Source organism: Microbacterium sp. LWH12-1.2, assembly GCF_040675825.1.
Lineage (GTDB): Bacteria > Actinomycetota > Actinomycetes > Actinomycetales > Microbacteriaceae > Microbacterium.
Genome location: NZ_JBEGIJ010000001.1, coordinates 1,915,859 through 1,972,208, shown reverse-complemented (window position 1 = coordinate 1,972,208; position 56,350 = coordinate 1,915,859). Strand labels below are relative to the sequence as shown.

50 protein-coding genes and 1 tRNA gene (2 of these 51 cut by a window edge) are annotated in these 56,350 nt (G+C 67.4%); 33 read left to right on the top strand and 18 right to left on the bottom strand.

Annotation, left to right across the window (positions count from 1 at the left end; genetic code table 11):
- Positions 1-965, top strand: partial view of an aldo/keto reductase gene (locus tag MRBLWH12_RS09535; protein WP_363548465.1) — the 3' portion only. Its footprint begins 34 nt before the window's first position; only the last 965 of its 999 coding nucleotides appear in the window; its start codon lies off the left edge, out of view; the stop codon is at positions 963-965.
- Positions 966-1,023: 58 nt separating this feature from the next.
- On the opposite strand, the gene MRBLWH12_RS09530 is transcribed toward MRBLWH12_RS09535, so the two are convergent.
- Both MRBLWH12_RS09530 and aceB read right to left on the bottom strand, forming a co-directional pair.
- Positions 1,024-2,619 (bottom strand): isocitrate lyase, encoded by a 1,596-nt coding sequence (locus MRBLWH12_RS09530; RefSeq protein WP_363548463.1) that lies wholly within the window; start codon positions 2,617-2,619, stop codon positions 1,024-1,026.
- Positions 2,620-2,647: 28 nt separating this feature from the next.
- Entirely contained in the window at positions 2,648-4,303 is a 1,656-nt protein-coding gene (aceB, locus tag MRBLWH12_RS09525; protein WP_341973796.1) for a malate synthase A, read from the bottom strand.
- Positions 4,304-4,443: 140 nt separating this feature from the next.
- Between aceB and MRBLWH12_RS09520 the strand changes: the two genes are divergently transcribed.
- Positions 4,444-5,895 (top strand): helix-turn-helix domain-containing protein, encoded by a 1,452-nt coding sequence (locus MRBLWH12_RS09520; RefSeq protein WP_341973797.1) that lies wholly within the window; start codon positions 4,444-4,446, stop codon positions 5,893-5,895.
- Between the two features lie 33 nt (positions 5,896-5,928).
- Here the strand turns inward: MRBLWH12_RS09520 and MRBLWH12_RS09515 are convergent, their stop codons facing one another.
- Positions 5,929-6,486, bottom strand: coding sequence for a TetR/AcrR family transcriptional regulator (locus MRBLWH12_RS09515; protein WP_363548460.1), 558 nt, complete (start codon positions 6,484-6,486; stop codon positions 5,929-5,931).
- 68 nt (positions 6,487-6,554) lie between these two features.
- Here MRBLWH12_RS09515 and MRBLWH12_RS09510 point away from each other — a divergent pair, with 68 nt between their 5' ends.
- A complete protein-coding gene (locus MRBLWH12_RS09510; RefSeq protein ID WP_363548458.1) occupies positions 6,555-7,253 on the top strand; it encodes an MBL fold metallo-hydrolase in 699 nt (232 codons plus the stop codon).
- A gap of 12 nt (positions 7,254-7,265) precedes the next feature.
- On the opposite strand, the gene MRBLWH12_RS09505 is transcribed toward MRBLWH12_RS09510, so the two are convergent.
- The 6 genes from MRBLWH12_RS09505 to MRBLWH12_RS09480 form a co-directional block, all read right to left on the bottom strand.
- Positions 7,266-8,042 (bottom strand): ATP-binding cassette domain-containing protein, encoded by a 777-nt coding sequence (locus tag MRBLWH12_RS09505; protein WP_341973800.1) that lies wholly within the window; start codon positions 8,040-8,042, stop codon positions 7,266-7,268.
- Complete coding sequence (locus MRBLWH12_RS09500) at positions 8,039-9,217, bottom strand: ROK family transcriptional regulator (protein WP_363548456.1); 1,179 nt, start codon at positions 9,215-9,217, stop codon at positions 8,039-8,041. The genes MRBLWH12_RS09505 and MRBLWH12_RS09500 overlap by 4 nt, the downstream gene beginning before the upstream one ends.
- 39 nt (positions 9,218-9,256) lie before the next feature.
- A complete protein-coding gene (gene mmsB, locus MRBLWH12_RS09495; RefSeq protein WP_363548454.1) occupies positions 9,257-10,489 on the bottom strand; it encodes a multiple monosaccharide ABC transporter permease in 1,233 nt (410 codons plus the stop codon).
- A complete protein-coding gene (gene mmsA, locus MRBLWH12_RS09490) occupies positions 10,486-12,027 on the bottom strand; it encodes a multiple monosaccharide ABC transporter ATP-binding protein (protein WP_341973803.1) in 1,542 nt (513 codons plus the stop codon). The genes mmsB and mmsA overlap by 4 nt, the downstream gene beginning before the upstream one ends.
- A 71-nt stretch (positions 12,028-12,098) precedes the next feature.
- The gene (gene chvE, locus MRBLWH12_RS09485; protein WP_363548451.1) at positions 12,099-13,241 is read right to left on the bottom strand and encodes a multiple monosaccharide ABC transporter substrate-binding protein; all 1,143 of its coding nucleotides are present in this window, start codon (positions 13,239-13,241) and stop codon (positions 12,099-12,101) included.
- Positions 13,242-13,502: 261 nt separating this feature from the next.
- A complete protein-coding gene (locus MRBLWH12_RS09480) occupies positions 13,503-15,017 on the bottom strand; it encodes a PucR family transcriptional regulator (RefSeq protein WP_341973805.1) in 1,515 nt (504 codons plus the stop codon).
- Positions 15,018-15,117: 100 nt separating this feature from the next.
- Here MRBLWH12_RS09480 and gabT point away from each other — a divergent pair, with 100 nt between their 5' ends.
- The 6 genes from gabT to MRBLWH12_RS09450 all read left to right on the top strand — a co-directional run bounded on the left by gabT (position 15,118) and on the right by MRBLWH12_RS09450 (position 23,305).
- A complete protein-coding gene (gene gabT, locus MRBLWH12_RS09475; RefSeq protein WP_363548449.1) occupies positions 15,118-16,485 on the top strand; it encodes a 4-aminobutyrate--2-oxoglutarate transaminase in 1,368 nt (455 codons plus the stop codon).
- Between the two features lie 118 nt (positions 16,486-16,603).
- Positions 16,604-17,986, top strand: a complete 1,383-nt coding sequence (locus MRBLWH12_RS09470; RefSeq protein WP_363548447.1) for a flavin monoamine oxidase family protein — start codon at positions 16,604-16,606, stop codon at positions 17,984-17,986.
- Positions 17,986-18,870, top strand: coding sequence for a universal stress protein (locus MRBLWH12_RS09465; protein ID WP_341973808.1), 885 nt, complete (start codon positions 17,986-17,988; stop codon positions 18,868-18,870). The genes MRBLWH12_RS09470 and MRBLWH12_RS09465 overlap by 1 nt, the downstream gene beginning before the upstream one ends.
- A complete protein-coding gene (locus MRBLWH12_RS09460) occupies positions 18,870-20,414 on the top strand; it encodes an APC family permease (RefSeq protein ID WP_363548445.1) in 1,545 nt (514 codons plus the stop codon). The genes MRBLWH12_RS09465 and MRBLWH12_RS09460 overlap by 1 nt, the downstream gene beginning before the upstream one ends.
- 30 nt (positions 20,415-20,444) lie before the next feature.
- Entirely contained in the window at positions 20,445-21,920 is a 1,476-nt protein-coding gene (locus tag MRBLWH12_RS09455; protein ID WP_341973810.1) for an NAD-dependent succinate-semialdehyde dehydrogenase, read from the top strand.
- 20 nt (positions 21,921-21,940) lie between these two features.
- On the top strand, positions 21,941-23,305 hold the full coding sequence (locus tag MRBLWH12_RS09450; protein ID WP_363548443.1) for an NAD-dependent succinate-semialdehyde dehydrogenase: 1,365 nt from the start codon (positions 21,941-21,943) through the stop codon (positions 23,303-23,305).
- 79 nt (positions 23,306-23,384) lie between these two features.
- Here MRBLWH12_RS09450 and MRBLWH12_RS09445 read toward each other — a convergent pair whose 3' ends face one another.
- Together MRBLWH12_RS09445 and MRBLWH12_RS09440 are read right to left on the bottom strand one after the other, a co-directional pair.
- Entirely contained in the window at positions 23,385-26,183 is a 2,799-nt protein-coding gene (locus MRBLWH12_RS09445; protein ID WP_363548441.1) for a tetratricopeptide repeat protein, read from the bottom strand.
- 26 nt (positions 26,184-26,209) lie between these two features.
- On the bottom strand, positions 26,210-28,054 hold the full coding sequence (locus MRBLWH12_RS09440) for an HSP90 family protein (RefSeq protein ID WP_363548439.1): 1,845 nt from the start codon (positions 28,052-28,054) through the stop codon (positions 26,210-26,212).
- A 178-nt stretch (positions 28,055-28,232) separates the two neighbouring features.
- Here MRBLWH12_RS09440 and MRBLWH12_RS09435 point away from each other — a divergent pair.
- The 3 genes from MRBLWH12_RS09435 (at position 28,233) to nusG (ending at position 29,696) form a co-directional block, all read left to right on the top strand.
- Positions 28,233-28,305: transfer RNA gene (locus MRBLWH12_RS09435), tRNA-Trp, on the top strand.
- A 40-nt stretch (positions 28,306-28,345) separates the two neighbouring features.
- Positions 28,346-28,618, top strand: coding sequence for a preprotein translocase subunit SecE (secE, locus tag MRBLWH12_RS09430; protein WP_341973814.1), 273 nt, complete (start codon positions 28,346-28,348; stop codon positions 28,616-28,618).
- A gap of 43 nt (positions 28,619-28,661) precedes the next feature.
- A complete protein-coding gene (nusG, locus tag MRBLWH12_RS09425) occupies positions 28,662-29,696 on the top strand; it encodes a transcription termination/antitermination protein NusG (RefSeq protein ID WP_363548437.1) in 1,035 nt (344 codons plus the stop codon).
- A 57-nt stretch (positions 29,697-29,753) separates the two neighbouring features.
- Here the strand turns inward: nusG and MRBLWH12_RS09420 are convergent, their stop codons facing one another.
- Positions 29,754-30,152 carry a VOC family protein gene (locus MRBLWH12_RS09420; protein ID WP_363548435.1) on the bottom strand — a complete coding sequence of 133 codons (399 nt, stop codon included), beginning with the start codon at positions 30,150-30,152 and terminating at the stop codon, positions 29,754-29,756.
- A gap of 86 nt (positions 30,153-30,238) precedes the next feature.
- Here MRBLWH12_RS09420 and MRBLWH12_RS09415 point away from each other — a divergent pair, with 86 nt between their 5' ends.
- The 6 genes from MRBLWH12_RS09415 to MRBLWH12_RS09390 all read left to right on the top strand — a co-directional run bounded on the left by MRBLWH12_RS09415 (position 30,239) and on the right by MRBLWH12_RS09390 (position 34,924).
- Positions 30,239-31,231 (top strand): helix-turn-helix transcriptional regulator, encoded by a 993-nt coding sequence (locus tag MRBLWH12_RS09415; RefSeq protein WP_363551338.1) that lies wholly within the window; start codon positions 30,239-30,241, stop codon positions 31,229-31,231.
- A gap of 121 nt (positions 31,232-31,352) precedes the next feature.
- The gene (gene rplK, locus MRBLWH12_RS09410) at positions 31,353-31,784 is read left to right on the top strand and encodes a 50S ribosomal protein L11 (protein ID WP_102191716.1); all 432 of its coding nucleotides are present in this window, start codon (positions 31,353-31,355) and stop codon (positions 31,782-31,784) included.
- A gap of 11 nt (positions 31,785-31,795) precedes the next feature.
- Positions 31,796-32,485 (top strand): 50S ribosomal protein L1, encoded by a 690-nt coding sequence (rplA, locus tag MRBLWH12_RS09405; RefSeq protein ID WP_341973817.1) that lies wholly within the window; start codon positions 31,796-31,798, stop codon positions 32,483-32,485.
- A 182-nt stretch (positions 32,486-32,667) separates the two neighbouring features.
- Entirely contained in the window at positions 32,668-33,489 is an 822-nt protein-coding gene (locus tag MRBLWH12_RS09400) for an amino acid ABC transporter substrate-binding protein (protein ID WP_363548433.1), read from the top strand.
- A 3-nt stretch (positions 33,490-33,492) separates the two neighbouring features.
- Entirely contained in the window at positions 33,493-34,155 is a 663-nt protein-coding gene (locus tag MRBLWH12_RS09395; RefSeq protein WP_363548431.1) for an amino acid ABC transporter permease, read from the top strand.
- The gene (locus MRBLWH12_RS09390) at positions 34,142-34,924 is read left to right on the top strand and encodes an amino acid ABC transporter ATP-binding protein (protein WP_341973820.1); all 783 of its coding nucleotides are present in this window, start codon (positions 34,142-34,144) and stop codon (positions 34,922-34,924) included. Before MRBLWH12_RS09395 ends, MRBLWH12_RS09390 begins: the two co-directional genes overlap by 14 nt.
- A 21-nt stretch (positions 34,925-34,945) precedes the next feature.
- Here the strand turns inward: MRBLWH12_RS09390 and MRBLWH12_RS09385 are convergent, their stop codons facing one another.
- Positions 34,946-35,620 (bottom strand): LysE/ArgO family amino acid transporter, encoded by a 675-nt coding sequence (locus MRBLWH12_RS09385; RefSeq protein WP_363548429.1) that lies wholly within the window; start codon positions 35,618-35,620, stop codon positions 34,946-34,948.
- A 70-nt stretch (positions 35,621-35,690) separates the two neighbouring features.
- On the opposite strand from MRBLWH12_RS09385, the gene MRBLWH12_RS09380 reads away from it, so the two are divergent.
- On the top strand, positions 35,691-36,578 hold the full coding sequence (locus MRBLWH12_RS09380; RefSeq protein ID WP_363548427.1) for a LysR family transcriptional regulator ArgP: 888 nt from the start codon (positions 35,691-35,693) through the stop codon (positions 36,576-36,578).
- Here the strand turns inward: MRBLWH12_RS09380 and MRBLWH12_RS09375 are convergent.
- Positions 36,575-37,063, bottom strand: coding sequence for a MarR family winged helix-turn-helix transcriptional regulator (locus MRBLWH12_RS09375; RefSeq protein ID WP_341973823.1), 489 nt, complete (start codon positions 37,061-37,063; stop codon positions 36,575-36,577). The two genes, MRBLWH12_RS09380 and MRBLWH12_RS09375, sit on opposite strands and share 4 nt — an antisense overlap.
- Positions 37,050-38,780, bottom strand: coding sequence for an MDR family MFS transporter (locus MRBLWH12_RS09370; protein ID WP_341973824.1), 1,731 nt, complete (start codon positions 38,778-38,780; stop codon positions 37,050-37,052). The genes MRBLWH12_RS09375 and MRBLWH12_RS09370 overlap by 14 nt, the downstream gene beginning before the upstream one ends.
- Positions 38,781-39,076: 296 nt before the next feature.
- Between MRBLWH12_RS09370 and MRBLWH12_RS09365 the strand changes: the two genes are divergently transcribed.
- The 5 genes from MRBLWH12_RS09365 to MRBLWH12_RS09345 are packed head-to-tail and all read left to right on the top strand — an operon-like array spanning position 39,077 to position 42,143.
- The gene (locus MRBLWH12_RS09365; protein ID WP_363548425.1) at positions 39,077-39,715 is read left to right on the top strand and encodes a SipW-dependent-type signal peptide-containing protein; all 639 of its coding nucleotides are present in this window, start codon (positions 39,077-39,079) and stop codon (positions 39,713-39,715) included.
- 4 nt (positions 39,716-39,719) lie between these two features.
- Positions 39,720-40,346, top strand: a complete 627-nt coding sequence (locus MRBLWH12_RS09360; protein WP_363548423.1) for a SipW-dependent-type signal peptide-containing protein — start codon at positions 39,720-39,722, stop codon at positions 40,344-40,346.
- Positions 40,347-40,372: 26 nt separating this feature from the next.
- Complete coding sequence (locus tag MRBLWH12_RS09355; RefSeq protein WP_341973827.1) at positions 40,373-40,999, top strand: signal peptidase I; 627 nt, start codon at positions 40,373-40,375, stop codon at positions 40,997-40,999.
- Complete coding sequence (locus MRBLWH12_RS09350) at positions 40,996-41,652, top strand: LPXTG cell wall anchor domain-containing protein (protein WP_363548421.1); 657 nt, start codon at positions 40,996-40,998, stop codon at positions 41,650-41,652. Before MRBLWH12_RS09355 ends, MRBLWH12_RS09350 begins: the two co-directional genes overlap by 4 nt.
- Positions 41,649-42,143, top strand: coding sequence for a hypothetical protein (locus tag MRBLWH12_RS09345; protein WP_363548419.1), 495 nt, complete (start codon positions 41,649-41,651; stop codon positions 42,141-42,143). The genes MRBLWH12_RS09350 and MRBLWH12_RS09345 overlap by 4 nt, the downstream gene beginning before the upstream one ends.
- Before the next feature lie 8 nt (positions 42,144-42,151).
- On the opposite strand, the gene MRBLWH12_RS09340 is transcribed toward MRBLWH12_RS09345, so the two are convergent.
- On the bottom strand, positions 42,152-42,832 hold the full coding sequence (locus MRBLWH12_RS09340; protein WP_341973830.1) for a YqaJ viral recombinase family protein: 681 nt from the start codon (positions 42,830-42,832) through the stop codon (positions 42,152-42,154).
- Positions 42,833-42,953: 121 nt separating this feature from the next.
- The gene (locus MRBLWH12_RS09335) at positions 42,954-44,333 is read right to left on the bottom strand and encodes a glucose-6-phosphate dehydrogenase (protein ID WP_363548417.1); all 1,380 of its coding nucleotides are present in this window, start codon (positions 44,331-44,333) and stop codon (positions 42,954-42,956) included.
- 55 nt (positions 44,334-44,388) lie between these two features.
- On the opposite strand from MRBLWH12_RS09335, the gene MRBLWH12_RS09330 reads away from it, so the two are divergent.
- The 3 genes from MRBLWH12_RS09330 to rplL all read left to right on the top strand — a co-directional run bounded on the left by MRBLWH12_RS09330 (position 44,389) and on the right by rplL (position 47,373).
- Positions 44,389-46,182, top strand: coding sequence for a glycoside hydrolase family 15 protein (locus tag MRBLWH12_RS09330; RefSeq protein WP_363548415.1), 1,794 nt, complete (start codon positions 44,389-44,391; stop codon positions 46,180-46,182).
- A gap of 277 nt (positions 46,183-46,459) precedes the next feature.
- The gene (gene rplJ, locus MRBLWH12_RS09325; protein WP_102191731.1) at positions 46,460-46,948 is read left to right on the top strand and encodes a 50S ribosomal protein L10; all 489 of its coding nucleotides are present in this window, start codon (positions 46,460-46,462) and stop codon (positions 46,946-46,948) included.
- Positions 46,949-46,995: 47 nt separating this feature from the next.
- A complete protein-coding gene (gene rplL / locus MRBLWH12_RS09320; protein ID WP_341973833.1) occupies positions 46,996-47,373 on the top strand; it encodes a 50S ribosomal protein L7/L12 in 378 nt (125 codons plus the stop codon).
- 102 nt (positions 47,374-47,475) lie between these two features.
- On the opposite strand, the gene MRBLWH12_RS09315 is transcribed toward rplL, so the two are convergent.
- Positions 47,476-48,492 (bottom strand): LacI family DNA-binding transcriptional regulator, encoded by a 1,017-nt coding sequence (locus tag MRBLWH12_RS09315; protein ID WP_363548413.1) that lies wholly within the window; start codon positions 48,490-48,492, stop codon positions 47,476-47,478.
- 264 nt (positions 48,493-48,756) lie between these two features.
- Between MRBLWH12_RS09315 and MRBLWH12_RS09310 the strand changes: the two genes are divergently transcribed.
- The 6 genes from MRBLWH12_RS09310 to MRBLWH12_RS09285 all read left to right on the top strand — a co-directional run.
- Positions 48,757-50,070 carry an ABC transporter substrate-binding protein gene (locus MRBLWH12_RS09310; RefSeq protein ID WP_341973835.1) on the top strand — a complete coding sequence of 438 codons (1,314 nt, stop codon included), beginning with the start codon at positions 48,757-48,759 and terminating at the stop codon, positions 50,068-50,070.
- 112 nt (positions 50,071-50,182) lie between these two features.
- A complete protein-coding gene (locus MRBLWH12_RS09305) occupies positions 50,183-51,316 on the top strand; it encodes a carbohydrate ABC transporter permease (RefSeq protein ID WP_363548411.1) in 1,134 nt (377 codons plus the stop codon).
- On the top strand, positions 51,313-52,275 hold the full coding sequence (locus MRBLWH12_RS09300) for a carbohydrate ABC transporter permease (RefSeq protein ID WP_363548409.1): 963 nt from the start codon (positions 51,313-51,315) through the stop codon (positions 52,273-52,275). Before MRBLWH12_RS09305 ends, MRBLWH12_RS09300 begins: the two co-directional genes overlap by 4 nt.
- Before the next feature lie 83 nt (positions 52,276-52,358).
- Positions 52,359-53,735: a cystathionine beta-synthase gene (locus MRBLWH12_RS09295; protein ID WP_363548408.1), complete on the top strand. Its 1,377-nt coding sequence runs from the start codon at positions 52,359-52,361 to the stop codon at positions 53,733-53,735.
- Positions 53,736-53,801: 66 nt separating this feature from the next.
- Positions 53,802-54,956, top strand: a complete 1,155-nt coding sequence (locus MRBLWH12_RS09290; RefSeq protein ID WP_363548406.1) for a cystathionine gamma-synthase — start codon at positions 53,802-53,804, stop codon at positions 54,954-54,956.
- Positions 54,957-55,143: 187 nt separating this feature from the next.
- Positions 55,144-56,350: the 5' portion of a multidrug effflux MFS transporter gene (locus tag MRBLWH12_RS09285; protein ID WP_407357861.1), read on the top strand. 146 nt of this gene lie beyond the right edge of the window; only the first 1,207 of its 1,353 coding nucleotides appear in the window; the start codon lies at positions 55,144-55,146; its stop codon lies beyond the right edge, outside the window.

Below are 56,350 nucleotides of genomic sequence, written 5' to 3'. Positions count from 1 at the left end.
CGTTCGATGTGTCCACGCTGTGCCTCGGCACGATGAATTTCGGAACCCGCACCGACGACGAGACGTCCAGGGCCATCCTCGACCGCTTCATCGAGGCGGGAGGAACCTTCATCGACACGGCGAACAACTACAGCGTCTGGGCGGGTGGCAGCGGCCGAGACAGTGAGGAGCTCCTCGGGCGGTGGATGACCGAACGCGGCAACCGCGACTCTCTGCGCATCGCGACGAAACTGGGCGCCGCGCAGAAGGACTCGTCGAAGCCGCTGTCGAGTACGCCGCCGACGAACTTCGAGGGGCTGTCGAGCGAGGTGATCCGCAGGCAGGCGCCAGCGAGCGCGAAGCATCTCGGCATCGATCACATCGACGTGCTGTACGGCCATGTGGACGACCGCGACACCGACCTCGCGGAGACGGTGGCCGCTTTCGGCGAGCTGCAGCGCGACGGCCTCATCGGAATCGCGGGCATCTCGAACGTCGCGACCTGGCGCGTCGTCGAGGCGCGGGAAGAAGCCAGGCGCCAGGGAATCGCACCATACGGATTCGTGCAGCAGCAGTACAGCTATCTGCACCCCGCGCCGAAGTATGGTCGCAACAACTTCGTCACCCCTGGGCTGCTCGACTACGCGGCATCAGTCGGAACCCCGGAACGGCCGCCCCTCGCGATCACCGCCTATTCCCCGCTGCACCAGGGCGGCATCTCGCGGCTCGACAAGCAACTGTGGGGTGGCGTCGACCACCCGACCAGCCACGCCAGGCGCGCGCTTCTGCACGAGGTCGCGGCCGATATCGGCGCGACGCCGAATCAGGTCGCGCTCGCCTGGCTGCTGGGCGCTGCGGTACCGGTGATTCCGGTCGTCGGTGTCTCGAGCCTCGCCCAGCTGGAGGAGGCGCTGGGGGCTGCTGATCTCGTTCTCGACGATGATGTGCGGGACCGGCTCGACGCGGAGCCCGGCGACGAGGGCTGACACGCAGAACCCCCGTTCGCCCGGATGTCCGGGCGGACGGGGGTCTGGTGCAGAGACCTCAGCCGAACTGGTTCATCGTGTTGTGCTGACCACCGGCCTTGAGGGCGGCGTCGCCGGCGAAGTACTCCTTGTGGTTGTCGCCGAGGTCGCTTCCGGCCATGTTCTGGTGCTTGACCGTGGCGATCCCTCCGCGGATCTCCCGGCGCTGGACCCCGCTGACGTACGCGAGCATCCCCTCGTCTCCGAAGTAGCCCTTCGCGAGATCATCGGTCGACAGCGCCGCCGTGTGGTACGTCGGGAGCGTGATCAGGTGGTGGAAGATCCCGGCGCGGGCTGCGCTGTCGCGCTGGAACGTACGGATCTTCTCGTCGGCCAGCCGTGCCAGCTCCGTGCCGTCGTACTCGACGCTCATGAGAGCGTTGCGGTCGTAGGCCGAAACGTCCTGGCCCTGCTCCACGAGCAGGTCGTACACCTGCTGACGGAAGTTCAGCGTCCAGTTGAACGACGGGCTGTTGTTGTAGACCAGCTTCGCGTTCGGGATCTCCTCGCGGATCGCGTCGACCATGCCGGCGATCTGCTCCACATGCGGCTTCTCCGTCTCGATCCACAGCAGGTCGGCGCCGTTGCGCAGCGACGTGATGCAGTCGAGCACGACGCGTTCCTCACCGGTTCCCTGGCGGAACTGGTACAGGTTGCTGGCCAGGCGCTTCGGCCGCAGCAGCACGCCGTCGCGCTTGATCACGACGTCGCCGTTGCCGAGCTCGTCCTCCGAGATCTCTTCGACATCGAGGAACGAGTTGTACTGGTCGCCCAGGTCGCCCGGCTCGTGCGTGACGGCGAGCTTCTGCGTGAGTCCTGCGCCGAGCGAGTCGGTGCGGGCGACGATGATGCCGTTGTCGATGCCGAGTTCGAGGAACGCGTAGCGGACCGCGTTGATCTTCGCGATGAAGTCCTCGTGCGGCACCGTGACTTTGCCGTCCTGGTGGCCGCACTGCTTCTCGTCCGAGACCTGGTTCTCGATCTGGATGGCGCACGCGCCGGCCTCGATCATCTTCTTGGCGAGGAGGTACGTCGCCTCCGGGTTGCCGAAGCCGGCATCGATGTCCGCGATGATCGGAACGACATGGGTCTCGTAGTTGTCGATCTGGGACTGGATGAACTCCACCGCGGTCTCGTCGCCGCCGGCGCGTGCCGCGTCGAGCTGGGAGAAGAGCAGATCGAGTTCGCGGGCATCGGCCTGGCGGAGGAACGTGTAGAGCTCCTCGATCAGTGCGGGCACCGCGGTCTTCTCGTGCATCGACTGATCCGGGAGCGGGCCGAACTCGGAACGGAGCGCGGCGACCATCCACCCGGAGAGGTAGAGGTAACGCTTGTTCGTGGTCTTCAGATGCTTCTTGATCGAGATGAGCTTCTGCTGCCCGATGAAACCGTGCCACACCCCGAGCGACTGCGTGTAGATCGATGAGTCGGCGTCGTACTCACCCATGTCGCGGCGCATGATGTCGGCCGTGTACTGCGCGATCTCGAGTCCGGTGCGGAAGCGGTTCTGCGCCCGCATCCGGGCGGCGGACTCGGCGTTGATGGCGTTCCAGCTGGAACCGTTCGCGTCCTTCAGGGACTGGATGGCGTCGATGTCGTTCTGATACTGGGTCATGTCATTGCCTTCGTGGGTGGGTGAACGGTCAGTCGGTCTCGGCGAGGTAGCGGGAGTACGCACCCAGGGTGAGGAAGGTCGGGAACTCCTCCTGCAGGGCGACCTCGCGGAAGATGTCGGCTGCGTCGTCGAAGCGATCGCCGGCCGACCGCGTGGCCTGAGCGAGCACAGTGGCGATGAGGCCTTCGACGTACTCCGGGGTGATCGCCGTGCCGTCTTCGGTGGAGCGATCCTGGTGGATCCACTGCCATACCTGCGACCGGCTGATCTCCGCCGTCGCTGCATCCTCCATGAGGTTGTCGATCGCCACGGCGCCGAGGCCGCGCAGCCACGCTTCGAGGTAGCGGATCGCCACCGAGACGTTGTCGCGCACGCCCTGCGCTGTGATCGGTCGCCCGATGTGCAGATCCAGCAGATCGGATGCTGTCACGTGCACGTCATCACGCTGGCGGTCGACCTGGTTCGGGCGGTCGCCGAGCACGGCGTCGAACTCGGCCTGCGCAGTCGCGATCAGGTCGGGGTGCGCCACCCAGGTGCCGTCGAAGCCGTCTCCGGCCTCGCGCTTCTTGTCGGCGGACACCTTCTCGACGGCGCGGGCCGTCACCTCGGCGTCGCGGCGATTCGGGATGAAGGCGCTCATGCCGCCGATCGCGAAGGCGCCCCGCTTGTGGCAGGTCTTCACCAGCAGCTCGGTGTAGGCCCGCATGAAAGGCACCGTCATCGTGACCTCGCTGCGGTCGGGGAGCACGAAGCGTGCACCGCGACCGCGGTAGTTCTTGATGATCGAGAAGATGTAGTCCCAGCGTCCGGCGTTCAGCCCTGCGCAGTGATCGCGCAGCTCGTACAGGATCTCGTCCATCTCGAACGCGGCGGGCAATGTCTCGATCAGCACCGTGGCACGGATCGTGCCGTGGGGGAGACCGATGTACTCCTCGCTGAAGGTGAAGATGTCGTCCCAGAGCTTCGCCTCTTCGCTCGACTCGATCTTGGCGATGTAGAAGTACGGTCCGCGGCCGGAGTCGATGAGCGCCTTGGCGTTGTGGAAGAAGTAGAGGCCGAAGTCGACGAGCGAGCCCGATGCGGCCATGCGCCGACCGGAACGATCGGTGAACTCCATGTGCTTCTCGGTGAGGTGCCAGCCGCGCGGTCGCATCACGATCGTCGGCGTGCGCTCGGCGGTGACGCGATACTCCTTGCCCTCGGGGGAGGTGAAGGAGAGTTCGCCGCGGATCGCGTCCCGCAGCGACAGCTGCCCCTCGATGACGTTCTTCCAGGTGGGGCTGGTGGCGTCCTCCTGGTCGGCGAGCCAGACCCGAGCCCCGGAGTTCAGCGCGTTGATGGTCATCTTCGGATCCGTCGGCCCGGTGATCTCCACCCGGCGGTCTTCGAGCCCGGGGCCGGCGCCGGCGACGCGCCAGTCGGCATCTTCACGGATGTGCGCGGTGTCGTCGCGGAAGCGCGGGTCGTGCCCGTTCCCGATCTCGAAGCGACGGCGCATCCGGTCGGCGAGGCGATCGTGCCGGCGGTTGGTGAAGCGGTGGTGCAGCTCGGTGAGGAAGGCGACCGCTTCGGGCGTGAGGATCTCTTCATAACGATCGCGAACGGGGCCGGTGATCTCGATCGCGGGGCCCTGCTGCGCCGTCTGGATCGGCGCGGTGAACGGGGCAGCGGTGGGAGTTGTCATGATGTGAGTCCTTTCGGTCGTACTCAGTCGTTGAGCTGCCGGGTGGCTTGAGACCACTCTGCGTGAAGTTCAGCGACTCAACTGGCCAAATCCGTTGTGAAGTTTGACCGAAATTCTTCTTCTGTGACACAATCGGGCGCATGGTCACCGTAGACACCGCAGAAGAGACCGACGCCCTCACGATCGGCCGGCGCATCCGTCAGCTGCGCACGGCGCGCGGGATGACCCTCGATGACCTCGCCACGGCGGTCGACCGGGTGCCCAGCCAGCTCTCGATGATCGAGACCGGAAAACGCGAGCCCAAGCTCACCCAGTTGCAGGCCATCGCCCGCGCGCTCGGCGTCACCATCGACGCACTGCTCGAAGGTGAGCCGCTCGACGAGCGAAGCGCCGTCGAGATCGCTCTGGAGCGGGCGATGAAGGGGCAGACCTTCCAGGCCCTCGGCATCGAGCCGTTCCGGATCGGCAAAGGCATGCCCACTGACGCGTTGAAAGCGCTGCTCGCCCTGCACGGCGAGATCGACCGGCTGCGCGATGAACGGGCGGCGACGCCCGAGGAGGCGCGGCGTGCGAACGTCGAGCTCCGCCACCTCATGCGGCGCCAGGACAATCACTTCGCAGACCTCGAGACGAAGGCATCCGAGATCCTGGCCGCGGTCGGACACCCCGGCGGTCCGCTCACCCAGCGCACCGCATCCGAGATCGCCGCGTACCTGGGGTTCACCCTGCACTACGCCCCCGACCTGCCGCAGACCACGCGCAGCGTCGCGGACCTCGCCAACGGACGTCTGTACCTTTCCAGCCAGGTGCCGGCGAAGGGCGATGCGCGCACGGCGGTGCTGCAGGCGCTCTCGTCTCGGATGCTGGGGCATTCCGAACCTCGAAGCTATGCGGAGTTCCTGCGCCAGCGGGTCGAGACGAACTATCTCACCGGCGCCCTGCTGATCCCGGAGGCGCACGTCGTGCCCGCCTTGAAGGATGCGAAGAGCCGACGGGCGATCTCGATCGAGGATCTTCGCGATACCTACTCGGTGTCGTACGAGACCGCAGCGCACCGCTTCACGAATCTGGCGACCCGCCACCTCGACATCCCGGTGCACTTCCTGAAGGTGCATGAGTCCGGCACGATCACGAAGGCGTACGAGAACGACGATGTGAACTTTCCGACTGATCGGCTCGGCGCCATCGAGGGTCAGATGTGCTGCCGCAGGTGGACGAGTCGGGTCGTGTTCGACGAGGACGATCGCTTCAACCCTTACTACCAGTACACCGATACCGGCAACGGCACCTACTGGTGCACGGCGCGGGTCGAGTCGTCCAGTGAAGGCCTGCACTCGGTGAGCGTCGGCGTGCGCTTCGACGACACGAAATGGTTCGTGGGGCGCGACACCGCGAATCGCGGCACATCGAAGCACTCCGTCGAGGTCTGCTGTCGACGCGCCCCCGCAGACCTCGAGCAGCGCTGGCGGGAGAATTCCTGGCCGAACGTGCGCACGCCCCGCACTCTGCTGGCGACGCTCCCGACCGGTGCCTTTCCCGGCGTCGACACGACCGATGTGTACGAGTTCCTGGAGGCGCACGCCCCGCGCTGAGGCCGGTGGCGCTGACCGGGAACCCGGCTGATCTCACGCAGCCAGGCCGCGGAGAACGATCTCCAACCCGCGCTCGAAGGCGGCATCGACGTCGCCACCCTGACGGAATCCGCCGTTCTGCTCCATCGTGCAGAATCCATATGCCCATGCCGTGAGGGTGCGTGCGGCCGACAGCGGGTCGTCGGGCGCGATCGCGGACACGGCGCTGAGCAGGTCGGTCATGATCGGCGCGAGCGACTCCGGCGAGGGCCCTGCCTGTGGGCCGGGGGCGCAGAACAACAGGGTCGTGATGTGGGGCGAGCGTGCCGCGAGAGCGCGTAAGGCCCTGGCAGTGCCCGCGAGGAGCTCGCGCGGGTCGTCGGTGTGCGCGGCGCGCGCCGCGATGTCCGCGGTCAGCTCGGCCACGGCGTCGTCTGCGGCGAGCCGGAGGAGGTCGTGGCGGTTGGCTGCGCGCTTGTAGAGGCTCGGTGCGCGGACGCCGACGGCCGCCGCGACCGAGCTCATCGTCACGGCATCCAACCCTTCTCGTTCGGAGATCTCGCGGACGGCGCTCACCAGCGCCTCCGGGGTGACTCTCTGTGGTGCGGGCATGTTGCGTCCTCCTGCCTCCAGCATAAGGCTATTGACTGTAGCCATCAAGGCTATGTACTGTAGCCAACATGACAGCTCGAATTCTCCGCATCGGCGATGACATCATCGCCGTGCATGCGATCGTGACCGAAGACGGCGTGACACTCATCGATGCGGGACTCTCCGGCGATCTGCGGATGCTCCGCGAGGCACTCGCCGTTGAGGGACTCTCGCTCGACGACATCCGCGGCATCGTGCTGACTCACGGCGACGCCGATCACATCGGCGTCGCGGAGCGGCTCAGGGCCGACCACGGCGTTCCCGTGCACATTCATGAGGCCGATGCGGCGCTCGCGACAGGTCGCACTCCCGCGCGCGGGGTCAAAGCCGACGCCTGGAAGCTCGGGCCGTCCCTCGGTTTCCTCTGGGTGGGGATCCGACGCGGCGCTCTGCGCACACGCCACATAGCCGACGTTCGCACGATCTCCGATGGTGATGTCCTGGAGTTGCCCGGCAAGCCGGAGATCATCGCGATTCCCGGGCACACTCCCGGTTCGGTGGCCATCCGCATCTCGGCCGTCGACGCGCTGTTCCTCGGTGACGCGATCACCACCCGGCACGTGCTCACCGGAGTGGGCGGTGCCAGGCTCGCGCCCTTCAGCAACGACTCCGAGCAGACGCGGCAGAGCCTGGAGCGCCTTCGGGATCTTCCGGAACGGCGGATCTTCCCCGGTCACGGGCCGGAGTTCCGAGGAACCGCAGACGATCTCCTCGCCGCGCTCGGGTGAGGCCGCTGACGGTCACTCCGACGGGGCGGCCGGCTTCGAGGGGGAGTATCCGGGAGCGCCGGTGATGGCGGCGATCAGATCGGAGTAGGTCGCATCCGCTCCGGTGAACGAACCGTTGTTGCGCCCGTGGCGGAGGACTTCGATCCGGTCGGCGATCGCCCGGACGTCGCTCAGATTGTGGCTGATGAACACGACGCCGAACCCGAGGTCGCGCAACCGCTCGATGTGGGTGAGCACCTCTGCTGTCTGCGAGACGCCGAGCGACGCGGTCGGCTCGTCGAGAACGACCAGCCGCGGCCTGCCGATGAGCGTGCGCGCGATCGCGATCGATTGACGTTGACCCGCCGACAGATCACGCAGCAGCGACTTGATGGATGGCACGCGGATCTGGAGGTCGCGAAGTGCTTCCCGCGCCGCGAGTTCCATCTCGCCGTCTCGCAACCCCCCATGGCGCTGGAGTTCGCGACCGAGGAAGATGTTCGCGGTGACGTCGAGGTTCTCGCAGACGGCGAAGTCCTGGAACACGGTCGCGATGCCATGCTGGTGCGCGGCGGAGGGCGATGGGATCGATGTCTCGACGCCGTCGATCCTGATCACGCCGGATGCCGGCTCCAGCGCGCCGGCGATGATCTTCGCGAGCGTCGACTTGCCGGCGGCGTTGTCGCCGACCAGGCCGACGACCTCGCGTGCGCGCACGTCGAAGTTCACATCGGTGAGAGCCTTGATGGCCCCGAAGTGACGGCTGATGCCCTGCATGGACAGCAGCGGAGGCGGTGCAGGATCGTTCATGTTCGCTCCTCAAACCGTTGGAGAACGTCCGTCGTCTGAATGATCTCGACGAGCGCGCCTGCGAGAACGGAATCCGGGGGAAGTGTCGACTGCATGATCACCATCTCCCGGTGGCGACCGGTGTTGACGTGCTCGCGCACTGCCGTCGAGAAGGCGTCGAAGAACGCGTCTCCGGCCTGTGCGAGTTCTCCGCCGACGACGATGAGCCCGGTGCCGATGCCCTGAGCGAGACCGGCGACGACGCGGCCGATCGTGCTCCCCGCATCGGCGACCACGCGGCGGCAGCCCTGGTCGCCGGCCGCCGCCTGCGAGACGACGTCGCGGAACGTGAGGTTGCCGTAGTGGCTGCGCAGGGGCGCCAGCAGGGCGCTGGCCCCGACCACCGTGTCGAGACAGCCGCGCAGGCCGCAGCGGCAGATCTGCCCCTGCGGATCGATCTGGATGTGGCCGATCTCGCCGGCCGTGCCGTCGGCGCCGCGATGCAACCGGGAATCGATCACGATGCCGGCGCCCGTGCCGTCGGAGGCCACGACGGTGATGCTGTCGGCGACTCCTCGGGCTGCGCCGAGCGTCGCTTCGGCGAGAGCCGCCATGTTGGCGTCGTTCTCGACGATGACCGGACATCCGAGGCGCTGCGAGAGGATCGGGGCGATCGGGGCATCCTCCCATCCCGGCATCAATCCGCTGAACGTGATCATTCCGGTGGCCGGATCGATGGGTGCGGGGATCGTGAGGCACACGCCGAGCAACTCGTCCGGTTCGGAGCCGATCATCTGGAGCATCTCGAAGATCAGCACGGCTGTGCGGTCAAGAACGGTGTCCATGGGGTGGTCGGGAGGAAGGGGCAGTCGCCGCTCCTCGAGAATCTCCTGTGCGGTGTCGGCGATTCGTACGCGGATGGCTCGCGCCGTGACGTGGGCGGCGATGACCAGCCCGCTGCGGCGAGCCATGGTGACCAGCTGCGCGCGACGGCCGCTGCGAGATGTCGGTCGAGTCTCGACCAGTCCGGTCAGGGAGAGTTCCTTGACGATGGCGGAGATCGTGGCCGCGGAGAGCGCGGTCGCTTCGGCGAGCTCCACCTGGGTGAGCCCGCCGAAGCGTTTGACAGCATCCACGATCTTCGCCGTGTTGGCCTCGCGTAGGGCAGATTGCGAGCCCGCCGCTGATCTGCTCACAGCCGGAGCCTATCAGCGCACATCACCGTCACGACCGCGTCAGGCTGCTCGGGCAGCCCGCTTCTTGTTCCACACGTCGAATGCGACGGCGACGAGCAGGACGAGTCCCTTGACGACCTGCTGCGTCGGCTGGTCGACACCCATCAGCTGCATCCCGTTGCTCATCACGGCCATGATCAGACCGCCGATGATCGCGCCGCCGACACGTCCCACGCCGCCGGTGACGGCGGCACCGCCGATGAAGCACGCGGCGATCGCATCGAGTTCGAACATGTTGCCCGCCCCTGGCTGGGCGCCGTTGGTTCGGGCTGAGAAGAGCACGCCCGCGACAGCCGCGAGCATCCCCATGTTCACGAAGATCCAGAAGTTGACCTTCCGGACCTTCACACCGGAGAGGATCGCGGCGTTCAGGTTGCCGCCGATGGCGTAGACATGGCGTCCGAACACCGTCTTCTGCGTGAGCAGCGTGTAGGCGATGATCAGTGCGGCAAGGATGATCAGCACATACGGGAGGCCACGGCTGGCCGCCAGCTGGAAGCCGAACCACATGACGATGATGGCCACGGCCACGATCTTCAGGACGAAGAGCGGCATCGACTCCACTGCCTGCTGGTACGCGAACTTGGCGCGCCTGCGACGAAGCTGCCAGACGGCGTAGCCGATGACGCCGATGGCGAAGATCGCGACCGTGAAGACGTCGAACTTGATGGCGATCGAGAAGGTGAGGCCGGCGAACCCGATCGCGTAACTGCCGAGATCGACGGTGCCGAACATGCTGTTCAGGAACCCGTTCGCGATCTGGTAGTACGTTCCGCCGAACGGCGAGAGCGAGATGTTGCCGAGGACGAGGTAGGTGAGGCCGCGGAACAGGAGCATGCCCGCGAGCGTCACGATGAACGCCGGGATCCCGACGAACGCCACCCAGAACCCCTGCCAGGCGCCGACGATGATTCCGACGACGAGAGCGGCGAGAACGCCTGCCCACCACGGCATGTCCATCCGGATCACGACCACGGCGGCCACCGCACCCGTCAGGGCGACGACCGACCCGACCGAGAGGTCGATGTGGCCGGCGATGATCACGATCACCATGCCGATCGCCAGCACCAGGATGTACGAGTACTGCAGCACGATGTTCGTGAGGTTGCCCGGGGCGAGGAAGTTCGGGTTGAGCACCGCGAAGAAGATGACGATCGCGATGAAGGCGACGAGGATCCCGCTCTGGCGAAGGTTCCGCGTCGCGAGGTTCCAGAGGTTGCTGACGACGGTCATCGGCCGGTTCCTTCCAAAGTCATGAGGTGCATGAGTTTCTCCTGGGTTGCTTCGGATGCGGCTACTTCGCCGGTGATGCGTCCGAAGGCGAGGGTATAGATGCGGTCGCAGACGCCGAGCAGCTCGGGGAGCTCCGAGGAGATCACCAGCACACCCTTTCCGGCCGCGACCAGTTCGTTGATGATCGTATAGATCTCGTACTTCGCGCCGACGTCGATTCCGCGCGTGGGCTCGTCGAGGATGAGGATCTCGGGTTGCGTCTCGATCCACTTGCTCAGCACGACCTTCTGCTGATTGCCGCCGGAGAGTGTTCCGACGACGCTCAGCACGCTGGGTGCCTTGATCTTCATGCTCTCGCGGTAACGCCCTGCGACCCGCAGCTCTTCGTTGTCGTTCACCCAGCCGGCCGTGCTGATCCGCTTGGGCGACGCCGAGGTGATGTTGTGACGGATGTCGTCGATGAGGTTCAGGCCGTAGCGCTTGCGGTCTTCCGTGGCGTAGGCGATGCCGGCGTCGATCGCCGCACTGACGCTGCCGGTCGAGACCTCCTGGCCGCGCACGAACACGCGTCCGCTCAGGCGCTTGCCGTAGGTGCCGCCGAAGACGCTCATCGCGAGCTCGGTGCGTCCGGCGCCCATGAGCCCTGCGATGCCGACGACTTCTCCTGCTCGTACGTTGAGGCTCGCGCCGGAGACGACGATACGGTCGGACTGCGTCGGGTGGCGCACGGTCCAGTCCTCGATGCGGAGGACCTCTTCGCCGATGTGCGATTCGCGTTCGGGGTAGCGATGGTCGAGATCGCGGCCCACCATGCCACGGATGATGCGTTCCTGGGTGGCGTCCGAGTCGGACATGTCGATCGTCTCGATCGTGCGCCCGTCGCGGATCACCGTGGTCTTCTCAGCGATGGCGGCGATCTCGTTCAGCTTGTGCGAGATGATGATCGACGTGATGCCCTGCTCTGCGCGCAGATCGCGCAGCAGCTGCAGCAGGTGCTCCGAATCGGAGTCGTTCAACGCGGCCGTGGGCTCGTCCAGGATCAGCAGGCGCACGTTCTTCGCCAGCGCCTTCGCGATCTCGATCAGCTGCTGTTTGCCGACGCCGAGCTGGTTGACGTGGGTGATGGGATTTTCGGCGAGGCCGACGCGCGCGAGGAGTTCGGCTGCATCCGCGTTCGTGCGGTCCCAGTCGATCAGCCCGCTCCGCGAGAGACGCTCGTTGCCGAGGAAGATGTTCTCCGCAACGCTGAGGTGCGGTACCAGCGCGAGTTCCTGGTGAATGATGACGATGCCGTGGTGCTCGCTGTCGTTGATGCTCGAGAACCGCACCTGTTCGCCGTTGAAGATGATCTCGCCGTCGTACGTGCCGTGCGGGTAGACGCCGGACAGCACTTTCATGAGCGTGGACTTCCCCGCACCGTTCTCGCCGCAGATCGCGTGGATCTCGCGCTCGTTCACGGTGAGGTTGACGCCCTGGAGCGCCTTGACGCCCGGGAATGTCTTCGTGATGTCTCGCATCTCGAGGATGGCCTGTGACATGTTCTTCCTGCCTCGATGGTGTTCGGGGTGCGCCGTGGAGCGGCGCACCCCGAACAACTCTGATGGGACTGTTACTCGGCCTGGCCGGACGCGACCTCTTCTGCGGTCCAGTAGCCCGAGTCGACGAGGAGCGACTCGATGGTGTCCTTGTAGACGATGTCGCTCGTGAGCAGGTACGACGGCACGACCTTCACGCCGTTGTCGTAGGTCTCGGTGTCGTTCGCCTCCGGCTCGTCGCCGGCGAGGATCGAGCTCGCGGTCTTGATCGACTGCTCGGCCAGCTTGCGCGTGTCCTTGAAGATCGATGCGAACTGCACACCCTGGTCGATGAGCGCGACGGACGCGATCTCGGCGTCCTGTCCGGTGACCACCGGCAGGCCGTCTGCGATCGTGGCGCCGCGGCCGTCGCCCTGGAGGGCCGTGATGATGCCGCGGGAGAGGCCGTCGTACGGCGAGAGCACGCCGTCGAGCTTGGTGCCGTTGCCGTAGGACGCCGTGAGGATGTCCTCCATGCGCTTCTGCGCCGTCTCCTGCTGCCAGCGAAGGATCGCGGCCTGCTCGATCGTCGTCTGGCCGGACGGGACGTTCAGCACCTTGGAATCGATGTACGGCTGGAGGGTGTCCATCGCACCCTTCCAGAAGAAGTGCGCGTTGTTGTCATCCAGCGAGCCGGCGAACAGCTCGATGTTGAACGGGCCGGTCGCGCCGGCCTCGCTGCCGTCTGCCTTGAGGATGCCCAGTCCGACGAGCAGAGAGGTCGCCTGCTGCACGCCGACCTCGTAGTTGTCGAACGTGACGTAGAAGTCGACGTTCTCGCTGTCGCGGATGAGTCGGTCGTAGGCGATGACGGGGATGTCGGCAGCGGCGGCCGCGTCGAGCTGGCTGGAAAGGGCGGTGCCGTCGATCGCTGCGATGATCAGGAGGTCGGCGCCCTCCGTGATCATCTGGTCGATCTGCTGGCTCTGCGTCGGGATGTCGTCGGATGCGTACTGCAGGTCGACGTCGTAGCCGGCATCTTCGAGGCCGGCCTTCACCGCGTCGCCGTCAGCGATCCATCGCTCCGACGTCTGGGTCGGCATCGAGACGCCGACCGTGATGTCCTTGGTCTCGGTGCCGCCTCCGTCATTCCCGCCGGGGGCGGTGCTGGTGACACTGCACCCGGAGAGCACGAGTACGGCTGCTGCCCCGAGGGCGGCGAGTGCGCGCTTCTTCATTCGAAACTCCTTTGTCTGATCGCGCACACCACCGTGCGCGAATTCTGCGGCCGATCGGCTGGCTCGAGACGATCACCGCGATTGAACGATGCTTGAGTTCGAGACATGAAGTCAAGCTTCGTTACTGTTCTGTGATCAACCGATCGAATTGACAATCTTCGTTCGCGCTAACTTCGGCAATATTGCCAAGGGTCACAACGGATTGCATCGAGCCGCAGGCAACGCTAGGTTGGGTTCGAGAGCCGAACTCAAAGCGAGCGATCAATCCCGGGCGGTCTGAAGCAGCGTCCACAGCTCGGCTCGAGCAGGGAAGGACGACAGTTCGACGCCCAGGATCGTGCCCGCCTGGGCGATTCTGGAACGCAATGTGTGCCGGTGGACGGCCAGTGCCGTCGCGGCGGATTCGACCCTCGCATCGTGCTCCAGCCAACTTCGCAGCGAGCGCTCCAGCTCGGCCCCGGTCCGCCGGTCATGGTCGCGCAGCGGCGCCAACCGTGACTCGGCGACCAGCCGCGCCTCGTCGGTGGCCAGGGCGCTGAGGATGCTGGAGCCGACGGTGTCGGCGAAGCGGATCGCACCCTCGCCGCTCTGCTGGCGCAGTGCAGCGAGCGCCTGGGCGTGAGCGCGAGAGAAGGCATCGTACGCCTCGGGTTCGGACACTCCGAGGCGGATCCCGAACCGCAGGGCGACCTCGTCGAACAGCTCTTCGTCGACGGCTGACACGCAGATGGTGACGCCTTCGACGGATTCAGCGAGGAACGCGGCGGTTCCGTGCTCTGTGCGACGGCGTTCCCACCAGTCCGAGAGCGGTCCGACCGGGGCATCCCCGGTGACGGCGACGACCACGGGCGCGGCCGGGATGCTGCCGAGCACCCTCCTCGCCAGCGCGGGGTCGTCGGCGAGCAGGGAGTCCAGGAGCTGAGCGTGCAGCCTCCTCCGGCTGCGGGCCAGCTGTTCGCTCTGTTCCAGGGCGAGACCGGCCATGGCGATCACAGAGGTGACGACCGATCTCGCCTCCGCGTCGATGGCGTCGATCGCGAGGGCGACCACGCCGCGCAGGTGACCGCCCCGCCCGACGGTGAAGAGCATGAACGTGCGGCCGTCGATCGTCAGCGACTGGCCGGCCTCGAGACCGCGGGAGAGGATCTCCATGATCCGCATGCCCAGTTCGTCGAGGACCGCTGCGTCGACGGCGTCCCGCGGATGCGAGACGCTCAGCGCGCCCGCGGCGTCGAACATGCCGACCCAGGCGTCGAGTCGGCGTCCGAGTTCGGCGAGAGTCGCATCGAGCCCTCGGGGGCGGAGAGCCGCGAGCGCGAGCGCACGTTGCGCGTCCAGGGCCCACGATCGCCGAGCATATGCCTGCGCGGCGATCGCCTCGGAGTGCGCACGCGCGACCGCGATGAACGGCGTTCGGTACGGGACTTCGAACAGGGGCATCCCGCGCGCGGCGCAGGCCGCGACGAGCTCATCGGGGATGCCGACGCGATACACCTCGGTGCCGAAGCCGAGCCCGACCACGCCGCGATCAGCGAGTCGCCCGACGTAGGTCTCGATGGCGGCGGCATCCTCATCGGCGAATTGCGTCCCGGTCGTGAGCAGCGCGAGGTCCTCGGCGAGGAACGGGGTCGGATCCGCGAGATCCGAGCTGTGCACCCAGCGAAGAGGGCGGTCCAGCGCCGCGTCGCGGAGCGATTCGACGGGCGAGACCAGGCGCAGCCCGAGATCGCGGCGCTGGAGCAGCGTGCGCAGTGTCGGCTGTTCCACGGCGGGCATCGGGCTCCTTGACGCAGATATACGCTCTGGCGAACTCTCTGCTCAGATTGTACAGGTGGGCGAATGCGCGCGCATCGTCGGCGCACCTACGCTCGCCTGCATGGCACTTCTCGACACCGCAACCACCGCTGTTCCTGTCGGCGGACCCGAGCTCCCCCAAGAACGTCGTCTGGTCACCGAGCTTCCCGGCCCGCGTTCCGCGGCGATCCTGGCGCGCAAGGCGGACGCCGTCGCATCCGGCGTTGGCCACACCGTGCCCGTCGCAGCGGTCGCCGCCGGTGGCGGAGTGGTCGTCGATGCCGACGGCAACTCGCTGATCGACCTCGGCAGCGGCATCGCCGTCACCACGGTCGGAAACGCGCACCCGAAGATCGCCGCAGCCGTCGCCGCGCAGGCCGCGCAGTTCACGCACACCTGCTTCATGATCTCGCCGTACGAGTCGTACATCGAGGTGGCTGAGGCACTGAACCGGATCACCCCCGGCGACTTCGCGAAGAAGACCGCGCTGTTCAACTCCGGTGCCGAAGCCGTCGAGAACGCGATCAAGATCGCCCGCAAGCGCACCGGCCGTCAGGCCGTCGTGGCCTTCGATCACGGCTACCACGGCCGGACCAACCTCACGATGGCGCTCACCGCCAAGGCGATGCCGTACAAGAGCGGCTTCGGTCCGTTCGCCCCGGAGGTCTACCGTGCCTCCGCGTCGTACCCGTTCCGCGACGGTCTCACCGGTCCCGAGGCGGCGGCTCGCGCCATCCTGCAGCTGGAGAAGCAGATCGGCGCCGACAACCTCGCCGCGGTCATCATCGAGCCGATCCAGGGCGAGGGCGGCTTCATCGTGCCCGCTGAGGGCTTCCTCAACGCGATCGTCGACTGGTGCCGCGCGAACGGCGTCGTCTTCATCGCCGACGAGGTGCAGACCGGCTTCGCCCGCACGGGAGCGATGTTCGCCAGCGATATCTTCGGCATCGAGCCCGACCTCATCACGACCGCCAAGGGCATCGCCGGCGGCCTTCCGCTCGCCGCGGTCACCGGCCGCGCCGAGATCATGGACGCCTCGCACTCGGGTGGCCTCGGCGGCACCTACGGCGGCAACCCGATCGCCTGCGCGGCAGCTCTGGCCGCGATCGACGTTTTCGAGAACGACGGGATGATCGAACGGGCTCGCGAGATCGAGACGCTCCTCAAGGGCCGGCTCGCCACGATCCAGCAGAACGACCCGCGCGTCGGAGACATCCGCGGGCACGGTGCCATGATCGCGGCCGAGTTCGTCGACCCTGAGACGAACGCCCCGGATGCGGCTCTCACCGCGGCCGTCGCCAAGGCCTGCATCGCGCAGGGCGTCATCGTCCTCACCTGCGGCACCTTCGGCAACGTCATCCGCTTCCTGCCTCCGCTCTCGATCGGCGACGATCTGCTCAACGAGGGCATCGACATCGTCGCTGCGGCACTCGCCGCAGCGACACGATAGATCCGGGACGCGCACACGCGCTGACCAGCGAGACGTCCGGTCGCGACCCGGGTCGGGGGATTACGGGTCGCGACCGGCACATTCAATGAAGCCGGCACATTCAATGAAGGAGTTGCAGATGGCTGAGATCACGCGCGATGTGCTCATCGTCGGCGCCGGAGCCGCAGGGCTCACGGCGGCGAACGACCTGCGGAAGGCCGGCCTCTCGGTCGCCGTCCTCGAGGCTCGGGACCGTGTCGGCGGACGACTCTGGACCGACGTCATCGACGGCGCGATGCTGGAGATCGGCGGACAGTGGGTATCGCCCGATCAGGACGCGCTCATCGACACGGTCGGCGAGCTGGGGCTGGAGACTTTCAGCCGCTACCGCGACGGCGACAGCGTGTACGTCGGTCCGGACGGCACCGTCTCTCGCTTCACGGGAGAGATGTTCCCGGTCTCCGCCTCGACCGAGGGCGTCATCGCCGAGATCACGGACCGCCTCGATGCGATGGTCGCCGAGATCGACCCCGACCGCCCGTGGGAGCATCCGAACGCCGCGGAGTGGGACTCCGTCACCTGGGATGCGTGGCTGCGCGCGCAGACCGACGACGACGAGGCCGTCCGCAACCTCGCCTTCGCGACCGGCTCTGCGATGCTCACCAAGCCGACCCACGCGTTCTCATTGCTGCAGTCCCTGCTGATGGCGGCATCCGCCGGTTCCTACTCGAACCTCGTCGATGCGGACTTCATCCTCGACAAGCGCGTCGTCGGAGGGCTCCAGCAGGTGCCGCTCCTGCTCGCCGAGCGACTCGGGGACGACGTCATCCTGAACCAGCCGGTGCGAAGCCTGGCATGGGGCGATGACGGGGTGACCGCGACCACCGCCGACTACACGGTGAAGGCACGCTTCGCGATCCTCGCGCACGCGCCGGTGCTGTACAGCCGGATCTCTTTCGTGCCGCCGCTGCCGCGCCGCCAGCACCAGATGCACCAGCACATCTCGATGGGCTTCGTGATCAAGGTGCACGCCGTCTACGAACGGCCGTTCTGGCGTGAAGGCGGTCTCTCCGGTACGGCGTTCAGCCCGTACGAGATCTGCCACGAGGCCTACGACAACACCAACCACGGTGACGAGCGCGGCACGCTGGTCGGCTTCGTGTCGGACAACACCGCCGACGGCGTCTTCGAGTTGTCCGCCGAGGAGCGCAAGGAGCGCATCCTGGAATCCCTCTCGCATTACTACGGACCCGAAGCCAAGAACCCCGTCGTGTACTACGAGAGCGACTGGGGCAGCGAGGAGTGGACCCGCGGCGCGTACGCGGCGAGCTTCGACATGGGAGGCCTGCACCGCTACGGGGCCGACCTGCGTGCCGCTGTCGGCCCGATCCACTTCGCATGCAGCGACATGGCCGGCGCCGGATACCAGCACGTCGACGGTGCGATCCGCATGGGCCGTCTGGCGGCGTCCAGCATCCTCGCGGCCAGCCGTGAAGCCGTCGCCTCGGTCGAGGTCGGCTGATGACCGGCTCCATCGTCGTCGGCTACACGGCGACGGATGCCGGGGCCGATGCCGCCGCGCTCGGCGCGCGACTCGCCCGCAGCCTCGGTGCGACCCTCCACCTGGTGATCGTTCTCCCGACGGAGGGCACGCGCAGCGCCGGAGTGCCACCGGAGCGCGCCTATGAGGACCACATCCGCGCTCAGGGCCGGCAGTGGCTCAACGACGCCGTGATCCGGCTTCCGCAGGAGCTCACCCGCAGCGGGCACGTCCGCTTCGCGGAGTCGTTCGCCGAAGGGCTCATCGCCGCCGGCGAGGAGTTCGGGGCTCGCCTGATCGTTGTCGGAGCAGCCGGTGGCGGCCTCTTCGGCCGGCACCGCCTCGGCAGCGTCGCATCCGAACTCCTGCACTCCTCGACCATCCCGGTCGCGCTCGCCCCCGTCGGTACCGCACGGCAGGACGATCACGTCGTCCCGCGGGTCACCGTGGCCGTCGGTAAGCGGCCAGGCGCAGACGCCCTGCTCGACGAGGCCGTCGCCATCGCGGCGGACAGCGGCACCGATCTCCGGCTGGTCTCGCTCGTACCCTTCGACGTGCCGCCCGGCCTCGACACCGGCGCGATCCGCCTGGTCGGCAACGCGCATGCGCACGATGTGCTCGCCGTCGCGACCGAACTCCTCCCGGACGGCCGCACCGCCGAGATCGAAGAGGCGCCGGGTGAGAGCGTCGAAGACGCCGTCGCACACCTCTCCTGGCTTCCCGGCGAGGTCATCCTCGTCGGCTCGAGTCGGCTCGCCCAGCCGCGCCGACTCTTCCTGGGCTCCACCGCAGCGAAGATGCTGCGCGAACTGCCCGTTCCCGTGATCGTCGTCCCGCGCACCCGCGCCGAAGCAGGAGACCTCTGATGTCCAGCACAGAGCGGGCGACGGAGCCCGAATCCGGAGTGACCGGCGGGATCTCCCGCAAGGGGCTGAGCGCCGGTACGGTCGGCCTCATCGGTGCCATCGTGATCGGCATCTCCTGCATCGCCCCGGCGTACACCTTCACCGCGGCCATCGGCCCCACCGCATCCGAGGTGGGTGCGCAGATCCCGGCGATCATCCTGGTCGGCTTCATCCCGATGCTGCTCGTCGCGTTCGGGTACCGCGAACTCAACAACCGGATGCCCGATTCCGGCACGTCGTTCACCTGGGCGACGCGCGCATTCGGACCGTGGATCGGCTGGATGGCCGGATGGGGACTCGTCGTCGCCACGATCCTGGTGCTGTCGAATCTCGCCGGCGTCGCGGTCGACTTCCTGTTCCTGCTGCTGTCGCAGATCACCGGCGACGCGACCATCGCGGACCTCGCGAGCGTCACCTGGATCAACATCGGCGTCACCCTGCTGTTCATGCTCGGTGCCACCTGGATCTCCTACCGCGACATGCAGACCACGCAGAAGCTGCAGTACTGGCTGGTCGGCTTCCAGATCCTCGTCCTGGTGCTGTTCGCAGGTGCCGCGATCGTGCAGGCGGTGAGCGGGAACGGCTTCGACTTCCAGCCCTTCGACCTGAACTGGTTCAACCCGTTCGCCGTCTCGTCGTTCAGCGCGCTCGCCGCCGGCCTCTCGCTCTCGATCTTCATCTTCTGGGGCTGGGACGTCACCCTCACCATGAACGAGGAGACCAAGGACCCGGAGAAGACTCCCGGACGCGCAGCCACCCTCACCGTGATCACGATCGTCACGCTGTACCTGCTCCTCGCGGTCGCGATGATCATGTTCGCCGGCGTCGGTACGGGGGAGCTGGGGCTCGGCAACGAGGACATCCAGGAGAACGTGTTCTTCCACCTCTCCGGTCCCGTTCTCGGACCGCTCGCGTTCCTCGTCTCCCTGGCCGTGCTGACCAGTTCCGCATCGTCCCTGCAGTCGACGTTCGTCGGACCGGCTCGCACGCTCCTCGCGATGGGCCATTACGGTGCACTGCCGAAGTCGTACGCGAAGATCAGCCCGCGATTCTTCACGCCGGGCTACGCGACGATCATCTCGGCCATCGTCGCCTCCGCGTTCTACGCGGTCATGCGCGTGGTCAGCGAAGACACCCTGTGGGACACGATCCTCACCCTCGGGATGATGATCTGCTTCTACTACGGCATCACCGCGTTCGCCTGCGTCTGGTACTTCCGCAAGCAGTGGTTCGACTCGGCACGGAACTTCTTCTTCACGTTCCTGTTCCCGCTCGTCGGCGGAGTCATCCTCGGGGTGCTGTTCTTCACCACCCTGATCGACTCGATGGACCCGGCCTACGGATCCGGCTCGCAGATCGGCGGCATCGGGATCGTGTTCATCCTCGGCATGGTGATCATCGTCGCCGGCATCGCGATCATGATCTGGCAGGCCATCCGTCGTCCCGCGTTCTTCCGCGGCGAGACCCTCAGCATGGACGCGCCGCCCAGCCGTCGCCGTCGCTGACTTCCGCTTCCCTCACAGAAAGAGACTTCCATGAGCACTCAGACCGCATCCGCCGAGCAGGCGCTGCTCGAACGCGTCCCCACCGGCCTCTTCATCGGCGGCCAGTGGACGGATGGCGAGACCGGCGGAACCTTCGATGTGCAGGACCCCGCCACCGGCGCCGTCATCCGCACGATCGCCGACGCCACGCCGACCGACGGCATCCGCGCACTCGATGCCGCTGTCGCCGCACAGGACGGCTGGGCGGCGACCGCCCCCCGCACCCGCAGCGATATCCTTCGCCGCGCCTTCGACCTCGTGCAGGAGCACAAGGAAGACCTCGCGCTGCTGATGACGCTCGAGATGGGCAAGCCGCTTGCGGAGGCACGCGGCGAGGTCGGCTACGGCGGTGAGTTCCTCCGCTGGTTCAGCGAGGAAGCCGTGCGCATCAACGGCCGCTACGGGCTCAACCCGGAGGGCACCGGCCACATGGTCGTCTCGCAGCGTCCGGTCGGTCCGTCGTTCTTCGTGACGCCGTGGAACTTCCCGTTCGCGATGGCGACCCGCAAGATTGCCCCCGCGCTGGCGGCCGGCTGCACCGTGGTCATCAAGCCGCCGGCGCTCACGCCGCTGACGACGATGTTCTTCGTCTCTCTGCTCGAGAAGGCGGGCCTTCCCGCCGGTGTGGTCAACGTCGTGCAGACCTCGCGTTCGAGCGCCCTGTCGGCGCCGATCATCGCCGACCCGCGCCTGCGCAAGTTGTCGTTCACCGGTTCGACCGAGGTCGGGCGCAAGCTCATCGCGCAGGCGGCCGAGGGTGTGCTGCGCGTCTCGATGGAGCTCGGTGGCAACGCTCCGTTCGTGGTGTTCGAGGACGCCGACCTGGACAAGGCCGTCGACGGCGCGCTCGCAGCGAAGTTCCGCAACATCGGCCAGGCGTGCACCGCGGCCAACCGCTTCATCGTGCAGGCATCCGTCGCCGAGGAATTCGCGCGTCGGGTGACCGAGCGGGTGCAGGCGATGAAGATCGGTCGTGGCACCGAAGACGGCGTGTCCATCGGCCCGCTCATCGATGCGGATGCCGTGTCGAAGGCCGCGGAACTCGTCGGCGACGCCGTCGAGCGCGGCGCGACCCTGCTCGCCGGCGGCAAGGCCGTGGCCGGCGTCGGGTCGTTCTACGAGCCGACGGTGCTCACCGATGTCGTGGCCGGCAGCGCCATCCTCCGCGAAGAGATCTTCGGCCCGGTGCTCGCGATCGCCACGTTCGATTCCGAGGAGGAGGCCGTGCGCCTCGCCAACGACACCGAGTACGGTCTGGTGTCCTACGTGTTCACCGAGAACCTGCAGCGCGGACAGCGGATGATCGACAAGCTGGAGACCGGCATGATGGGGCTCAACGTGGGCGTCGTCTCGAACGCGGCTGCTCCCTTCGGCGGCGTCAAGCAGTCCGGAGTCGGCCGCGAGGGCGGCGCCGAGGGCATTCACGAGTACCTGTCCACGAAGTACACGCTGATCCCGGTCGCCTGAAAGCTCAGAGAGGACGAGAAATGACTGACTACGCCGTCATCAACCCGGCTACGGGGGAGACCCTGGCATCCTTCGACACCTTCACGGATGCGCAGATCGAGGAGGCCGTTGCGGCCGCCGACGCCGCGCACCGCGAGTGGTCACGCTCCTCGACCGTCGCCGAGCGCGCAGCGCTCGTGCGCCGGATGGCAGAGCTGCACCGCGAACGCCGGGAGGACCTCGCTGACATCTTCGTGCGCGAGATGGGCAAGCCGCGCGAGGCGGCACTCGGTGAGGTCGACTTCGCGGCCGACATCGCCGAGTACTACGCCGATCAGGCCGAGGCGATCATGGCCGACCAGCCGATCGCCATTCTCGGAGACGGCTCGGCGATCATCCGCCGCTCCTCGCTCGGACCGCTCATCGGCATCATGCCGTGGAACTTCCCGGCGTACCAGATCGTGCGTTTCGCCGCCCCGAACCTGATCGTGGGCAACACGATCCTGCTGAAGCCCGCACCGCAGTGCCCCGAGTCATCGAACGCCATCGCCGAGATCTATCGCGACGCGGGCTTCCCGGTGGGTGCGTACCAGAACGTGCTGGCCACGAACGAGCAGATCGCGACGATGATCGCCGACCCGCGGGTGCAGGGCGTCTCGCTGACCGGCTCGGAGCGCGCCGGAGCTGCCGTTGCGGAGGTCGCCGGACGCAACCTGAAGAAGGTCGCCCTGGAGCTTGGCGGCTCCGATCCTTTCATCGTGCTCTCCAGCGACGATCTGGACGCCACTGTGCAGGCCGGAGTCGATGCCCGCCTCGACAACAACGGCCAGGCATGCAACGGCGCGAAGCGCTTCATCATCGCCGACGACCTCTACGACGCATTCGTGGAGAAGTTCACGGCGGCGATGGCCGCCGCGACGCCGTCGGACCCGATGCTCGAGGACACCGTGCTCGGACCGGTCTCCTCCGAGGCCGCGGCCGCGAACCTGCAGGCCCAGATCGACCAGGCGGTCGCTCAGGGCGCCACGCTGCTCACCGGCGGCACCCGCGATGGCGCGTTCTTCGCGCCGACCGTGCTCGCCGACGTGACCCCTGCGATGAACGTGTACCACGAGGAGCTGTTCGGGCCGGCCGCGGTGGTCTATCGCGCGGCCGACGAGGACGCGGCCGTCGCGCTGGCGAACGACACCACCTTCGGCCTCGGCTCGTACGTGTTCACCACGGATGCCGCGCAGGCCGAGCGCGTCGCAGACAGGATCGAGGCGGGGATGGTCTACGTCAACCTCGTGCTCGCCGACAGCCCTGAGCTGCCGTTCGGCGGCATCAAGCGCAGCGGCACCGCTCGCGAGCTGGGCCACCTCGCCGCCGACGAGTTCGTGAACAAGAAGCTCATCCGCATCGGCTGAGCGAGTTCTCGAAGGACGGAAGGGGCGGATGCACGGCATCCGCCCCTTCCGTCCTTTCTTGGCCATGTGGGCCGGACGCTCAACTCTCGATGAGTGCCCGAACCTCGGCGGCGTCGTCGTGTCGACCGAGCCGCTCGAGCACGTCGCCGAGCTCGAGGGCCGCGACCTGACGCAGCTGTGGAGCGTCCGCGCCATGCTCAAGGGCATTGCGGTAGATCGGGACGGCATCGGCCGCCCGATCCTTCCCGGCGAGCAGCCGGGCGGCGAACAACTCGGATCCGCCGGCTGAGCCGAGATCCCCAAGCCCCGCGAACCCGTCGGCGGCGGTGAGCACGGCCGAGACGGCCTCGTCCACCCGGTCGAGTTCGGCGAGGGCTCGGCCACGCGAGTCGGTGACATCGGAGAGGAGCCAGTCGGCCTCGTGTTCCTTCGCGAGGGCGGCGACCTCGTCGAACAGCGCGAACGCTCGTTCGTCCTGCCTGGTTCCGTAGACCTGACCGAGGTCGTGCAGGACCTCGGTCAGCGCGCCGAGTGCATCGTCGGCGCGCCGCACGATCTCCGCCGCCCTCTCGAGCAGTTCGATCGCATCGTCCTGTTCGTCGAACCGCGCGAGGATCTTGGCTTGAGCCGCCAGCGACATCGCGTGATCGGCGTGCTCCTCGGCCTCGCCGAAGAGCTGGGCGGCGTAACCGTAGGCGCCGACGGCCTGTCCGAACTCGCCGGCGGCACTCAGCGACCGCGCCAGCAACGACACCGTCATTCCTCGGGAACCGGCCGGAACCTCGGCCTGCTCCTCGAGTTTCAGCACCTCCCCGAACAGCTCGGCGGCCTCTTCGGCGTCGCCGGCCTTGAGCATCGCTCGGGCGAGACGGAAATTCGCCCCGGTGACATCGCCGCCGTCCTGGCTGATGAGCCGCGACATGAGGCGGTAGCGCAATACGGCCTTCTCCGGTTCGTCCGCGTCCTCCCAGAGGGCAGCAGCGAGGAGATGGGCGCCGGCGAGCGCTTTCGTCGCACCGAGTCCGGCAAGGATCCGGCAGGCTTCGTCGGCGTCCGTCGCCCCCGCGACGAACGATCCGTTGCCCCCGTGAATGCGCGCCCGCGTTTCCATCGCGTGGGCGCGGTGGCCGTCGCTGACGTCGTCCTGGGTCGCGAGCCGATCGAGAAGTGCGGTCGCCGCGTCGGTCTCGCCCTTGTGCAGCAGCGCGGAGACGGCGAGAAGGGTGGTGGTGTTGACCAACCGGGCATCCCCGGCCTCGGCGAAGGCGCGAGCGGATTTCTCGAGGAGCTCGAGCGCGGTGTCCGGATCATCTCCTCGCAGGTGCAGCGAGGCGCGACTGAATGCCACGTCGCCACGGCTCCACGCCGGCAGAGCATCCGCCCCTTCGAGCTCGCGATCGAGGGCAGCCGCGTTCTCCGGTGTGTCCACGCCAAACGTCGCCAGGCCGAGGCGCTCCTCCAGGTCGGCTTGTGCCTCCTTGCCCGTGGCGCGCAGCAGCGCGATGCGCTCCGTGCACAGCGGCTCGGTCTCGTCGGCGCGATCAAGACCGACCAGCATCCCGATCTGCAGGGACAGCAGTTGTGCCCGTTTGCCGTCGTCTTCGATCTCGAGGGCGCGGGGCATCGCGGCCAGCGATTCCTGCTCGGCCCCGTACTGCCCGAGGTTCATCGCCCGCTCGTACCAGGCCTCGGCGTCGGCCGGAACGGCCGTGGCACTCGGCGCGACGAAGGCATCCGAGCGGATCGGCACGTCGTAACGCACGTCGCCGAGCGCGCGCATCGCGGTGAGCCGGCTCGAGTGGCCATCGGTGCCGTCGCGACGGTCGAAGTCACTGCCGATCCGTTCGGCTGCCGCCCATGCGGCCGCAGCCAGCTCTGCCGCGCTCCAGGCCCCCTCGTGAGCGCCGAAGAACGGCGTCAGCACCGATGCCTCGGCTCCGCGCACCGGTGTCTCGCCGTGGCCCGCAGCGACCACGCTGTCCAGGGCGAGCGCGAACGCCGCGAGCGCCGCGAAGTGCGCATCCACGTTGAGGCCGTCGTGAGCGAGCCAGGACAGGTGCCGCTCCACCAGCGAGAGCGCGCGCGCCTCGTTGCCGGTGACGGCGCAGAAGATGATGTTGTTCGCGACGATCTGCAGGTTGTCGCGATTGTCCTGTGCGAGGCGGTAGCTGCGCAGGTGCGCGGTCTTCGCATCGTCACCGCGTCCGGCCCGCAGATAGGGCAGGAGCACCCTGGACAGAGCGTGCTCCGGCTCCTCTCCGCAGGAGAAGCCTCCCTCGATCATCTCCTCCACGAGTCGGATCGCGTCGGCGTCGCGCTCGGTCTCGGCGAAGAATCCGGCGAACTGACTGCGCCCACAGGCATCGCAATGACTGTGCTCATCGCGGGGCGTCGCCTCCAGCTGCACGCGCAGGGCTTCGGCCTCGGACATCCGGCCGGCGTCCCACGCATCTTCGAAACGAGCGGTGAGCACGCCGCTCACGCCCAATCCCGCCTTCAGATAGTGCGCCTCCATGTCGTCCAGCACCGCGGCGATCTGTTCTTGCGAGAACGCGGGGGATGAGCGCAGCGACGCCGCCATCCACTTGAACTGCCACATCAGGTCCGCGCTGCCGTTGTCGAGATCGGCGGGGAAGCGCTGAGGGTTCGCATCGTGGCGAGCGAGGCACCAGGCGAACGAGTTCAACATCACGTCCGTCGCGCCGTTCATGTTCGCGGATGCCGTCTGACGCATCCGCGCCTCGTACTCGAGGCGGTCGTCGCCGATCTCGATGGCAAGGGTGACGGCCTCCGAGATCAGGGCCTGCTCAGCAGGCCCCCAGGGTGTGCGGTCGATCTCTTCGATCAACTGCTGGAAGCGCTTCTTCGGACGAGCCATGGTGGTCCTTTCGGATGCTGACGGCCTCAGCGGGTTCCATCGAAGGAGATCCGGTCTCCCTCGATCCCGGCGGAGAGGGATACGAGGTCGGCCAGCGCGCTGGACATCAGCGAGCGGTCGGAATCGGTGAGCGGATGGTGCCCGGCGAGGAGCGCCTGGATGTAGAGGAGTTGCAGGGTGCGCGCGAACACGGCATCGTCGCGCACGCGAACCAGGGCGCGCACGACCTGATTCGACCAGTTCAGGCACAGGCGCGCCGTGACGTCGTCATCGCGTGCCGCGGCGAGGGTGTCGTCGATGCGGTCGAGTACACCGCCCCAGAGCGAACCGGTGATGCCCTTGGTGCGGCTGCGGTCGATCGCGCGCAGCACCTCGGGGTCGGCGACGTAGAGCGCCGGCATCTCGGGTCGGTCGATCGAACGCACGATCACGGAGCAGCCGGATGCCGAAAGGACCGCCCCCGCTCGCCCTTCCAGCGCGACGGCCGCCTCGCGATCGTCGAGGGGCGGCGGGTCCAGCCGGTCCAGTTCGCCGGTGACGTCGACTTTTTCCACGGTGACCTGCGGGTAGAGATCCGGCAGCATCCGCATCAGGTCGGCGTCGTACAGGTAGCCGCCGTTGACGAGCACTTCCGAGCCGGGTGAGATGCCGGCGACCTGCCGGAATTCGTCGACCGTCTGCGCGTAGCGGATGTGCGGATAGCGTTCGACGAGGTCGCCGATCTGCATCGTTCCGTGTGTGGTCTCGACGCTCAGCCATCGAGTGATGAACCGGGCGAGCTCGTGATCGTGGCGCACCAGCGACTTCAGGCCGACCTCATGCACGGCCACGAACTGGGCGAGACGGTGCGGTTCACGCAGTCCGAGTTCGAGAACCCAGCGGCGGATGCCGGCGCCCAGCTGCTCGCGCACCCGTTCGAGCGCCGCGTCTTCGACGAGCGCCTCTCGGCTGGCCGTCGGGGCAAGGCCGGTGGAGTCGATCGCCGCGCGGACGAAGAACGCCCAGTCGGGGAGCACGTCCTCGACGCGTTCGGAGAGCAGCATACGGCCGAGGTACATTCTCGTCGCCTGCCGTGCACCGGGCGGCGGCGCGAACGGCAGGACGTACGCGAGGCCCCTGGTACCGGTGGCCTGCTCTGTCAGCTCGATGACATCGAGGGGGATGGCGCCGAGCAGATCGCGGCCGTACTGCACCGCGGCATCCGGGTCGGTCGCCGCATCGAGGAACGGGGCAGCGCGGGTGATGTCGACATCGCCCGCGCGAGTGTCGACGGTGATGCGCACAGGGAGGAACTCGCCGAAGGTCGTCGCCAGCTCATGCACAGCCGCCGGTCGCAGCAGCTCGTCCGCATCGAAACGAGGAACGAGATGCACGCTGGTGCCGATCGGAAGGTCGTCGTCGATCTCGGTGACCCGGAATGTGCCGTCGGCGGACCCGGTCCATTCCACAGCCGGTCCGCCACGGGCGCTGCGGGAGCGGATCACGATGGTGTCGGCCACCATGAAGCAGCTGAGCAGGCCGATGCCGAACTGGCCGAGGTAATCGCTGCGAGGAAGGTCGAAGATGTCGCGCTTGGAGCTGCGCCCGACGGTCGCGAGCAGGTCGGCGACTTCGGCGGCGGTGAGGCCGATGCCGTCATCGCGCAGAACGAACTCTCCGGAGGCCTCGGTGAGGGGCGTGATCCGGATTCGACCGCCGCCGCCGTCGATCTCGTTCCGGGCGGTGATGGCATCTCTGGCGTTCTGCAGAAGCTCACGCAGGTAGACGCGAGGACTCGAGTAGATATGCCTGCTGAGCAGGTCGACGACCCCACGCAGATCGACCTGGAACTGCTGCACATCCGCACCCACGTGTCCACCCTCCCACTGCATTCGCTCGCTGAGCCTAACAACATTGTCGTGAGGCGGAACGAGCGCCCCGGTTCGAGACCGGCGTGCGGATGCCGTATGCTTGAACCGCAGTTGTTGTCTGCATTCTTCCGCCGTGCCTGGGATCTCCGGATCGCAGTTCTGGCGGCGGGGCGCAGGCTCCCGAGACTTCCGGGTCTCTAGGGCGGTAGCTCAATTGGCAGAGCAGCGGTCTCCAAAACCGCAGGTTGCAGGTTCGATTCCTGTCCGCCCTGCGCGTCAGCGCAACGCTGGCACACGAAAGGTACATTCAGGATGGATCAGGACGAACCGCGCGGCGAGGTCGTCGCGGCCGGCGCCACCCGTGAGAAGAAGCAGAACGCCTTCGGGAGGTTCTTCGGCGGGATCGCCCTCTTCATCCGTCAGGTCATCTCCGAGCTGCGCAAGGTCGTCACCCCGACCCGCAAGGAGCTGTTCAAGTTCACCGCAGTGGTGCTCGTCTTCGTTCTCATCGTCATGGGAATCGTGTACGGCTTGGACAACCTGTTCGCCTGGGTCACGCACTGGGTGTTCGGAATCCCTGGCTGATGACACCCCGCGGCTCGCGCCGCAGTGATTGGAAAGAAACAACGTGTCTGAACGATATTCCGACGACGCCGACTGGGCGACAGCCGCAGAGCAGTCCAGCGAAGAGGATGAGGCCCAGGAGGGCAACGTCCTCGCCGCAGAGGAGCTCGCAGTCACCTCGGCAGAGCACGTCGCCCTGCACATCGAGGGTGAAGACGACGAAGACGACATCGATGATGACATCGAAATTGACGAAGACCCGGAGGCGGACGCGATCGTGAACGACGCTCTCAACCTGGACGAAGCGGCTGAAACTGAAGCTGCCGCTGAGGTCCTCAATGATTCTGTGGCCGAAGAGGCCGCCGACCTCGAGGCCGCCGCGGCGGACGAGGTCGCACCGTACGACGGCCCCGACGTGAACGGCGACGAGGATGCTCCGGCATCCGACGACGAAGAAGACGAAGACGACGCGGAGGCCGATCCGTACGAGACGTTCCGCGCCGACCTGCGGATGCTGCCGGGCAAGTGGTACGTCATCCACTCGTACGCCGGCTTCGAGCGCAAGGTCAAGGCGAACATCGAGCAGCGCAAGTCGACGCTCGAGGTCGAGGACGAGATCTACCAGATCGAGGTCCCGATGGAGGACGTCGTCGAGATCAAGAACGGCCAGCGCAAGATGGTCACTCGCGTGCGCATCCCCGGCTATGTGCTGGTGCGCATGGAGCTCACCGAAGACACCTGGTCCGTCGTTCGCCACACGCCCGGTGTCACCGGCTTCGTCGGCAACGCGCACAACCCGACGCCGCTGCGCTTCGAAGAAGCCTTCAACATGCTGAAGTCGCTCGTCGAGGTCAAGGACATCCCGACGGCGAAGAACATCGCCTCCAAGGGTGGACTCGCCGTCGCTCGTCCGCTGCCGGCCGAGGTCGACTTCGAGGTCGGCGAGACCATCACGATCAAGGAAGGCTCCTTCGCGGGTCTTCCGGGTTCGATCAGCGAGATCAAGCCGGAGAGCGGCAAGCTCATCGTGCTCGTCTCCCTGTTCGAGCGCGAGACTCCGGTCGAGCTGTCGTTCGACCAGGTCACCAAGATGAACTGAGAGTCTTCTCGTCAAGAACGGCCGTCCCTTTCGGGGCGGCCGTTCTTGCGTTCCGGCTCAGCCTGCGTGCTGCGCAGCCCAGTGCGGGCTCTGGATGAGTCCGATGAGGTTGCCGAACGGGTCGGTGACGGATGCTGACCACCAGCCCTCTCCGCGCTGCGTCACCGGGTCGAAAGCCAGGGCGCCGAGCTCGATGAGTCGATCGAAGGTGGAGCGAACGTCGTCGACGTGCACGCTCATCAGTGCGCCTCCCGGCTGGGCGAGCGCGGGGCGGAAGCGGGCATCCATCAGCGCGAATTCGTCGTCGTCGTCGCCGAAGCGCCATTCGGCGTACTGCACCGGTCCTTCTTCCGGCCGGACGAAGTAGGGCGCGGAGTCGAAGACGGTCGCGTACCAGGCGACCGCTGCGGACATGTCATCGGCGACCAGGTTGAGATTTGCGAGACCACGGAACATGAGATTCTCCTTCTGAATCGGTTGTTTCTTCTATGCTCGTAGCTGAAGTGATCATCAATTGATCACTTCAGAAAAGAGGTTGAGAGATTCGCGCCGACCGTCTCATCCAGGCCCTGCTGCTGCTCCAGGGGCGTCCCCAGATCACGGCGGCCGAGCTGGCGGCAGAGCTCGAAGTGTCGGTGCCGACGGCGCGACGAGACCTGGAAGCCCTGGCGATGTCGGGTGTTCCGATCTATCCGACACGAGGCAGGGGAGGAGGATGGCGCCTGATCGGCGGAGCGCGCACCGATCTCACCGGACTCACGCAAGGTGAGGTCACGTCGCTGCTCATCGGTCTCACCCAGAGCGACACGGCGAGTCCCGAGCGCATCGCGGCCATGCGAAAGCTCGTGCGTGCGATGCCGGAACCGTTCCGCGCCGGAGCGCAACGTGTCGCGGCAGCGACCGTGCGAGATGCGCCGTGGGGTGTCACCGAGAACGATGCGGCACCGCCGGTGGTCGCCGAGTTGCAACGTGCCATCGCGGACGATCGTCGGGTGCAGCTGGAGTATCGCGGCGCTGCTTCCATAGAGGTCGTCCCTCTGATGATCGGCAGTCGCGGGGTGCGGTGGTATCTGATCGCAGCTCCGGTCGTCGAGGGGGCAGATGTCGCGGACGAGAGCCGCGTGCGGACGTACCGCGCGGATCGGATCGAGGGGTCGCGCGTGCTGTCCGAACGGGGCATCGCTCCAGCGGGCTTCGATCGGCCGCGTGTGTGGGCCGAGATGGTCGAGCGGGTCGAAGGCTTTCGTGGAGCGGTACGCGCGGTGGTGAGGGTGGAACCCTGGGCGGTGCGGGCACTCTGCGACCGGTTCGGTGTGCAGGCGCAATTGCTGGACGATCCTCCGGACCGGGACGGGCGGGTGCGGGTCGAGGTGCAGGCGCACAGAGTGGATGCCCTGGCGGAGCAGCTCGCGGGGTGGACCAGCGCCGCGGAGGTCGTCGAGCCTGCCGAGGTGAGGACTGCGCTCCGCGAACTCGGCGAACGGATCGCCGCCCTGTACCGCGGGGAGGCCGCCGAATCGCGGGAGCGTCGTTGATCGGGTAGACTTACGTGGTTTGTGTGCCGCTTCGGCGTGCGCGCGGACGACCGCAGTCCGGAACCGCCGGATTCGCGGGAGAAACGGATGCTCCGCATCCGATTCGATGAAAGGGAAGAGAATGGCACCGAAGAAGAAGGTGACCGGCCTGATCAAGCTTCAGATCAACGCCGGTGCAGCCAACCCGGCGCCGCCGATCGGGCCCGCGCTCGGTCAGCATGGCGTCAACATCATGGAGTTCTGCAAGGCGTACAACGCCGCGACCGAGTCGCAGCGCGGCAACGTCATCCCCGTGGAGATCACCGTCTACGAGGACCGCAGCTTCACGTTCGTCCTGAAGACCCCGCCCGCTGCGGAGCTCATCAAGAAGGCCGCCGGCGTCCCCAAGGGATCGGCGACCCCGCACACCGTCAAGGTGGCGAAGATCACCAAGGAGCAGGTCCGTCAGATCGCCGAGACCAAGCAGGCTGACCTGAACGCGAACGACATCGAGGCCGCCTCGAAGATCATCGCCGGCACAGCCCGTTCCATGGGCATCACGGTCGAGGGCTGAGGAGAATAATCATGGCTACCAAGTCCAAGGCTTACAAGGCTGCCGCCGAGAAGATCGAGGCAGACCGTTTCTACACTCCCGCTGAGGCCGTCGCCCTGGCGAAGGAGACCGGCTCCGCGAAGTTCGACTCGACCGTCGAGGTCGCGCTGAAGCTCGCTGTCGACCCCCGCAAGGCAGACCAGATGGTGCGCGGCACCGTCATCCTGCCCCACGGAACCGGCAAGACCGCCCGCGTCATCGTTTTCGCCACCGGCCCCGCGGCCGAGGCAGCGATCGCCGCTGGTGCGGATGAGGTCGGCGGCGCCGAGCTCATCCAGCGCGTCGCTGATGGCTGGACCAACTTCGATGCAGCGGTCTCCACCCCGGAGCTCATGGGCCAGGTCGGTCGCCTCGGAAAGGTGCTGGGTCCGCGTGGCCTGATGCCGAACCCGAAGACCGGCACCGTGACCCCGAACCCGGCCAAGGCCGTCGAGGAGATCAAGGGCGGAAAGATCGAGTTCCGCGTCGACAAGCACGCCAACGTGCACTTCGTCGTGGGCAAGGCATCCTTCACCACCGAGCAGCTGAACGAGAACATCGACGCAGCGCTCGAGGAGATCGTCCGCCTCAAGCCGTCGAGCTCCAAGGGCCGCTACATCCAGAAGGGTGCGGTGTCGACCACGTTCGGCCCCGGCATCCCGCTGGACGTCAACGCCATCTGAGTCTGACTCACAGAAATGCCCCCGCTTCGGCGGGGGCATTTCCGCGTCCGGGCGCGTCTCGGCCGCAATCCGACGTCATCCGATATCGTGTCTCAGCTGTGCGCGCGTACGCTGAGTGAGTTCCACCCGACCTCCGCGCCCCACAGCATCAGCGCGAACCGCACCCCAGGAGGGTCCCGCCCATGTCCCGTCGTCTCATCGCCGTCACCGCCCTCGTCCTCACCGCCGCCGCGCTCACGGCCTGCAGCGGCGCGACCGCACCCGAGAAGACCGGCGCGTCCGATGACAGCGGCTCGGCATCCGACTTCGGCCTCGTCGCCGACGGCACCCTCACGGTCGCGACCGAGGGCACCTACCGCCCGTTCAGCTTCCACGCAGACGGAGGCACGGGCGACCTGACCGGCTACGACGTCGAGATCATCGAGGCGGTCGCCGAAAAGCTCGACCTCGAGGTCACGTTCCAGGAGACGCAGTGGGATGCGATCTTCGCAGGCCTCGACGCCGGGCGCTTCGACGTCATCGCGAACCAGGTGACCATCAACGACGAGCGCGAGGCGGAGTACCTCTTCAGCACGCCGTACACCGTTTCGCCGGGCGTGATCGTCGTCGCCGAGGATGACGACTCGATCACGTCCTTCGACGACCTCAAGGGCAAGAAGACCGCGCAGTCGCTCACGAGCAACTGGAACGAACTCGCCACCGAGTCCGGCGCCACCGTCGAGCCCGTCGAAGGGTGGGCTCAGGCTGTCACCCTCCTCAAGCAGGGGCGCGTCGACGCCACCATCAACGACAAGCTCACCTTCCTCGACTACGAGACGACCGACGGTCCCACCGGACTGAAGATCGCCGCCGAGACCGAGGAAGCCGGTCAGCAGGCGTTCGTGTTCACGAACGACAAGCAGGCCCTCGTCGACGCCGTGGATGCCGCGCTCGAGGAGCTGCGCGCCGACGGCACCCTGGCCGAGATCAGCGACAAGTACTTCGGCGCCGACGTCACCGAGTAGCCTGTGGAGCCCTGGGAGCTGTTCCTCACGTCGATCGGGCCGATCGCCCTCGCGGGGCTGGTCGGGACCATCCCGCTGGCGTTGAGCTCGTTCGCGCTGGGCCTGGTGATCGCGCTCGGGATCGCGCTGATGCGCATCTCGACGCGCTCGGTCGTCTCGGGGTTCGCACGCGTCTACATCTCGATCATTCGCGGCACGCCGCTGCTCGTGCAGCTGTTCGTGATCTTCTACGGCTTGCCCTCGATCGGGGTCACCATCGACCCCTGGCCGTGCGCGATCATCGCCTTCTCGTTGAATGTGGGCGGCTACGCGGCCGAGGTGATCAGGGCATCGATCCTCTCGGTTCCCCAGGGGCAGTGGGAGGCGGCATACACGGTCGGGATGGGGCGCACCCGCACGCTGACGCGAGTCATCCTGCCGCAGGCGGCGCGGGTATCGGTGCCGCCGCTGTCGAACACGTTCATCTCTCTGGTGAAGGACACCTCGCTCGCATCGCTGATCCTGGTGACCGAGCTGTTCAAGGTGTCGCAGCAGATCGCGGCGTCGACCTACCAGTTCATGGTGATCTATCTGACGGCCGCGCTCGTGTACTGGGTGTTCTGCCTGGTGCTGTCGACGGGTCAGAGCGCTCTGGAGAAGAGATTGGACAGCCGTGTCGCGAATTGAACCAGCCGAGGCGCTGCTCACGGCCCGCGGCTTGCACAAGAGTTTCGGTGACAACGAGGTGCTGCGCGGCATCGACCTCACGCTGCATCGCGGAGAGGTCGTGGTCCTCATCGGACCCAGCGGCTCGGGAAAGACCACGGTGCTGCGTTCGCTGAACGGGCTCGAACGGCCGGATGCGGGCACCATCGCCGTGCACGACGGCCCCGACATCGACTTCGCCTCGCGCCCGGATGCGAAGCAGCGCTTCGCACTGCGAGACCGCTCCGCGATGGTGTTCCAGCACCACAACTTGTTCCCGCACCTCACCGTGCTGGAGAACGTGATCGAAGGCCCGTGGCGGGTGCACGGTCGCCCGAAGGACGAGGTCGTCGCCGAGGCGCAGGCACTGCTCGCTCGCGTCGGCCTGGCCGACAAGGAGAACGCACGGCCGCATCAGCTCTCCGGCGGTCAGCAGCAGCGGGTCGGCATCGTCCGTGCGCTCGCGCTCAAGCCTGACCTGCTGCTCTTCGATGAGCCGACCAGTGCCCTCGACCCCGAACTCGTCGGCGAAGTGCTCCTCGTCATCAAGGAGCTCGCCGATGAGGGCTGGACGATGGCGGTCGTCACGCACGAACTGAGCTTCGCCAGGGAGGCGGCCGACCACGTGCTGTTCCTGGATGCCGGAGTCGTCGTCGAGGAGGGGCCGCCGGAGAAGCTCTTCAGCGCTCCGCAGCACGAGCGTACCCAGCGGTTCCTCACCCGGATCATGCGTCCACTCGACGGCGCGTGACCTCGCCTCGCGCCGAGCGCGTCAGGGGTGCAGCACGGGCAGGACGAGACTGATCGCCAGGGCGATCATGATCACAGCGATGATCGCGTCGAGGATGCGCCACGAGCGCGGGGTACGCAGCCACCGGCCGAGATAACGGGCGCCGAAGCCCAGCGCGGTGAACCAGAGGATGCTGGCGGCGACGGCGCCAGCGGCGAACAGCCAGCGGTTCTCGCCGTGTGTGGCCGAGATCGAGCCCAGCATGAGTACCGTGTCGAGGTAGACGTGCGGGTTGAGCCAGGTCAGCGCGAGCACCGTGAGGATGACCGGGGCCAGGGCGGTGCGCGTGGCGGTACGTGTGGCGGTGGCCGTGCCGCCGGATGCCGCGGGCGCGGCATCGGAGGAGTCGCCGGCTTCCGCCCGCAGTGCGTCGTCTCCACCTTTCCAGGCTCGTCGTGCAGCGAGCAGGCCGTAGCCGAGCAGGAACAGCGCCCCCGCCCAGCGGGCGGCGACGACGAGCCAGGGTGCGGTCGCGATGACGAAGCCGAGGCCGGCGACGCCCGCGATGATGAGCACGGCATCCGACACCGCGCAGATCGCGACGACGGCCAGCACGTGCTCGCGACGGATCCCCTGGCGCAGCACGAAGACGTTCTGCGCGCCGATCGCGACGATCAGGGAGAGGCCGAGGCCGAGGCCGGCGAGGAGGGAGAGCATGCTTCCACGGTAGGAGCAAGGAGAGAACAGCACCAGCGAAGATTCCTACTGCAGCATTAGCATGGCTTATGTGAGGATCGATCCGGAGCTCGCTGCCACCGTGGCGGCCGTCGTGGACGAGGGAACACTCGACGCGGCCGCTCGCCGACTGCAGATCACGCCGTCGGCGGTGAGTCAGCGGCTCAAGACTCTGGAGCAGCAGCTCGGACGTGTCCTCGTCGTTCGCTCGAAGCCGGCTCGGCTGACCGAGGCGGGGGAGGCGGTCGTGCGCCTGGCCCGCCAGATCGCCCTGCTGGAGCGTGATGCGCTCGCCGGCATGGATGCCGAGGGCGGAACGCAGCGCATCAGCATTCCGCTCGCCGTCAACGCCGACTCGATGGCGACCTGGTTCCTGCCGCCGCTCGCACGCCTCGCCGACCGCCATGATCTCGACTTCGACCTGCATCGCGATGATCAGAACTTCACTGCCAGGCTGCTGGAATCCGGCACCGTGATGGCCGCCGTGACCAGCGAAGAGACGCCGGTGGCCGGATGCTCGGTGTCGCCGCTCGGCGTGCTCGAGTATCGGGCGATGGCGACGAAGGCCTTCGCCGATCGGTGGTTCCGCGGCGGGGTGACGCCGGACGCTCTCGCCACCGCCCCTTTCGTCGATTTCGACCGCCGCGACACCCTGCAGCACGAATGGCTCCAGGCTCAGGGCGTGTCGCACCAGGGCGTTCCGCGCCACTACGTCCCGGCGTCGCACGATTACGCGCTCGCTGTGGCGCTGGGGCTCGGATGGGGAATGCTGCCGCTGCCCCAGCAGCCAGATGGGCTGGTCGCCCTCGGCGGGCCGACACTGCGCGTGAAGCTGTTCTGGCAGCAGTGGAACCTGCGCTCGGAACTCCTGGACACCGTTGCGGCCGAGGTCGCGGCAGAAGCGCGCAGGGTCCTCCCCGGGTCGCCGGCGGCGGTCTAGGCCGGGCGGTCCGGTGTCGCTCCGGTCGCGAGCGCGTGCAGCAGGCGGGTGAGACTGTCGATGTCGCGCAGACTCCATTCCTCGAGAGTCTTCATGAGCATCCCCTCCTGCGGCAGTCGGGCGGCGGCCAGTCGCTCGGTGCCGAGCGGTGTGGCGCGCAGGAGGAATGAACGACCGTCACTGGGATCCGTGGAGCGCTCGATCAGCCCGAGTTCCTCGAGCTCGCGGACCATGCGGCTGGCCTGGCTCTTGTCCACCAGCATCCGCTCGGCAAGGGTTGATACCGTCACCTGCTCGCAGCGCGCGATCGTGGTGAGCGTCTTGTAGGCGCCGGGGAGCATGCCGGGGCTCACGCGATTGGCGTTCTCCATGAGGATCCGCCGGATGTGGGTGATCAGTTCGCTGAACTCCGCCTCGAGTGCGCGGACCGCGACGGCCCGCGCTTCGGAGGATTCGCCACCGACGGTGGACTCAGCCGCGGACATCGCCGACCCCGCCATCGCGCTTCTCGCCCGATCCATCGCCACGCCTCGCACCGGATGCTGCGACGACTGTGACGCTGCCGGTCGGCGCGCCGGACATCGCTGTCGCGTCGGCGAGTGCCACCTCGGCGGCATCCTCGACGACGTGCTCTGCGGCATCCGCCTCCGCCCGCTCGCTGGTGGTCATCTTCGTGAGCGGCACGTTCGGCAGGAACAGGATCGCGATGAGGCTCAGCAAGGCGAGTGGCACGCCGATGAGGAAGGCCTGCGAGATGCCCTGGGCGTAGAAGTCCTCGACGATGACGCGCACCGAATCGGGGAGCAGGCGCACCTCGGGAAGGGTGCCGCTGGCGAGTTCCGCAGCGACCGCCGCACCCTGTTCGCCGAGCCCGGCGATCGCCGTCGCGAGCCGTTCCTTGCCGTCGGCGAAGAGCGTGGTGATGGTGTTCGCCACCACAGCTCCCATCACCGAGACCCCGATCGTGCCGCCGAGGCTGCGGAAGAAGGTGACGCCGGAGCTGGCGACTCCCATCTCGGCGGGCTTGGCCGTGTTCTGCACGATGAGCACGAGGTTCTGCATCGTCATCCCGAGGCCGGCGCCGGTGAGGAACATGTACACGGAGACGAGCACGAAGTTCGTGTCGTAGTGCAGCGTCGACAGCAGCGCGGTGCCTGCGAGCAGCAGTACGGCACCGAGGATCAGGTAGCCCTTCCAGCGCCCGTAGCGGGTGACGAGCTGTCCGATCAGCATCGATGCGATGAGGAGTCCCGCCATCATCGGCAGTGTCATCAGGCCGGCCTCGGTGGGAGAGGCGCCGCGGGAGAGCTGCATGTACTGGGCGAGGTACACCGAGGTGCCGAACATCGAGATGCCGATGGAGATCGAGGCGAGCACGGACAGGGTGAACGTGCGGTTGCGGAAGAGGGAGAGCGGGATCAGCGGCTCGCGCACCTTCAACTCGACGATGATGAACGCGACGGTGGCGACGACGACCCCGCCGAGCATCAGGATCGTCTCGGTGCCCCACCAGTCGAAGTTCGATCCGGCGTTGGTGATCCAGATGAGCAGCAGCGACACGGCCGTGGACAGCAGCACGATGCCGGCGTAGTCGATCGAGACCTTGCGGGCCTGCTGAGCGGTGATGTGCAGCGTCTTCTGAAGCAGGATCAGGGCGGCGACCGCGAAGGGCAGCGCGACGAAGAAGTTCCAGCGCCAGCCTGCCGTGTCGGTGATCCAGCCGCCGAGCAGCGGACCGCCGACGGTCGCGACCGCCATCACGGCGCCGAAGAGTCCCATGTAGCGACCGCGCTCGCGCGGGCTGATGATGTCGGCCATGATCACCTGGCTGAGCGCGGCCAGGCCGCCGGCGCCGAGGCCCTGCACGGCGCGGAAGGCGATGAGCGTGCCGGTGTCCTGCGCGAAGCCGGCAGCAGCCGTCGCGACGACGAAGAGCACGAGAGCGATCTGGATGAGCAGCTTGCGGTTGAAGAGGTCGGCGAGCTTGCCCCAGATCGGGGTGGAGATCGCCGTGGTCAGCAGCGTCGCGGTGATCACCCAGGTGTAGGCGGCCTGGTCGCCGCCGAGGTCGTGAACGATGACCGGCATCGACGTGGAGACGACGGTGGCCGCGATCATCGAGACGAACATGCCGAGCAGGAGGCCGGTGAGGGCCTCGAGCACCTGGCGGTGCGTCATCCGAACGGGGGAGTCGGTGGTCATGGGCGACCTTTCGCAGTGGAGTGTGGATGCTGCGACAGCACTGGCGCGCACGAGAAAGTTGACGAAGATCAACTATACGTCAACTGGTTGAGTCTCGTCAACTATCTCCGAGTGGTCAGGGGGCCGGGCGACGAGGTGTCGGCATCCGGAGCACGCAGTACCCGATCGTGACTTTGCCCCGTTGTGGTTGCGGCGGCGTTCAACGATGATGAGTGAAACGCAAGATGTCGGCCGCTGGGGAAGGTCGCGAAGGCATTCGCGCGCACAACCCAAATCCCTGAGGGGGGAAGACTGACATGGCAACGAAGGCAAATCAGCGCAAGGTTCTGGCGATTCTGGCGGGCGGGCTCGTGCTCGGCGTCGGTGCGGCAGTGACACTCGCGGCCTGGAACGACTCCGAATTCGCGACCGGCACGTTCACCGCCGGCGCGTTCGATCTGGAAGGTTCGACGACGTCCGCATCCGCGGGCTATGCGAGCCACAACACGGGGGCGACCCCGCCCGAAACCGCTGCAACGCTGGTCTTCCAGCTGCCTGCGGTGGCGAGCAACATGGCCCCTGGCCAGACGGTCTACGCGCCGTTCTGGGTGCGACTCGCCGCCGACACGACGACGGACGCCACGCTCGACGCGGCCGGTGTGACCGCGTCGCCGGATGCCTCCTCGAACGCGGAGAACCTGTCGTACACGGTGTATTCGATCGATGCGGCAGCGACCTGCGATGCGGTGGGCATCGCCGGAGCAGACGTCGTCGCATCGGGAGCGACACTGAGCGCGTTCACGGCGGGAGTCACCGAGAACCTTGCGAACGGCGCACCGGTGACCGACGCAGGCGCCCCCGTGCAGCTCTGCTTCGAGGTCACGGCGGGAGCCGGACTGACGCAGGGTGAAGCCGCCACGGCGACGTGGCAGTTCACGGCGACCTCGACGAGCTGATCGCGTGTCGACCCGCAAAGGCATGCGGGAGGCGAGGCGGCTGCGCTCTCGTCGGATACGGGCCGTTCTCGCGAGCGGGCTCGTCTTCGGCGTGGGCGCCGCCATGACCCTCGCGGCCTGGAACGACTCAGAGCACACGACTGCGAACTTCACGGCCGGGCGCTTCGGGATCGTCGGTGCGACCGACGGGGTGGCGTTCAGTGAGCATCCGACCGCACCCGGAGCCACGCTGCCGTTCCAGTTGCCGGCGACCGCTGCGGCGATGACCCCGGGTGCGACGGTGTACGCGCTGTTCAGCGTGCGCACGATCAATCCCTCCGTGGCCGGATCGGTGCAGCTCAAGGCCGGGGCCGGCAACGGTGCGGGGCTCGGCGCACACCTCACCTACAGTGTGCGCACCATCACCCAGACCACGTGCAATGCGGCCAACTTCGGCACAGGCACGGCGGTCGCGGGTCTGCCCGTGAACGCCACGCTGGTGACGGGGGCGACGAGTTCCCAGGCTCTCACCGCGAATGCGGGGGCCCAGGTCAACTACTGCTTCGAGGTCACGCTGCCCGCGGCGGCCCCCAATACGGCTCAGGGGCTCACGCTCACCGCCACGTGGGAGTTCGCCGCGACGGCGTCGTGACGAGCGGAGGAGCGATGGAGGAGGAGATGACGACGCCGAGCAGCCGGCGCGAACTGCGTGAGCGCTCGCGCGATGCCGACGGCGGGTCGCCGCCTCTCCAGGCCGGTCGGACGCGCACGGCCGTCGGGCGGACGCTCGCCGACATCCTGCTGTGGGTCGCCGCGGCGGGTGGAGCGGTGTGCATCGTGCTGGTGATCCTCGCCATCACCTCGAACATCACTCTGATGATGTTCCGTACCGGCTCGATGTCGCCGACCATTCCGGCCGGATCGGTCGCCGTCGTGCAGCGGATACCAGCATCCGAGATCGCGGTCGGCGACATCGTCACAGTCGATCGCGACCCCGAGCTGCCCGTCACCCACCGGGTGACGTCTGTGGCGCCGGGGGAGACGGATGCCGCTCGGATCATCACGATGCGAGGAGATGCCAACGCCCAGGACGATCCGTTCCCCTACGCGGTGGACGAGGTTCGCATCGTCCGCGCCGCCATTCCCGGCGTCGCCTCCTTCGTCGTCGCCCTGGGGAACCCCTTCGTGCTCGGCGGCATCACCGTCGCTGCCGCGTTGCTCGTGGGCTGGGCGTTCTGGCCCCGCGAATCGCACCGCCCCCGCCGGACTGTGGAGGAACCGCGAAGCGACGGGAGCGGTCCATGAGGGGGCGCTGCGCCGCGGCCGTCGCCGCGCTCGCCGGGTGCGTCGCGATCGCCGTGCTCGGTACGTTCTCGGCGCCGGCGTGGGCCGCACCCGCGACGGAGGTCGTGCAGGGGCAGTACCTGCGTCTCGTCTCGGTCGCCGATTGGGAGGCGGCCTCGAGCATGATGCCCGGTCAGGAGGTGCGGTGGGACGTCGAAGTGAGTGCGGATGCGCCCGACCCGGGGAAGATCGCGATCGGAATGAGCGCCGCCGGTGCCGCACCGCTCACTGTCGATGTGTCGATCTGCGCGGTGGCGTGGGAAGAGATGGGATGCCCCGTCGGTGCGACCGCGCTGGAGACGGCATGGGAGATTCCGCGGGACGGCATCACGACGGCGCTCCTCGACATCGCGGCCACCGACACCGCCTACCTCCGTCTGGAGATCTCGTTGGGCGCGGCGGCGGAGGGCGAGGGAGCGACGATGCGCGTGCACGCCGACGGTGCCGGTGAGTCGGTCGCTGTCGGACCCGGTGGCGAGCTGCCGGCCACGGGCATGTCTCCCGCCGTGCCGTGGATCCTGGGCGGGGGAGTCGTGCTGTTGCTGGTCGGCGGCGTCTTGCTGTTCGCACGGCGGCGACGTCGTGGTGACGGTGACGAGGGGGCAGCAGAATGAGTGCGACGTCGCGTCACCGCGTGCTCGCGGGGGCCATCGGAGCCATCCTGCTCGTCGGAATCGGCCTCGCCCCCTCGGCTCAGGTCACAGACGCGGCCTTCACCGATTCGGAACACACGACGGCGACGCTCACCGCGGCCACGCTGGAGACCCCGGTCGTCACCAGCTGCACGGTGACGAGCTTTCTCGGTACCTTCACCGGGTTCACGATCGTATGGACCTCTCCTTACGTCAAAGCGAACGAGCGACTGTCGATCAACAATGTGACGGTCGCTCCGGCCAACATCACCCAGAGCGGCGCTGGGCCCTACACGTACACGTCGACGATCTCCTCCGGACTGCTCAACACCCTTCTCGGGAGCCTGCTCGGTTCGACGAACACCGTGAGGGTGGAGGCGATCGCCGGAACCTCTTGGGCGTCTCAGGCTGCCACGAAGACGCTCTCGGTCGGCGGGCTGCTCGGGCTCGGCGGCAACAACACCTGTACCTAAGGCGTGAGTCAGTCAGCGAGGGCGAGCGCGCGGAACGCGTCGCGCTCGCGGAGTTCGGCACGACGGCTGGCGGCGGCATCCACCGGCCGTGCAGGCGCCTGCTGCCCCGTGGTGCGGCGGTACAGCTCGTCGATGAGGTCGGTGGCGAGCCCGACGAGCTTCGCGATCTCACGGTCGTCGCGGTCGATCCAGACGCACTTCGGCTCTTCGTGGATCGGCGAGAAGTCGACGTGCTCCTCCCACACGAACAGGGTCCGTTCGGCGCCGAGCACGTGCTGCTGCCACCAGATCTGGCGCAGATAGGTGCGGGGGATGCCGCGCCACGCCTTGTTGGTGGTCTTGATCTCGGCGAGTTGCACACGGCCGGCGGCATCCACCGCGACGCCGTCGGGGGTGGCGAGGTGCCGATGTTCGACCTCGGCGCGGAACAGGGCGGACGAGGGCAGGATGCCGTGGGTCGCGGCGACCCAGCTGGCGATCTCCGGTTCCCGACGACGGCCGTGGTCGGTATAGGCGTTGCCGCCGAAGCGCGGACCGCCGCCGAGCTTGGCATCCGCTGCCCGGACGATCGACTTGTCTCCGGTGAGACCGGCCACGTCGGTCGCCGTGATGCCGCGCGATCTCGCACGCATCCACGCCACCCGATCGCGGGAGTCCGCGACGATACGCGCAGCGAGTTCCGGGGTCACCTCTCGAGACTATCCCGGCCCGCCGACGTCATGTCTCCTCCCACGCCGCCGTCGCGGAACCACCCGCTGTCGGCTGCCCGCTCCGGTGGTCTCGGCGAAATCCGACCCGGAGTTCGGCGAATCAGCGCGGTGAACCCGGATGCGGAGCATCCCACCCCGCAGGGCCCGGGGAGCCCGCGACGTACTCGTCGAGGGGCACGTCGTCGCTCTTCCAGGTCTGCAGGATCGGTTCGACGATCCGCCAGCTCTCCTCAGCGGCGTCTCCGCGTACCGCGAGCATCGGGTCGCCGTCGAGAACACCGGAGAGCACCTCGGCGTACGCCTTCAGCGCTCCTTCGCCGAGATCGGCGGAGAGTGTTGCGCGCTCCAGCTCGAATGGATCGTCGGCGCCGTTGACGTTCAACTCGAGGGAGATCCGATCGGGGCCGAGCGAGAAGCGCAGCACCGCGCCCTCGGCCGAACCGGTGAGGCCGATCGGAACGTGCCGAACCGGACGGAAGCGCACGACGATCTCCCGCGCGGGGTCTCCGATCGCCTTGCCGGAACGAAGGGTGAAGGGCACGCCTGCCCAGCGCGCGTTGCGCACTTCGAACGTCACTTCGGCGAGCGTCTCCGTGCGGCGAGCTGGATCGACGCCGGGCTCGTCGACGTAAGACGGCTTGTCCGTGCCCGCGACGGTGCCGGCGGTGTACCTGGCGCGTCGCGATGAGGACGTGGGGTCGTCGCCCCAGACCGATGTCGCTCGCAGCACGGCACTGGTCGCCGCACGGAAGTCCACCTCGTCGAGGGTGGCCGGCTCCTCCATGGCGAGCACCGCCAGCACCTGCAGGAGGTGGCTCTGGATCATGTCGACCATGGCGCCGGCCGAGTCGTAGTACCCGGCGCGCCCCTCCAGCCCCAGCTGCTCGTCGTAGACGATGTCGACCGACTCGATGCTCTCCGCAGACCAGAGCGGTTCGAGCACGCGATTGGCGAATCGGGCGCCGAGCAGATTCAGCGTTGTGGATCGGCCGAGGAAGTGGTCCACGCGGAACACCTGGCTCTCGGCGACAAGACCGGCGAGCGTCCGATTCAGGAGCCGGGCGCTCTCCTCATCGGTGCCGAACGGCTTCTCCAGAACGAGCACCGCACCCTCGGGGAGCATCTCCGCGGTGAGGGCCTCGAAGGCGGCCGTGGTGACGCTGGGCGGCACGGCGAAGTACAGTGCGACCTGACCCGAGCACTCGCCCAGCAACGCGTTCAGATCGTCGGCGCGGGTGATGTCGGTGCGACGGTAGGACGCATCCACGCGGGATGCGGCCCCCTCCGCATCCACCGTTGCGAACGCCGTGCGCACGAGCTCGTCGAGTTCACGATCGGTCCAGTCCTCGCGGTCGGCGCCGATCAGCCGCACTCGGCGCGACGGCTCGTGCACGAGCAGCTGGCCGAGTGCAGGAAGCAGGAGGCGGGAGGTGAGGTCACCGGAGACCCCGAAGATCACCAGCGTGGTCGCATCGGTCATGCGAGCCACCGTAGCCCGGTTCCTCTCGTGTGGCGAGCGTGCCACAATCGGTGCGATGCCTTCCCCCATCGAGGACTATGCACTGTTGAGCGACTGCCGGACAGGGGCGCTCGTGTCGCGAGAGGGCGACATCGACTGGCTGTGCCTGCCGCGCTTCGACTCGCCGTCGCTCTTCGGCGCGCTGCTGGGTGATGAGACTCACGGACGCTGGAGCCTGCGGCCGAGCGATCCGGATGCGACGTCGCAGCGGCGCTACATCCCCGACACCTTCATCCTCGTCACGCGGTGGGAGACCGCGGGCGGGATCGCCGAGGTGCACGAGTTCATGCCCCTCCATCAGACCCGCACAGACGTCGTGCGACGAGTGGTCGGCGTCTCCGGCAGCGTCGAGTTCGATACGGAACTGCGGCTGCACTTCGACTACGCACGGACGCTGCCGTGGGTGCGTCAGGTGGGGACGCCCGAGGTGCCGGCGCTGCATGCGACCGCGGGGCCGGAGGCGGTGATCGTTCGGGGCGAGGCGTTCGTCGCCGAGGATCACGTGCATCGGGCGACGGTGACGGTTCAGCCGGGCGACACTCATGATCTCGTGCTGAGCTGGTTCCGCTCCCACGAGCGTCCGCCGCATCCGCTCGACGTGGAGGACGCCATCGCGCGTACGCGCTCCTGGTGGCAGGGGTGGGCCAGCGGCATCGAGCACGATGGTCCGCACCGCGAGGAGGTGGTGCGTTCGCTGCTCGTGCTGCGGGCACTGACCAACAAGGACACCGGTGGCATCGTCGCGGCGGCCACCACATCGCTGCCGGAGGAGTTCGGCGGATCGCGCAACTGGGACTACCGCTTCGTGTGGCTGCGCGACACCGCGCTCACGCTCGAGGTGCTGATCTCCCACGGTTTTCTCGCCGAGGCGCATCACTGGCGACGCTGGCTGCTGCGCGCGATCGCGGGCGAGCCCGGCGAGGTGCAGATCATGTACGGCATCGCCGGTGAGCGCGATCTCGCCGAGCGGGAGCTGACGAGCCTGCCCGGCTATCAGAACGCGGGGCCGGTGCGCATCGGCAACGGCGCTGTCGACCAGTATCAGGGCGACGTGATCGGCGAGGTGCTGGTGGCCCTGGAGGCGGCGCGGATGGCGGGTCTGGAGGAGGGGGACTTCTCCTGGCCGCTGCAGCGCGCGCTCATCGGGAACGTCGTCGACGAGCTCGATCGGCCGGACAACGGCATCTGGGAGATCCGCGGCGAACCGCAATGGTTCACGCATTCGCGGGTCATGATGTGGGCCGCGCTCGACCGGGGTGTGCGGGCCGTTCGAGAGCACGGACTTCCTGGCGACGCCGCGCACTGGGAAGAAGTCCGTGACGCTCTGCGACGTGAGATCGACGAGCGCGGCGTCGATCCCGAGCTCGGCTGCTTCGTCCAGCACTATGGTTCCCACGAGGTGGATGCCTCGCTGCTCGTGCTGCCCCAGGTCGGATACTGCGCCGCGGACGATCCGCGAATGCTCCGAACGGTCGCGCAGATGGAGAAGACGCTCATCCGTGACGGCTTCCTGCTGCGCTACCGCACGGAAACCGGGATCGACGGCCTCCCCGGTGATGAGCATCCGTTCCTCGCCTGCAGCTTCTGGCTGGTGGAACAGTACGCAGGCAGCGGGCGCACCGAGGACGCCAGGGAGCTGATGTCGAGACTGCTGGCGCTGACCAACGACGTCGGATTGCTCTCCGAGGAGTATGACGTGGCGGCGGGCCGCCACGCCGGGAACTCACCGCAGGCGCTTTCGCACCTCACCCTCATCCGGGCCGCGGATGCTCTCGCCGGGCACATCGGTCGCGCAGCCGACCGTCGCTGAGCGCCGACGTCGCGGCAGGACGTGCCGCTCCCTCGATTTGGGGACGGCGGATGCCGTGGGGTACAGTTATCCCAACCGAAGACCGCTGGTCATCGTCGTGTGCGAAAGTGCATGAGGATTGAAGCTCTGCAATGCAGGGGCCCGCGCAGGTGTCACGAACTTCTCAAAGCTCCGTGCGCTTGCGCCGGAGCTTTTTTGTGTGCAGATCCTGTTCCACAAGCGGTCGAGGTTGGTGCCTCACCACCGTGAGGCGCCTCGTAGACACCAAGGAGTGACCATGGCGCAGAAGGATGCATCGGTCGCCGAGCTCACGAAGTCATTCGAGAACTCGAACGCCGTCCTGCTGACCGAGTACCGCGGTCTGACGGTTGCCCAGCTCAAGCAGCTGCGCAACAGCATCCGTCAGGACGCCGAGTACGCCGTGGTGAAGAACACGCTGACCAAGATCGCCGCGAACAACGCGGGGATCAGTGCGCTGGATGACGACCTCAAGGGTCCGTCCGCCGTCGCATTCGTGCACGGTGACTTCGTCGCCACCGCCAAGGCTCTGCGTGACTTCGCCAAGGCGAACCCGCTTCTCGTGATCAAGTCCGGCATCTTCGAGGGCAACGCCCTCACCGCCGACGAGGTCAACAAGTACGCCGCGCTCGAGAGCCGTGAGGTTCTGCTGGCGAAGGCTGCGGGCATGATGAAGGCGACGATGGGCAAGGCTGCGGCCACCATCGACGCGCTTCGCGAAAAGCTGGAGACCGCACAGGCCGCGTAAGCGACCGGCGATCTTTTTCACAAACCCCATCTATTAGGAGATACATCATGGCGAAGCTCACCACCGAGGAGCTGCTCGAGCAGTTCGCTGGCCTGACCCTTGTCGAGCTCAACGACTTCGTGAAGGCGTTCGAGGAGAAGTTCGAGGTCACCGCTGCTGCCCCCGTCGCCGTTGCCGGCGCTGGCGGCGCTGCTGCTGAAGAGGTCGAGGAGAAGGACTCCTTCGACGTCGTCCTCGAGGCTGCTGGCGACAAGAAGATCCAGGTCATCAAGACGGTCCGCGAGCTCACCTCGCTCGGCCTCGGCGAGGCCAAGGCTGTCGTCGACGGTGCACCGAAGGCCGTCCTCGAAGGCGCGACCAAGGAAGCTGCCGAGAAGGCCAAGGCTGCCCTCGAAGAGGCAGGCGCAACGGTTACCCTCAAGTAATCCTGTTCGGGGCGAGGCGCAGAGCGTCCCGTCCTGAATGCGTCTGAACGCTTGCAAAGCCCCGGGGTTCGCCCCGGGGCTTTCGTGCGTCCCGGGCCCTGGTCAGCGCGCCGGAGCGGTGGAGTTGCGCACCACGAGAGCAGATGCCGCTACCACGTGCTCGACCGGAATGGCGGGGTCCTCGATCCGCTGCTGCAGAAGACGGACGGCCTGAGCGCCCTGCTCGCGCGGCCGCTGCCGGATCGTGGTCAGCGCGAACATCTCGGCGTGCTGATGATCGTCGATGCCGACGACGCTCAGTTCTGCCGGCACCGAGATTCCGAGCCGGCGCGAGGCGATGATCGCGCCGATCGCAGCCTCGTCGCAGACGCCGACGATCGCGGTCGGCCGATCGCGCCGATCGCCGAGGAGCTCGGCGGCGGCCGCGTATCCGTCCGGCATGGTGCCGGCGCCGACCTCCACGCCGTCGGCGACCCGCAGGTGCGACCCGAGACCGGCGGAGGACATCGCGTCCCGATAGCCGTCTACGCGTCGGGAATCGACGAAACTGCGGGATGCGGCATCCGCTGAGGTGCCGACAAGGGCGATCCTGGTGTGGCCGAGCTCGATCAGATGCTCTGTCGCGATGCGCGCAGCTGCGGAGTCGTCGATCGACACCGAACTCGCCCGGTCGGCAGGCGGGCCGACCGTCACCAGTGGATGATCCGCGCGCTGCACGCGTTCGAGTTCGTGAGGGCCGGGCTGGATCCCCGCAACGATGAGCCCGTCGAACCGTTTGCGCGGCAGCACGCTCTCGAAGAGACGCGCGCGCTGGCCCGCGCCCTCCTTGAAGCTGTACAGCGCGAGGTCGTAGTCCAGCTCCAGGAGTGATTCCTGGATACCGGCCAGCAGTTCGGCGAAGAACCACCGCTCGATCGACGGCAGGACCACGCCGATGGTCTGGGTGCGTCCGGTGGCCAGGCTCGTCGCCGAGGAGTGCGCGACGTAGGAGAGCTCCCGCGCGGCCTCTGTGACGCGGGAACGAGTCGCGTCGGACACATAGCCCCGTCCGGTCAGGGCGCGGCTGGCGGTCGCCTTGGAGACGCCGGCACGTGCCGCGACGTCCGCGATCGTGCTCATCGGTCCTCCTCGACCTCGGCGTACGCGACGGCAGGGCAACTCTGCGCGCCCGTCGGTTCCTCAGGGTACGCGGAGAGGAACCGGTTCCACAATGACCGGCGGCCAGTCGTCCCTGAATACGTCGAATGGTTGTGCGCTTGTGATCGTTGCCTATTGTGCGGCGTCCTCGCGGGGAAGTAGGTTGGCCTGGAATCGGTTCCCTATCGGCGAGACACACAGCATCGCCATCCGCGAGGGGCCGGGTACTCGAAGAGGAGAATTCACATGGGTCTGTCACAGCGTCACCGGCGACTCGCGCCGCTCGCCCTGCTCGGTGCCACGGGCATCGCGCTCGCCGGATGTGGAGCGCCCGGTGCCCCCGACGGTGGTGGCGAGGGCGGTGGCGGCAACACGGTCACCATCTACGGCACGATCGTCGATGCCGAGGCGGAACTGCTGCAGGAGTCCTGGGCCGATTGGGCCAAGGAGAACGACATCGTGATCAAGTACGAGGGCAGCCAGGACTTCGAGACCCAGCTCGGCACGCGCGCGCAGGGTGGCAACCCGCCGGACATCGCGATCTTCCCGCAGCCCGGCCTGTTCGCCGACTTCGCCGAGCGCGACTTCTTGAAGCCCGCGCCGGAAGAGGTCAAGAAGAACGCGAACGAGTACTGGACCGAGGACTGGGTGAACTACGGCACGGTCGACGACACGTTCTACGGCGCGCCGCTGATGGCCAACGTCAAGGGCTGGATCTGGTACTCGCCGACGAAGTTCGCCGAATGGGGCGTCGAAGTCCCCAAGACCCTCGATGAGCTGGGGGCGCTGACCACCGCGATCCAGGCAGCGTCGGGAACTCCCGCCTGGTGCGCCGGCTTCGAATCCGGAACGGCGACGGGCTGGCCCGGCACCGACTGGGTCGAGGACTACGTGCTGCGTCAGGCTGGTCCCGAGGTGTACGACGAGTGGGTCACCGGCGAGGTCCCGTTCAGCGACCCGCAGATCAAGCAGGCGTTCGACTCCGTCGGCGAGGTGCTGCTGAACCCGGCGAACGTCAACGCCGGCTTCGGTGACGTCCGGTCGATCAACTCGACGGCCTTCGGCGACGTGGCTCCCGCGCTCGCTGCAGGGACCTGCGCGCTCACCCACCAGGCGTCGTTCCTCTCCGGCTTCTACCCGGAAGGCACCAACATCGCCGAGGACGGCGATGTCTGGGCCTTCATGCTTCCGGGCGAGAAGGCTGGCGAGAACGCGGTGACCGGTGCCGGCGAGATCGTCGGCGCGTTCAGCGACAGTGAGGCGACGCAGAAGGTGCTCGCGTACCTGTCGAGCCCCGAGTGGGCGAACAGCCGCGTGAGCCTCGGCGGCGTCACCTCCGCGAACAACGGGCTCGACCCGGAGAACGCGAAGGACCCCATCCTCCAGGAGACCATCAAGATCCTGCAGGACCCGGAGACGACGTTCCGCTTCGATGCCTCCGACCTGATGCCCGGTGCTGTCGGCACCGGCACGTTCTGGAAGGGCATGGTCGCCTGGGTCAACGGAACTCCGACCGATGAGGTTCTCACGCAGATCGAGTCCGGCTGGCCGGCGAGCTGATCGGAACGGAGCGGGCCGTCCATCCGGGCGGCCCGCTCTCTCGAATCCGGACAGCCGGCCCGAGCGCTGAGGCTCGGGGCGGCTTCGCTCTGCACAAGGTGAAAGGACCGACGTGACCGCGTTCTTCCAGTGGATCGGCACGATGCATCCGATCCTGCAGGCTGTGATCGTCGTCATCGCATTCGCGGTGGTGGTGGCCGTCATCCTGCTTCTCGTCGACATCGCGCCTCGCAAGGGCGCGCTCTACACCGGCATCCGCCTGGCGATGTGCTTGCTCATCCCGCTGGCCGTGATGGTGACGTTCAACGCGTGGTACTGGGCGATGGGAGTCGCCGTCGCCGTCGGGGCGCTCTTCTTCCTGTTGGACTTCCGCTCCCGCGAGGGCACCGGGTATCTCATCCAGCTCGTGGCGTTCATGGCCCCGGCGATGCTGCTGCTGCTCGTCGGACTGATCCTGCCTTCGCTGCAGACGATGGTCACCTCGTTCATGAACTCCTCAGGCAAGGACTTCGTCGGCCTCGCCAACTACGCGTGGATCTTCACACAGCCCGACGGCATCCGCGTGGTGCTCAACACCGTCGTCTGGGTACTGCTCACACCGACCGTCTCCACGATCGTCGGCCTCGCCTACGCCGTCTTCATCGACAAGACCCGCGGCGAGAAGATCTACAAGGTGCTGGTGTTCATGCCGATGGCGATCTCGTTCGTCGGTGCCGGCATCATCTGGCGCTTCATGTACGAGTACCGCGGCAAGGAGTTCGACCAGATCGGCCTGCTGAATCAGCTCGTCGTCTGGTTCGGGGGAGAGCCGCAGCAGTGGCTGCTGAACCCGCCGCTGAACACGCTGTTCCTGATCGTCGTGCTGATCTGGGTGCAGACCGGCTTCGCGATGGTCGTGCTGTCCGCATCGATCAAGGGTGTGCCGGCCGAGCTGCTGGAAGCGGCCGAACTCGATGGCGCGAACGCCTGGCAGCGGTTCAAATCGGTCACGATTCCGGCGATCCGCCCCGCGCTGATCGTCGTCTTGACGACGATCTCGATCGCCTCGCTGAAGGTCTTCGACATCGTGCGCACGATGACCGGCGGAAACTACGACACGTCGGTGCTCGCCAACGAGATGTACACGCAGTTCACGAAGTTCGAGGGAGGACGCAGCGCCGCGCTCGCGGTGATCCTGTTCATCCTGGTGCTGCCGATCGTCATCTACAACGCGCGCCAGATCCAGAAGCAGCGGGAGATCCGATGACCGACACCGTGAAGACTCAAGAAGCGTCCACTACCCGCGCCATCACCACCGGCGGACGGCTGGATGCCTCGGCAGGCCGTGCCCGCAAGGTGCTCTCTCGACCCTGGGCGTCGTTCGGCTCGATCGTGATCGCCGTGCTGTGGACGATCCCGACGCTCGGCCTGTTCATCTCGTCGTTCCGCCCGCGGGATCAGATCCGCAGCAGCGGCTGGTGGGAGTTCTTCGCGAACCCCCAGGTCACCTTCGAGAACTATGCCGAGGTGCTGCAGTCGGGTACGACGCAGCTCACGATGGTGGAGTCGTTCATCAACTCGATCGCGATCACGATCCCGGCGACCGTGGTGCCGTTGATGGTCGCCGCGATGGCCGCGTACGCGTTCGCGTGGATCGACTTCAAGGGGCGCAACGCGCTGTTCATCTTCGTGTTCGCGCTGCAGATCGTGCCGATCCAGATGGCTCTGGTGCCGCTGCTGAGCTCGTTCTCGCGAGGGATCAATCTATTCGGCCTTCAGGTCACGCAGCCGCTCGGCGCATCAGGAGGGTTCGCGCAGGTCTGGTTCGCGCACTCGATGTTCGCCCTGCCGCTGGCGATCTACCTGCTGCACAACTTCATGTCCGAGATCCCCGGTGAGATCATCGAGGCCGCGCGCGTCGATGGCGCATCACGTGGGCAGATCTTCTTCCGCATCGTGCTGCCGCTGACGATGCCGGCCATCGCGTCGGTCGCGATCTTCCAGTTCCTCTGGGTGTGGAACGACCTGCTGGTCGCCCTCGTGTTCGCGGACGGCGCGGCCGCACCGATCACGAAACTCCTGGCGGAGATGGTCGGAACGCGCGGCAACGACTGGTTCCTGCTCACGGCCGGCGCCTTCGTGTCGATCATCGTTCCGCTGATCGTGTTCTTCTCGCTGCAGCGGTACTTCGTGCGCGGACTCCTGGCAGGGTCGACCAAGGGCTGACCGATTCCTGAATCGGTGGAACGGGCGGATGCCGCGGCGAAACATACCTGCTGCCGCGGCATCCACCCCCGTACGCTGAAATCATGAAGTACGCCGAGTCCATCGTCGACCTGGTCGGCGACACGCCCCTCGTGAAGCTGCAGCACGTCACCGACGGCATCGCGTGCACCGTGCTCGTCAAGCTCGAGTACCTCAATCCCGGAGGCTCGGCGAAGGACCGCATCGCGACGCGGATCATCGACGCCGCGGAGGCATCCGGTGAATTGAAACCGGGCGGAACCATCGTCGAGCCGACCAGCGGCAACACCGGCGTCGGGCTGGCATTGGTCGCGCAGCAGCGCGGGTACAAATGCGTCTTCGTCCTGCCGGACAAGGTCGGCGAGGACAAGATCGATGTGCTGCGGGCGTACGGCGCCGAGGTCGTGGTGACCCCCACATCGGTCCCCGCGGACAGCCCGGAGTCGTACTACAGCGTGAGCGATCGCCTCGCCCGAGAGATCCCTGGGGCGTTCAAGCCGAACCAGTACGAGAACCCGAACGGGCCGCGCAGCCATTACGAGACCACGGGCCCCGAGATCTGGCGCGACACCGACGGCGAGGTCACGCATTTCGTCGCGGGCGTCGGGACCGGCGGCACGATCACCGGCACCGGTCGGTACCTGCGCGAGGTCTCCGATGAGCGCGTGCGCATCGTCGGCGTCGACCCGGAGGGCAGCGTCTACAGCGGTGGCACCGGCCGCCCGTATCTCGTCGAGGGTGTCGGTGAAGACATCTGGCCGGGCACCTACGATCCGAGCGTGCCGCACGAGATCGTCGCGGTGGGCGATGCCGAGGCTTTCGCGATGACCCGCAGGCTGGCGCGGGAAGAGGGCATCCTCGTCGGCGGCTCCAGCGGGATGGCCGTGATCGGCGCACTGCGCGTGGCCCGGGAATTGCCGGCCGATGCCGTCGTCGTGGTGCTCCTGCCGGACGGCGGACGCGGTTATCTCGGCAAGATCTTCAACGACGGCTGGATGCGTTCCTACGGTTTCAGTGAGGTCGAGGAGGGCGAGACGGTCGCTCATGTGCTCGCCGCGCGCCCCTCGCGGAAGGGACACGGCATCCCCGATCTGGTCCACGCACACCCGAGCGACACCGTGCTGGAGGCGATCGGCATGATGACCGAGTTCGATGTGTCCCAGCTCGTCGTCCTCAGCGCCGAGCCGCCGGTGATGATGGGCGAGGTCGTCGGCACCGTCGACGAGAAAGGGCTGCTGGACCTGCTCTTCCGCGGCGAGGCTTCGCCCGCCGACGCGGTGGGCGAGCACGTGGGGGAGCGGCTGCCGCTGATCGGCATCCATGCTCCCGTCGCCCAGGCGCGGACCGCGCTCGCCGACGTCGACGCACTGCTGGTGACCGAAGACGGCAAGCCGCACACCGTCCTCACCCGGCAGGACCTCCTCGCGTATCTCTCCCGCTGACCGCGCGCCGTCCCGGGCCGTAACAGGATCGGCCCGCGGGGCGGGGCCGGACGTAGGCTGATAGGCATGTCCGACCACGCTTTCGCCACCCGAGCCATCCACGCAGGGCAGGAGTTCGACCCGACGACGGGTGCGATCATCCCCCCGATCTATCAGACCTCCACTTTCGTGCAGGACGGCATCGGCGGCCTCCGCGGCGGATACGAATACAACAGGGCCGCGAACCCCACGCGCTCATCGCTCGAGACGCAGCTCGCCGCGCTCGAGGGCGGCTCCGCGGCGCTTTCGTTCGCCTCGGGTCTCGCCGCCGAGGACGCCCTGTTGCGCGGTGTGTTGAAGCCCGGCGATCACGTGCTGCTCGGCAACGACGCCTACGGCGGCACCTACCGTCTGCTCACGAAGGTGCTCGCGCCCTGGGGGATCGAGACGACGACGGTCGAGCTCTCCGACGTCGACGTCATTCGTGCGGCGATCCGGCCCGAGACGAAGATCGTCTGGCTGGAGACGCCGAGCAATCCGCTTCTCAAGATCATCGACATCGGTCGCATCGCCGAGATCGCGCACACCGCGGGAGCGATCGTCGTGGTCGACAACACCTTCGCCTCGCCGGCGTTGCAGCAGCCCCTCGCTCTCGGCGCCGACCTCGTCGTGCACTCGACCACGAAGTACCTCGGAGGGCACTCCGACGTACTCGGCGGCGCCGTCGTCTTCGGTGATGACCGCTTCTTCGAGCAGGTGAAGTTCCAGCAGTTCGCCGTGGGCGCCGTCTCTGCTCCGCTCGACGCCTGGCTGACGACGCGCGGCATCAAGACGCTCGCCCTGCGGATGCGACAGCACTCGGAGAACGCACAGGCCATCGCCGAGTGGGCGCAATCGCGTCCGGAGTTCGAGACCGTGTTCTTCCCCGGGCTCGCGTCGCACCCCGGTCATGACATCGCGGCTCGCCAGATGAGCGGCTTCGGGGGAATGCTGTCGCTCGGCCTCGCCGGCGGGTCCGACGCGGCGCGCGCGTTCGCGGAGTCGACCGAGCTGTTCCAGCTCGCGGAATCGCTCGGTGGTGTGGAGTCGCTGATCGGCTACCCGTCGGAGATGACGCACGCCTCGGTCCGCGGCACCCCGCTCGCCGTTCCGGAGAACGTCGTGCGGCTGTCCGTCGGAATCGAAGATGTCGGCGACCTCATCGCCGACCTCGAGCAGGGGCTTGCTCGGCTCTCCCGCTGACCGGTACGCCCGGCGTCTCCTCGCCGGGGATGCTTTGGGACGCTCCCGCAGCCCGGGAACCGTCTGAAACCATCCAGGAGTGCGCCCCGGCGCGCATCGCCCGGTGGTCGCGGGCGGTAGCATGGATGCTTCGCCAATCGAATCGATTCGAACGATATCCCGCCTCCTGAACTCCGGAAGGACCGTCGTGCCCGACGCTCCGCACACTGATCCCACGCCGACCGAACGCACCGCGACCGGCAGCATCCGCACCTCGACGCCGACCGGCGCGATCCGCACCCTCGGGTCGAACCCGGCCACGGCGCCGGTCATGCTGCACCCGGGGGATTCGATCCCGACGGCGCGCCGGGTCCTCTACATCATCCTGCTCGGCGCCCTCACCGCGCTCGGCCCTTTCACGATCGACCTGTATCTGCCCGCGTTCCCGGTGCTGGAAGAGGACTTCAACACCACGGCAGGTGCGATCCAACTGACCCTCACCGGCACGATGATCGGTTTCGCGATCGGTCAGCTCGTCGTCGGCCCGCTCAGCGACAAGGTCGGTCGCCGTGTCCCGTTGATCGCGGTCACGGCGCTGCACGTGCTCGCCAGCCTCGCGGCGGCGTTCGCCCCGGATCTCGGCCTGCTGAGCGCGACGCGAGTACTGATGGGCATCGGAGCCGCGGCGGGTGGTGTGGTGGCGATGGCGATCGTGCGAGACCTGTTCGGCGGACGCCGGCTCGTCGTGATGCTCTCGCGGCTCGCGCTCGTCTCGGGGGTCGCCCCGGTGGTCGCTCCGCTCATCGGATCGTGGCTGCTCACGCTGATGCCGTGGCGCGGGATCTTCGTCGTTCTCGCCGTCTACGGCATCGTGATGCTGCTCTCCGCGATCATCTTCATCCCAGAGACCCTCCCGGCAGCGCGCCGGCAGGAGCGCGGCGGCGCGACGGTGCTGCAGCGTTACCGTTCGGTGCTGTCCGACCGGGTCTTCATTGGCGTGCTGATCATCGGCGGGATGACGTTCTCGGGTCTGTTCTCCTACCTTTCGGCATCCCCCTTCCTCTTCCAGCAGACGCACCAGCTCGATCCGCAGCAGTACGGGCTCCTGTTCGCCGCGAATTCGCTCGGCCTGGTCATCGGCGTTCAGATCGCCTCCCGGCTTGCGACCCGCTTCGGACCGCAGTGGGTGCTGGCGGTGTCCACCGTCGTGCTCCTCCTCGCCGGATCCGCGATCATCGTGACCGATCAGATCGGCCTGGGGCTCTGGGGCACGGTCGTGCCGCTGTTCGTGTTCATGACGGCATGCGGTTTCACGTTCCCGAACGTCCAGGTGCTGGCGCTGGACCGACACGGCAAGGCGGCAGGCACGGCTGCCTCGATCCTGGGCGCGGCGAACTTCGGCGTCGCCGGACTCA

What these genes read in the sequence shown, in the direction of transcription:
- MRBLWH12_RS09530 (WP_363548463.1), bottom strand. Translation starts at nt 2,619, where the DNA reads ATGACCCAGTATCAGAACGACATCGACGCCATCCAGTCCCTGAAGGAC.
- aceB (WP_341973796.1), bottom strand. Translation starts at nt 4,303, where the DNA reads ATGACAACTCCCACCGCTGCCCCGTTCACCGCGCCGATCCAGACGGCG.
- MRBLWH12_RS09520 (WP_341973797.1), top strand. Translation starts at nt 4,444, where the DNA reads ATGGTCACCGTAGACACCGCAGAAGAGACCGACGCCCTCACGATCGGC.
- MRBLWH12_RS09515 (WP_363548460.1), bottom strand. Translation starts at nt 6,486, where the DNA reads ATGCCCGCACCACAGAGAGTCACCCCGGAGGCGCTGGTGAGCGCCGTC.
- MRBLWH12_RS09510 (WP_363548458.1), top strand. Translation starts at nt 6,555, where the DNA reads ATGACAGCTCGAATTCTCCGCATCGGCGATGACATCATCGCCGTGCAT.
- MRBLWH12_RS09505 (WP_341973800.1), bottom strand. Translation starts at nt 8,042, where the DNA reads ATGAACGATCCTGCACCGCCTCCGCTGCTGTCCATGCAGGGCATCAGC.
- mmsB (WP_363548454.1), bottom strand. Translation starts at nt 10,489, where the DNA reads ATGACCGTCGTCAGCAACCTCTGGAACCTCGCGACGCGGAACCTTCGC.
- mmsA (WP_341973803.1), bottom strand. Translation starts at nt 12,027, where the DNA reads ATGTCACAGGCCATCCTCGAGATGCGAGACATCACGAAGACATTCCCG.
- chvE (WP_363548451.1), bottom strand. Translation starts at nt 13,241, where the DNA reads ATGAAGAAGCGCGCACTCGCCGCCCTCGGGGCAGCAGCCGTACTCGTG.
- MRBLWH12_RS09480 (WP_341973805.1), bottom strand. Translation starts at nt 15,017, where the DNA reads ATGCCCGCCGTGGAACAGCCGACACTGCGCACGCTGCTCCAGCGCCGC.
- gabT (WP_363548449.1), top strand. Translation starts at nt 15,118, where the DNA reads ATGGCACTTCTCGACACCGCAACCACCGCTGTTCCTGTCGGCGGACCC.
- MRBLWH12_RS09470 (WP_363548447.1), top strand. Translation starts at nt 16,604, where the DNA reads ATGGCTGAGATCACGCGCGATGTGCTCATCGTCGGCGCCGGAGCCGCA.
- MRBLWH12_RS09465 (WP_341973808.1), top strand. Translation starts at nt 17,986, where the DNA reads ATGACCGGCTCCATCGTCGTCGGCTACACGGCGACGGATGCCGGGGCC.
- MRBLWH12_RS09460 (WP_363548445.1), top strand. Translation starts at nt 18,870, where the DNA reads ATGTCCAGCACAGAGCGGGCGACGGAGCCCGAATCCGGAGTGACCGGC.
- MRBLWH12_RS09455 (WP_341973810.1), top strand. Translation starts at nt 20,445, where the DNA reads ATGAGCACTCAGACCGCATCCGCCGAGCAGGCGCTGCTCGAACGCGTC.
- MRBLWH12_RS09450 (WP_363548443.1), top strand. Translation starts at nt 21,941, where the DNA reads ATGACTGACTACGCCGTCATCAACCCGGCTACGGGGGAGACCCTGGCA.
- MRBLWH12_RS09445 (WP_363548441.1), bottom strand. Translation starts at nt 26,183, where the DNA reads ATGGCTCGTCCGAAGAAGCGCTTCCAGCAGTTGATCGAAGAGATCGAC.
- MRBLWH12_RS09440 (WP_363548439.1), bottom strand. Translation starts at nt 28,054, where the DNA reads ATGCAGTGGGAGGGTGGACACGTGGGTGCGGATGTGCAGCAGTTCCAG.
- secE (WP_341973814.1), top strand. Translation starts at nt 28,346, where the DNA reads ATGGATCAGGACGAACCGCGCGGCGAGGTCGTCGCGGCCGGCGCCACC.
- MRBLWH12_RS09420 (WP_363548435.1), bottom strand. Translation starts at nt 30,152, where the DNA reads ATGTTCCGTGGTCTCGCAAATCTCAACCTGGTCGCCGATGACATGTCC.
- rplK (WP_102191716.1), top strand. Translation starts at nt 31,353, where the DNA reads ATGGCACCGAAGAAGAAGGTGACCGGCCTGATCAAGCTTCAGATCAAC.
- rplA (WP_341973817.1), top strand. Translation starts at nt 31,796, where the DNA reads ATGGCTACCAAGTCCAAGGCTTACAAGGCTGCCGCCGAGAAGATCGAG.
- MRBLWH12_RS09400 (WP_363548433.1), top strand. Translation starts at nt 32,668, where the DNA reads ATGTCCCGTCGTCTCATCGCCGTCACCGCCCTCGTCCTCACCGCCGCC.
- MRBLWH12_RS09385 (WP_363548429.1), bottom strand. Translation starts at nt 35,620, where the DNA reads ATGCTCTCCCTCCTCGCCGGCCTCGGCCTCGGCCTCTCCCTGATCGTC.
- MRBLWH12_RS09375 (WP_341973823.1), bottom strand. Translation starts at nt 37,063, where the DNA reads ATGTCCGCGGCTGAGTCCACCGTCGGTGGCGAATCCTCCGAAGCGCGG.
- MRBLWH12_RS09370 (WP_341973824.1), bottom strand. Translation starts at nt 38,780, where the DNA reads ATGACCACCGACTCCCCCGTTCGGATGACGCACCGCCAGGTGCTCGAG.
- MRBLWH12_RS09365 (WP_363548425.1), top strand. Translation starts at nt 39,077, where the DNA reads ATGGCAACGAAGGCAAATCAGCGCAAGGTTCTGGCGATTCTGGCGGGC.
- MRBLWH12_RS09355 (WP_341973827.1), top strand. Translation starts at nt 40,373, where the DNA reads ATGACGACGCCGAGCAGCCGGCGCGAACTGCGTGAGCGCTCGCGCGAT.
- MRBLWH12_RS09350 (WP_363548421.1), top strand. Translation starts at nt 40,996, where the DNA reads ATGAGGGGGCGCTGCGCCGCGGCCGTCGCCGCGCTCGCCGGGTGCGTC.
- MRBLWH12_RS09345 (WP_363548419.1), top strand. Translation starts at nt 41,649, where the DNA reads ATGAGTGCGACGTCGCGTCACCGCGTGCTCGCGGGGGCCATCGGAGCC.
- MRBLWH12_RS09335 (WP_363548417.1), bottom strand. Translation starts at nt 44,333, where the DNA reads ATGACCGATGCGACCACGCTGGTGATCTTCGGGGTCTCCGGTGACCTC.
- MRBLWH12_RS09330 (WP_363548415.1), top strand. Translation starts at nt 44,389, where the DNA reads ATGCCTTCCCCCATCGAGGACTATGCACTGTTGAGCGACTGCCGGACA.
- rplJ (WP_102191731.1), top strand. Translation starts at nt 46,460, where the DNA reads ATGGCGCAGAAGGATGCATCGGTCGCCGAGCTCACGAAGTCATTCGAG.
- rplL (WP_341973833.1), top strand. Translation starts at nt 46,996, where the DNA reads ATGGCGAAGCTCACCACCGAGGAGCTGCTCGAGCAGTTCGCTGGCCTG.
- MRBLWH12_RS09315 (WP_363548413.1), bottom strand. Translation starts at nt 48,492, where the DNA reads ATGAGCACGATCGCGGACGTCGCGGCACGTGCCGGCGTCTCCAAGGCG.
- MRBLWH12_RS09310 (WP_341973835.1), top strand. Translation starts at nt 48,757, where the DNA reads ATGGGTCTGTCACAGCGTCACCGGCGACTCGCGCCGCTCGCCCTGCTC.
- MRBLWH12_RS09300 (WP_363548409.1), top strand. Translation starts at nt 51,313, where the DNA reads ATGACCGACACCGTGAAGACTCAAGAAGCGTCCACTACCCGCGCCATC.
- MRBLWH12_RS09295 (WP_363548408.1), top strand. Translation starts at nt 52,359, where the DNA reads ATGAAGTACGCCGAGTCCATCGTCGACCTGGTCGGCGACACGCCCCTC.
- MRBLWH12_RS09290 (WP_363548406.1), top strand. Translation starts at nt 53,802, where the DNA reads ATGTCCGACCACGCTTTCGCCACCCGAGCCATCCACGCAGGGCAGGAG.